This window comes from Hymenobacter arcticus, from assembly GCF_054779975.1.
In genome coordinates, this window is the sequence record NZ_BAAGXF010000015.1 from 1 (window position 1) to 56,444 (window position 56,444).

Genomic DNA, 56,444 nt, shown 5'->3' on the forward strand with positions numbered 1-56,444 from the left:
CATAACGTATCGGAAATGATGAACTCTTGAGTAGTAGCCATACCCCAAATTAATCCCTATTTGGATAGCCTCTAAGTTGCACCACGACCCTATCGGGGCGACCCTCGAAACTGAGTGGCTCGACTTTGCCAATTCGGAGCAGCTGCGGGGTGCCCTCACCGAGGCCCTGCGCCTGGGCCGCCAGCTCCGCGTGCGCGGCTGGATTGGCAACAACACGCTCATGCGCACCATCCGGCCCGCCGACCAGGAGTGGATGAGCCATACCTGGTTTCCGGAATTTGCCCGGCTGGAGGTGCAACGCCTGGCCGTAGTAGTGTCGCAAGATGCACTAAATCAGATGGGTATCAGCAATATTTTGCAAAAATCCACCAACCACACGCCCTTCGACACGCAGTACTTTTCGGATATTGAGGCCGCCCGCCGCTGGGCCGCCAGCGCCACAAAGGCTGCCATAACTACCTACTAAACAATATTTTGTAACCAAAACGGCCCCGCTACCTGGTGCAGCGGGGCCGTTTTGCGTTCTAGTCAAGGTATAACGCCGCTTACAGGTTGGGCAAGCCGGGCTTCAACTCCTGCGGGAAAAGCTTGCGCACGTGGGCTACCTTGTGCTCCGATACGTTGGCGATGTAGGGGTTGTCGGTGTGCAGGCGGTAGTAGCCCTGGTGGTAGTCCTCGGCGTCCCAAAACTGCTTGAAGGGCACCACCTGGGTCACGATTTTGCTATCGTACTGCTTGGAGGCGTTGACCTTGGCAATGGTTTCGTCGATGATTTTCTTCTCCTCCGGCGTGCGGTAAAACGCGGCCGAGCGGTACTCAGGGCCTGTGTCGTTGCCCTGGCGGTTGAGCTGCGTGGGGTCGTGGCTGGCCGTAAAGAAGATATCAGCCAACATCTTGTAGCTCACTACTTTAGGGTCATAGTAGATGTTCACCGTTTCGGTGTGGCCGGTTTCCTGGCCGGCTACCTGCTCGTAGCTGGGGTGGGGCACGGTGCCGCCGGCGTAGCCACTCACCACCTGCTTCACGCCCTTTATTTGCTCAAAGGCCTCTTCCTGCGCCCAGAAGCAGCCGCCCGCGAAGGTGGCCTGGGCCAGGCCGGTGAGGTTTTTGGGCGCGAAGCCGGCCGTGGAGGCCACCTGCGCGGCGGGGGTTTGGCCCTGCGCCTGGGCGGGCTGCTGCGAGCCGCAGGCCGTGAGAAGAGCCAGCAGGCCCAGGCCGGAAACGGCCGACAAAATCTTGGTCATGGAGTAGAAGGAAAGAAAAGCCCGGTGGCTGGATTATACGCTAGCTACCAGGCCGGTGGATTGCCACTAAACACGCGCAGTGGGCGGGGGGTTCACTGGCGGCACTCGCTACGGGCGGTGGCTACCGGGCAGCTTCGGGCGCTGCTTTTGCGTAGTACCAGCCTCGCCTTTAGCCTCTTTCGCCATGCCTCTCTTCCCCTTGTCACGCGCCCTTGGCATCGCCCTTGGTATGAGCGTATTGGCAGCCCGCCCGGCCCTGGCCCAAAACCAGGTGGCCAACTACGGCTATGGCCAGCCGGGCACGGCTGGCTACGAGCATCTCAGCTTCTGGACCCACAACGGCCGCCGCTCGGACGTGGCCTACGCCTCCGGCAAAAACCGCGAGGACGCCCGGCTGCGCTACGTCGGCCCGAGCAGGCGCAACGGGCAGCCCGGCTTCCACGTGCGGTTTCTCAACGGCCACACGCTGTATCTGGTGCCCAGCGGCACCACCCTGCGCGTAGCCACCGCCCCGGGCGCCGCGCCCAAAACCTTCACCTGGGAATACGAAGGCCCGGTGAATGGCGTCGGTACCTTTTGCAGCGTGTGCGCCGAAGATGCCCCAGCCGCCATGCGCCTCCTGCGGGCGTACTATATGAAGTAGGCGCTGCCTACACCAACCCCTTCAATTCCTGCAATTTCAGCAGGGCCTCAATGGGCGTGAGCGTATTGATGTCCAGCACTTGCAGCAGCTCGCGCAGCTGCTCTAGCTTGGGGTCGCCGGGCTCAAACATGCTGAGCTGAATTTTAGGAGCCGAGGCCACGGCGGCCGTGGCGCGGGGCCGAGGCTGGGCACTGGCTTTCGGCTGCTCGTCGAGGCCAGCCAGCAAGTCGTCCAGTGCGGTGGGGGCGTCCGGGTTCACGAGGCCGGTTTGGGTGCGCTCCTGCTCCAGGTGGTGCATTATCTCGTTGGCGCGCAGCACCACGGCGGGCGGCATGCCGGCCATGCGCGCCACGTGAATGCCAAAGCTGTGCTCGGAGCCGCCGGGCCGCAGCTTGCGCAGGAACAGCACCCGGCCGTCGGCTTCCTGCACGGCCACGTGGTAGTTGCGCACCCGCGGGCAGTCGTCGGCCAGCTGGTTGAGCTCGTGGTAGTGGGTGGCAAACAGCGTTTTAGCCCGCGCCTTGGGGTTGTTGTGCAAGTGCTCCACAATGGCCCAGGCGATGCTGATGCCGTCGTAGGTGCTGGTGCCGCGCCCGATTTCGTCCATCAGCACGAGGCTGCGCTCCGAGAGGTTATTCAGGATGGAGGCCGTTTCGGTCATCTCCACCATGAAGGTGCTCTCGCCCTTGCTGAGGTTGTCGGAAGCGCCTACGCGAGTAAAAATCTTGTCGATGATGCCGATAGTGGCCTCGTCGGCGGGCACGAACGAGCCGATTTGGGCCAGCAGCACGATGAGTGCCGTTTGGCGCAGCAGCGCCGACTTACCAGCCATGTTGGGACCGGTAATCACCACTATCTGCTGGTCATCCTGGCTCAGGCACAGGTCGTTGGGGATGTAGCTTTCGCCGGGTGGCAGCTGGCGCTCAATCACCGGGTGGCGGCCGCCCTTGATGTCGAGCGTGGGCCCGTCGTTTACCACCGGCCGGGTGTAGCGGTGCTGCCGCGCCGTGGCCGCAAACGAGGCCAGGCAGTCGAGCACGCCAATGGCGCGGGCGTTCTGCTGAATCTGGCTCACGAAGTCGAGCGCCGCCAGCGTAACCTCCTGGTAGATACGGGCTTCAATCACGAACAGCTTTTCCTCGGCGTTGAGAATCTTCTCCTCGTAGGTCTTCAGCTCCTCGGTTACGTAGCGCTCAGCGTTCACCAGCGTTTGCTTGCGAATCCACTCGGGTGGCACCTTGGTTTTGTGGGCGTTGCTCACTTCGAGATAGTAGCCAAACACTTTATTATAAGCCACTTTCAGCGACGAGATACCGGTGATGGCCTGCTCGCGCTGCTGCATTTTAAGCAGAAAATCCTTACCCGAAAAAGCCAGCCCGCGCAGCTCATCCAGCTCGGCATCTACGCCGTCCTGAATCACGTGGCCCTGGTTGGTGAGCAGCGGCGCATCGGGCTTTATTTTGGCCTGAATCTCCTTGCGCAGCGAGTCGCAGGCGTTGAGCTGGTCGGCCAGCTTTTCGAGGGCCCGGATGCCCGAGCCGGCCAGCTTGGCGCGCAGCGGCCCAATGCTTTCGAGGGCCCGCGCCAGCTGCAAGAGCTCGCGCGGGTTCACGCGGCGCACCGCTACTTTGGAGATAAGGCGCTCCAAATCATTGATGGGGCGCAGCTGGCCCTGCACTTCTTCCAGCAGTTCGGGGTCGGCCACGAGGGCGGCCACGGTGTCGAGGCGGCGCTGAATCTGGCTCACTTCCTTGAGGGGCAGCACCACCCACTTGCGCAGCAGGCGCGCGCCCATCGGCGTAATGGTTTGGTCGAGGATGTCAATCAGCGGCACGCCGCCGGGGTGCTGGGCCTGCACCAGCTCCAGGTTGCGCACCGTGAAGCGGTCGAGCCACACGTACTTGTCTTCTTCCAACCGGCCCAGGCTGGCAACGTGCTGAATATCAGTATGCTTGGTTTCAGCCAAATAATGCAGGATGCAGCCGGCCGCAATCACGCCCTCCTTCAGGTTATCGACCCCGAAGCCCTTGAGCGAGGTGGTGCGGAAGTGCCGCGTGAGTGTGTCATGGGCGTAGTCTTGGCCAAAAACCCACTCGTCGAGCGCGTAGGTGCAAAAGTCGGGGCCAAAGTTGCCCTCAAACTCCACCCGGCTGCGCTTGCAAAACAGCACCTCGGCGGGCCGGAAATTCTGAAGCAGCTTGCCCAGGTAATCGAGCGTGCCCTGGGCGGCCAGAAACTCGCCGGTACTGATATCCAGGAACGAGATGCCGGCCTCCGTTTTGCCGAAGTGCACGGCGGCGAGGTAATTATTTTGGCGGCGCTCCAGGGTGTTGTCGTGCAGGCTCACGCCGGGCGTCACGAGCTCAGTTATCCCTCTTTTAACCAGACCCTTAGCTAATTTCGGGTCTTCGAGCTGGTCGCAGATGGCCACGCGCTGGCCGGCGCGCACCAGCTTGGGCAGGTAGGTATCGAGGGCGTGGTGCGGGAAGCCCGCCAGCGCCACCTCGCTGGCCGTGCCCGCGCCGCGCTTAGTAAGCGTGATGTCGAGGATGCGCGCGGCCGTAACCGCGTCTTCGCCAAAGGTTTCGTAGAAGTCGCCCACCCGAAACAGCAGCACCGCACCGGGGTGCTCAGTTTTGAGCTGGTAGTACTGCCGCATCAGCGGCGTGTCAGCCACCGCGACGGGCTTAATATGGTCGGGCCCCAGCGACTTAATGGCAAACTTGGTGGCGGGGGCGGCAGAGGCAGGGGCGGTAGACAAGGCAGAAGCGCGAACTTTGGGGCTCGCGTTGATAAAGTACTTGATAAGTAATCACCCGTCATCCTGAGCCTGCGAAGGACCTCTTGCGCAGCTGGGCGACTTGCGCCGGCAACGCGCACGGGGCAAGAGGTCCTTCGCAAGCTCAGGATGACAGATTGAGCGGAATTCCATTTAAAAACCCCTTTCGCGAACCACAAAGTTCGCCCTCCTTCCCGATGCGCAAACTCACCATGACCGAGTTAAACCGCCTGCCGGTGGCCGATTTCAAAGCTACGCCCAAAAGCCCGGTGGTGTTAGTGCTTGATAATGTGCGTAGTCTGCACAACGTGGGGGCCGTGTTTCGCACCGCCGACGCCTTCGCGCTCGAAAAAATCTACCTCTGCGGCGTCACCGGCCAGCCCCCGCACCGCGAAATCACTAAAACGGCCCTCGGCAGCACCGAGTCGGTGGCCTGGCAGTATACCGCCACCACCCTCGAAGCCGCCCAGCAGCTCAAGGCTGCCGGCTACCAGCTGGTGGCTGTGGAGCAAACCACTGGCTCGGTGCTACTGCCCCAATTCTGGCCCGAGGCGGGCCGGCCGCTGGCCCTGGTGCTGGGCAACGAAGTGCTGGGCGTAGACGACGAGGTGCTGGCCTTGTGCAGCGCGGCCGTCGAAATTCCGCAGCTCGGCACCAAGCATTCGCTCAACGTGGGCGTGGCTGCGGGCGTGGTGCTGTGGGATGTGCTCAGCAAGCTAAAAATATTCGGCTAAGCCCTTGGCAGGCATGCGAATACTCGACCATAAGTAGGCAGCCCGGATTTTTTCTACGTTTTTTCAAAGGTTAAACGAAGTGGTTTGGGAAATATGTTTATCTTTGGCACCTAGCCATTGTACTCATTTTTTCTCTTCCTTTTTCCTTTCCTATGACGTTGTTCTCTACTCATTTGGGCTATCGGACGCTGGCCCTGGCAACGGCTTTAGCCTTGCCGGGTATTGCTCAGGCCCAGCAGGCGCCGCCGGCCACCGCGCTGTCGTCATTTGCGGCCAAAGCCAAGGCCCAGGGGCTAAGTGTGGCCGACCTGCTCGTGACCAGCACCAGCTACGATGCCAGCATTGGCGTAACGCATACCTACTTCCAGCAGCGCGTAAAAGGGGTAGCTATCTTCAACGCTTACGGAGCCGTGCACACCGACAAAACCGGTAAGGTGCTCTTCGCTAATCAGGACTTTGTGGTGGGTGCCGCCGCGCTGGCCCCGTCGGCCACGCCGGCTCTCACGCCCGCACAGGCCGTAACGGCCACCAGCGTAGCGCTGGGCCTGCCCCGCCCCGTGGGCCTTCGCCCCGTGGTGGAAGCCCGCTACGCCGACGGCCTAGTGTTCAACAAGGCTGGTATCTCGGAAGAAGATATTCCGGTGCAGCTCATGTACACCCGCGTTGATAATAAGCTGGTGCTCGTGTGGAACGTAACCATCGCCCAGCTCGACCAGCAGCACTACTGGAACGCCCGCGTGGATGCGCAAACCGGCCGCTTGGTGGAGCAGAACGACTACACCGTGAGTGAGCAGACCAGCTTCAACCAAACGGTGCTGCACAACCAAACCAAAAAGCAGCGCGCCCTGGCCTTTGGCCAGGTGGAAGCCCCCGCGGCCCTGCTTAGCCCCACCAGCACCACCGCCGCCAACAGCGTAACCGTGGTGGCTTTCCCGCTGGAGTCGCCCGAGCAGGGCGCCCGCACGGTGGTGCCCCTGGCTCCCGTTGGCTCGCCCTACTCGCCCCTGGGCTGGCAGGTGGCCCAGGCCCCGGCCGGCACATTTGCCGACACGTACTCGTTTCTTTCCACGGGCAAGTACATCACCCGCGGCAACAACGTGGCAGCCTACGATGACTACAGCAATGGCACCAGTGGTGCTGGAGCTGCCAACTACGCGCTCTCGACCTCGGCCCCCGATGGCGGAGCCACGCTGAACTTCGACTTTCCCTTCACCCAGGCTTCCGGCGCGCGCAACAACCTGAACGCGGCTACCACTAACCTATTCTACGTCAACAACATGATGCACGACGTCATGCTGGCCCACGGGTTTGACGAGGCATCGGGCAACTTCCAGTACGCCAACCTCACCAAGGATGCCACGGGCGCGGTGAACGGCAAAGGTCTCGACCAGGTGCGGGCCGAATCGCAGGATGGCAGCGGGCGCAACAACGCCAACTTCGGTACCCCTACCGATGGCAGCAACCCCACCATGCAGATGTACCTCTGGGACAACTCGGTGAATACGCTGACTATTTCGGCTCCTAGCACTATCGCAGGAACATACAAATTCAATACCGCCCCTTTTGGCCCCAGTGTATCATCACTTCCTAATGGTATTTGTGGCAACATTGTGCCGGTAAACGATGGTGCAACGGCCAGCGGGGGCTTACTATCCTGCGTGACACCCTATGTGAATGCGGCAGCAGTAAGCGGAAATATCGCGCTTATTCAGCGTGGCACCTGCGCTTTTGTTGATAAAGTCAAAATAGCGCAAGCCAACGGAGCTACTGGCGTTATCATTTTTGATTCGGACCCTCTTGGCACAACGCTCATAAACGCAAGCGGCGCGGATGCGTCAATAACAATTCCTACTATTTTCATCAGTGGTGCAGATGGTGTCAAGGTTCGGGCAGCGCTCACTGGCACTACGGTAGGCACTGGTTGCGCCAAAACAATAGTAGGAGCTGATTGGGACGGTTCATTTGACAACGGCATTGTGGCCCACGAATACGGCCACGGCATCAGCAATCGTCTCACCGGCACTAAGTTCAACTCGTCGAGCTGCCTGATTGGCAACGTCGGCACCAACGACGCTCCCATCTACACCCAGCAGATGGGCGAAGGCTGGAGCGACTTCTTCGCCCTCTGGATGACCACTAAGCCCGGCGAAGATGGCAGCAGCAACCGCTACGTAGGCACCTACGTGGAAGGCCAGACTAGTGCCAAGGGCACCGGCATCCGTACCAAGCCTTACTCGACTAAGTTTACCAGCAACAACCTGACCTACGGCTCCGTTCTATCTCTCTCAGCTACTGGTGCCCCTCTCTACCAGGAGTCGCACTCGCTGGGTGAGGTCTGGACCACGGTACTGTGGGACCTAAACTGGCAGTTTATCTATAAATACGGCTACAACTCCGACTTCTACTCGGCCAACGGCGGCAACAACAAAGCTCTTAAGTTGGTGTTAGATGGCTGCAAAGTGCAGGTGTGTAACCCTGGCTTCCTCGACGGCCGCGACGCCATCTTGCGCGCCGACTCGCTCACCAACCGCGCCGCCAACTCGGAGCTTATCTGGAACGTGTTTGCCCGCCGCGGCATGGGCTTTAGTGCCGTTACCGGCGACCGCGTGAGCGGCACCGTGCGCTTCACCGGCGTGAAGGAAGCTTTCGACGTGCCGCCCAAAGTGCGCGTAATTGCCTTGGCCAGCCAGAACGCCGTTACCGTAGCCAACGCTCTGGAAGCCTACCCCAACCCCGCCCAGGACCGCCTCATTGTGCGCACGCAGCTCAGCAGCACCGCCCCCATGCAGGTAACCATGGTTGACCTGATGGGCAAAGTAGTGCTGCGCGCTACCGTGCCTACCGCCCAAATGCAACAGAGCGGCGCTGAGCTGAATACCAGCCAGCTCGCCACCGGCCTCTACGTGGTGCGCGTGAGCACCACCGAAGGCAGCTACACTACCAAGGTGACCATCCAGCACTAAGCTGCCTGGCACCCGAGAGTTAAAAAAGCCCGGCTTCGGCTGGGCTTTTTTTGTGCGCGTACTACCCAAGCTTATGTCCGATTTCTCCTCCCCTACCCGCGCCGATGCGGCGCTGCTGGCCCTGCGCCCGGCCATTGCCGGCCAGCCGGCCGCCATCCCCACCCCGGCCACCGTAGCCGATTTCCAGCACCAGGTATTGCGCCCGGTGCTCAAGCTCCAGCACGCGGTGCTACTGGCCACCGTGGCCGACTTTGCCCACGACTACCACCTGCCGCTGGCTGCCGCCGAGCCCGCTGAGGCCACCCGCCTGCTCACTGAGCTGCTGGCCCGTAACACCCGCCTGCGCGCCACCCTGGTGGGCCTCGTAGTGGGGATGCTCACGCAGCCCGAGCTGGCCTTTTACCGGCTGCACCGCCCCGAACTAAACCGCCGCTTGCTGGACCTGGCCGAGCAGCGCGTGCTCACCAGCCTCGACGGGCTGCCTGCGTACTTGCCCGGCTAAAAGCCAACGAGCGCCGCCCGGACCAACCGGACGGCGCTCGCTCGTAAAAAAACGATGGATTTGCCTAGTCGTACTGCGAGTCGCGCAGCTTCACGGGTGCGGCCTTGCTTTTGCGGCGCAACCGCATATTCAGCAGCTCTACCAGCAGCGAGAAGGCCATGGCAAAGTACAAATAGCCTTTCTCCACCTCCTTGTGAGCGGCTTCCATCACCAGCATGAAGCCAATCATAATGAGAAACGACAGCGCCAGCATTTTGATGGTGGGGTTGCGGTTCACAAAGTCGGCCACTACGCCGCTGAAAGCCAGCATGATACCCATGGCGCAGATAACGGCCGCAATCATCACCAGCACGTTATCAACTAGGCCCACGGCCGTGAGAATGGAGTCGAAGCTGAACACGATGTCGATGATGATGATTTGCAGGATGATAGCGCCTAGCTTGGCGTGCGTCTTCACAATATTTTCCTCTTCCTCCTCGCCTTGCAGCTTGGTGTGGATCTCGGTAGTGCTCTTGTACATCAAAAACAAGCCCCCCGCCAGCAGGATGAGGTCGCGCCCGCTCACGCCGAAATTATCGACCAGCGGCGGAATGTTGATGGTGAATAACGCCGTGCGCAAACTCACAATCCAAGAAATACTCATCAGCAGCCCAATGCGGAACACCAAGGCCAGCAGTAGGCCAATGGTGCGCCCACGGGTCTGCTCCTCGGGGGCCAACCGATTGACAGTGATGGAGATAAAGATAATATTATCAATTCCCAACACGATTTCCATCAGCGTGAGAGTGAGCAGACTAACCCAGGTTTGCACCTGTGAGAAAGCGGCAAAATGCTCGGAAGAAAAGGCAGCGAACGGTGACAAACGAAGACGGCTAAGAGGTCGGAGACAATGAATGAATGATGAAAAATACGGCGTACCCACCCAACCCAAGCGGCATTTGGCTTTGGGAGCGGGGGCAGCCTGGGTTATTTCATATTCACAAATTGCAGGGGCTGGCCATTATCGGTGCGGCGCAGTAGGGCAATAACCGCCTGCAAGTCATCTATCTTTTTGGCCGACACCCGAATCTGGTCGTCCTGCATCTGAGCCTCCACCTTGATTTTGCTGTCCTTAATGGCCTTAATGATTTTGCGGCCCGCGTCCTTGTCAACTCCGGCGCGCACCTTCACCGTTTTTTTGACGAGCGCGCCGCTGGCCTGCTCTTCGGCCGTGAAGTCGAGGGCCGTGCCGTCGATGCCCTGCTTCACGATACGCGCCATCAGAATATCTTCGAGCGCCTGAATGCGCATCGAGTTTTCGGAGCTGAGCAGCACGGTATTATCCTTTTTATTCAACTCGATACCGCCCTTGGTATCACGCAGGTCGTAGCGCGTAGCCAGGTCTTTTTTAGCCGTGTTAACGGCGTTTTCCAGCGTCTGGGGGTCTACTTTGCTAACAATATCGAAGGAAGGCATGGTTGTCTAAATTTAGAGAAAAATCCAGCGGGCCCGCAGGTTTTACCCCCTGCGCGGCCGGCTGGCTACGAATAGGCAAAGGTACGGGCTGGGCTGCAGCGGGTTTAGCTTGCACCACTGTTGCGCCATTTGTTAGCTACGTAGTTTCACTTTCTTCCCTATTCTTCCCCAGCAATGCCCACCCCCACCGATTGGCCCACCCTGGTAGCCCACTACAACCGCATCAACCGCTATGGCCAAGCCAACGGCATGGCCCTCACCGTGCCCGCCCCCGGCCAGGCCGAGTACCGCATGATTATTCAAGACGAGCACCTGTCGTCGCCGGGCACGGCGCACGGTGGCGTGCTGGCCGGCCTCATGGATGCCGCACTGGGAGCCGCCGCGCTCACCCTGGCTTTCACCGACGGGGACTTGGTATCTACTATCGAATTTAAAATCAATTACTTACGCCCTGTGCACTTGGGCAACGAATTGCTGGCCGTAGCGCGGGTCGAGCACACGGGCAAGTCAATTATGGTGGTGAGCGGCACCATCTACCAGCACGCAGCCGAGGGCACCGGGCCGGCCGTGGCGCAGGGCCTGGGCACCTTCAACCGCTACCCGGCCAGCAAGCGGGAATTGGGAATTAAGAATGGGGAATGAGGGAGTGGAAAACAACAAAACCCGTTCGTCCCTGCCGAATTAAGTGGCAGGAACGGACGGGTTTTGCTGTCCGGAAAGATGAGTTACACGTTGTTAACTCTTCCTTCCAACTTCTACATTCTAAACTCCTTACAGCACAGCACCCACCGACTGCATAGTGGGAGCGGGCTCGTAGTCGCCGTCTTCGTCGCCGGTCAAGTTAGGAGCGGGCACCTTGCGCACGTTGCGGGCGCAGTCTTCGTCGCGGTGGTTGCGGCCTACCGTAAACTCCACCCAGTCGCCCTCGCGCAGGTCGTTGAAATCGCCCTCCGACAAGTCGGCGTAGCTGAAAAACAGGTTGTTAGGCGGCATTATCACAAAACCAAAGCCGTTCTTCAGGTTCTTGATTGTGCTGATGCCAATGGTACCTACCGGGCCGGCGGCCGTGGGACCCGAGGGGCGCACGGCGCGGCTAGCGGCTGCGGCGGCCAGGGCCGCTGCTGAGGCGGCGGGCGCGTAGGCGGGGCTAGCAGCTGCCCCGTTGGTGGGGGCGGGCGCGGGCATATTGGCAAACGCGGCGGGCTCGCTCTGCGTCACAAACATGTTCTCCACTACTTCGTCCTGCTCCTGCAAGCCGCGGTCGATAACGGCGTGCATGGCCACCGGGTAGGTAGCCTGCTCCAGTAGGTGCTGCGAGGCGCGCGTCACGCGGGTTTCACCCTTGAAATCTTCGTATTTAAAGTCCCAGTTGAGCAGCATTACGCGGGTGCCCACCGTGTTGAGTTTGCGGATGAGGGGCACGTAGTCGGAGTCGCCAGCGATGAGCACCACCACATCGAGCGACTTGTGCAGGGCCATTTCGAGGGCTTCGAGGCTGAGCCACACGTCGATACCTTTTTCCTGGAGGCGACCGTCGCGGGTTTTGAGGGGCATGTAGTGCGTGCACACGCCCAGGTTCATGAGGATATCGTCGAGCAGGCGGTCGTGGAAGAGGCGGTCCTTATCGCGGGCTTCGGTAGCCGATAGACGGCCCCGGAAAAAGTGAGAAGTGGTAACCTGCGCTAGTCGCACGTCAACATCTTCTTCCTCAGCTACTTGGTGCCGAATGAATTCGTGCAGGCCTTCGAGGCTGATACGAGCTTTACGCTCATGCTGAAAATAGTAATAATCACTAATTTTAAGGAAATAATTGCCGTCGTAGAAAACGCCGACCCGGATGAGCGGACTATTCATCTGGTTCATAATAAAACAGAAATGTTGGTGGGTAAATTTTGAGAATGGGGTAGCAGTTGAAATAACGCCCGCCGAATAGCGGCTTAGCGGGCTAACACGTTAAAAATCAATGAGCTCGGTGGCTCACAAGCCTAATTTGGCCGGGTTGTTATAGTTCACGGTAAGATACAATTAGCCCCACCGTGTTCCCCGCTCCGACGCGAAGCTAAGGCCGGACAAGTAGATACACAAGTTATTCATTTTAAAACCCAACGCGGCCAATCACCAGCCCCAATACCAGCAGCCCATAGCCCAGGCAAATGGTGGCTTCCATGACGTTACCCGCTTTAGAGCCCGTGCTTAAAAGCGGAATTTTGAAGCTGAAGTCGGTGAGGGGCCGCAGCCACTGCACGCCCGACTTGGTGAGCGTATCGGCCAGCAGGTGAGACACATAGCCGCCGCCCGCGTAGTAGGCCACGCCGTGCCAGCCCAGGCTGCGGTTGGCCAGGTCGCCCACGTAGGTCCAGAACGCCACCGCCCAGATGGTGTGCGTCCAAGTGCGGTGCGAGGTATAGGGTGCCAGCGAAATGTAGCCACCTAATAAACTAAGCCATAAGAACTTGGCATATAGGCCCGCCAGCACCGTGGCCATGCCCGTAAACAGCAGCGCCAGCTTGCGGGCGTGGCCGCCCTGCAACGACACGCCCAGCAGCCCAAAGGCCAGCGCGGCAATGTAGGTGAGGCGCTGGTCGGGGCCAGGGTGCAGTTGCAAGTAGGCGTAGGCCGCCAGCGCCAGCGCCGCCGCCCCAAACGCCCAGCGCACGTAGGCGTGCATAAAGCCCAGGCGCTTGCTAAGGCGGCTTTCGGGGTGGTCGAGGTCGGGGGCGAGGGCCGAAAAGCCGGCCAGGGCAATGCCGGGCAGCGAAAACGGGATGCCGGGCACGAGGCCCGCAATGGCCACGCCCGTAATGAGGCCGATGGCCAGGTGAGCAGAACCGCGCAACTATTTAGGCTTGGGGATTTTCTAGATTATTCAACCGGCCGGCGTGGTTTTTCAGCTGGTCGTCGTGGTCGAGCAGACGGGTAAGGAAGGGCTCAAAGCCCCGCGTGATGCCGTCTACAATGCTGCGGCTATTCTCGCGCATTTCTTCGCGTAGGTCAACGCGCAACAGCTTTATTTCGGTTTCTACGCCTTCCATGCGGCGTTCCAAGCGGTCGAGGCGGCCGTTGATGGCAGTCAGTTCCGAGCGCACTTCGTGCATTTCGATGATGAGCTCGGACACTACTTCGGGCAAATCGCGGTTAGGAGGGGTGGCCATTGCTAGTAATTTTAGTCCAAGGTACGGCAAACCTATGGGCCACCGTAGGAGTACTACCCTCGCTGCCCGACCGGAATGAACCCCGGCCGGGCTGGCTGTTTTTAGTTTATCGTTAGCAATATTCCGTGCAAGTAGCTGATTTTCTTCGCCTTTATCGCCTCGACGCCGAGCTGCAAACCCTGAGCGCGCGCCTGCTGAGCGCCGCCCAGCCCACCGACGCCAAGCGCCCGGCCGACGAGGCTGCCCACGGCGGTGAGCTGCGGGTGCAGCTGCGCGGGCTGGTGGGCTCGCAGGACGCCGTGGTGGCCGCCGCCGCCGCCCAGTACGCGCACCCCAACGTGTTTGTGCTACATGACAAAGACGAGGCGGCGCTGTTCATGGCCGACCTGCGCCATCTGCTGCCCGAGGGGCCCGAGGCGCTGCTTTTTCCGAGCTCCTACAAGCGGCCGTATGAGTTTGACGAAACGGAGAATGCCAACGTACTGATGCGTGCCGAGGTGCTTAATCAGCTGAATGCCAGTCGTAATCCTGAGGCGGCGGCACGCAAGATGGCCCCACTCATCGTCACGTACCCGGAGGCATTGAGCGAGAAGGTTATCAACCGCCAGAGCCTGGTGCAAAATACGTTCACGGCGAAGGTGGGCGACAAGCTGGATGTAAATTTTCTGGGAGAGCTGCTGGCGCAGTACGACTTCGAGAAATCGGATTTTGTGTACGAGGCCGGGCAATACGCGGTGCGCGGCGGCATTGTGGATGTGTTCAGCTACGCCAATGAGCTGCCCTACCGACTCGAATTGTTTGGCGACGAGATTGAGAGCATCCGCACGTTCAACCCCGAGACGCAGCTTTCGGTGGAACCGCGCACGACGGTGAGCATTATCCCGAACGTGCAAACCAAGCTGCTGCAAGAGCGACGCGAGTCGTTTCTAGAGTTTTTGCCGCGCACCAGCTGCCTGTGGGTCAAGGATATGCGTCAGACGCTGGACGTGGTAGGGGAGCTGTTTGAGAAGGCCGAGAGCAACTTCAAGCGCCTGCTGGAAGAGGCCGGCGGCATGCAGATTGTATCGAAACCGGCCGACTTATTTGAGGCCGCTAAGAGCTTGAAGAAGTGCCTGGAAGAATTTGCGATTGTGGAATTCGGCAAGCGGTTCTACTTCAAAAATGCCCAGGATTTCCAGTTTGCGGCCAAGCCGCAGCCGAGCTTCAACAAGGATTTTGACCGGCTGATGAAGAACATCCGGGAGAATAAGGTGCGCGATTTCACCACCATTATCGCGGCCGACTCGGTGCGGCAGGCCGACCGGCTGCGCACGATTTTCGACGAGCTGGACCCTAATGTGCAGTTTCAGCACTTGCTCATTGCCTTGCGCGAGGGCTACGTGGATGAGCGGCTTGGCTTAGCAGTTTATACTGACCACCAGCTGTTTGAGCGCTACTACCGGGCCCAGGAAACGCGCAAGTTTTCCAAGAAAAAGGCCCTGACCCTGCGCGAGTTGAAGACCTTGCAGCCCGGCGACTACGTGACGCACCAGGACTACGGCATCGCGCGCTTTGCGGGGCTCACGCAGGTAGAAATGAACGGGCACACGCAGGAGGCCATCCGGCTGGTGTACCGCGACGACGACGTGCTGACGGTGAGCATTCACGCGCTGCACAAAATTGCTAAATACAGTGGCGCGGAGGGCTCGCCGCCCAGCATGAGCAAGCTGGGCTCGGCGGAGTGGGAGAATAAGAAGAAGTCGGTCAAGAAGAAGGTTAAGGACATTGCGGCCGACCTTATCCGGCTGTATGCCAAGCGCAAGACGGCCCCCGGCTTCGCGTTTTCCCAGGATGGCTTTATGCAGGCCGAGCTGGAATCGAGCTTCATTTGGGAGGATACGCCTGACCAGGCCAAGGCCACGGAGGACGTAAAAAACGACATGCAGCAGCCACACCCGATGGACCGGCTTATCTGCGGCGACGTGGGCTTTGGCAAGACGGAAGTGGCTATTAGAGCGGCCTTTAAGGCGGCGGCCGATGGCAAGCAGGTGGCGGTGCTAGTGCCCACGACCATCCTGGCGATGCAGCACTACAAGACGTTTCGGGACCGGCTGGCCAACCTGCCGGTGACGGTGGAGTACATCAACCGCTTTAAAACGGCCAAGCAGATAAAGGAGACGATGGAGCGCGTGGCAGCGGGCCGCACTGACATACTTATTGGCACCCACGCGCTTACCAATAAGAAGCTGCAATTCAAGGACTTGGGCCTGCTCATTATTGACGAAGAGCAGAAGTTTGGCGTGAAGACCAAGGACAAGCTCAAGGAAATCAAGGTGAACGTGGATACGCTCACGCTGTCGGCCACGCCGATACCGCGCACCTTGCACTTTTCGTTGATGGGCGCGCGCGATTTGAGCGTGATTGCCACGCCGCCGCCCAACCGCCAGCCGGTGACTACCGAGCTGCAGGTGTTTGACGAAATCATCATTCGCGACGCGATTGCGCGGGAGCTAAAGCGCGGTGGGCAGGCGTTTTTTGTGCACAACCGGGTGAGCGACATCGAGGAAATGGCGTCCATGATACTGCGCCTCGTGCCCAACGCCCGCGTAACGTTTGCCCACGGGCAAATGGACGGCGACACGCTGGAAAAGCGCATGATGAAGTTTGTGGAGGGCGAGTACGACGTGTTGGTGAGCACCAACATCATTGAGAGCGGGCTCGATATTCCGAACGCTAACACCATCATTATCAACCGGGCGCATCTCACGGGCCTCAGCGATTTGCACCAGATGAGGGGCCGCGTGGGCCGCTCCAACCGCAAGGCGTATTGCTACCTGCTCACGCCGCCGGTGGCCAACCTGCCTTCGGATGCACGCAAGCGCCTGCACACACTGGAGGAGTTTTCGGACCTGGGGGCGGGCTTCAACGTGGCCATGCGCGACCTCGACATTCGGGGGGCGGGCAACCTACTGGGCGGCGAGCAGTCGGGCTTCATTAACGACCTGGGCTACGAGGCCTACCACCAGGTGTTGGATGAGGCCGTGCAGGAATTGAAGGAAACCGAGTTTCGCGACCTATTTCTGGGCGAAGGCACGGCTGGCACCAGCCAGCAGCGCCTGCAGCAGGCGGCCGGCGCGCTGCCCGGCCACGGCGGCCCCAAGGAAACTCAGATTGAGACGGACCTGCCGGTGCTCATTCCGACCACCTACGTGGGCAACGTGTCGGAGCGCCTGCAGCTCTACGCCAAGCTCGACCGCGCCCAAAAACCCGAGGAGCTGACCAAGCTGGTAGCCAGCATGACCGACCGCTTTGGCCCGCTGCCCGAGCAGGTGCAGCTACTGGTGGATATTGTGAAGCTGCGCTGGCAGGCCGGCAACCTGGGCGTGGAAAAGCTGACGCTAAAGCGCGAAACGCTACGCATTTACCTGCCCGCCGGGGCCGGACACGAGGCCTACTTCCAGGGCGAAGACTTTGGGCGCATTCTCAACTTTGTGCAAACCCACCCCCGCACGGCCCGCATGAAAGACCAGAAAGACAAGCTGCAAGTGACCTTCGATGCCATCAGCAGCGTGGGCAAGGCCCAGCACCTCCTGGCCACGCTCGGGGCTGAGGAGATGGTGATGGCGTAGGCGCTTCTTGTGCAAATAAATAGGCCTCAGTTAGTAGCGGTTATCGCTACTAACTGAGGCCTATTTATTTGTTAATTAAGTAGTTATCTACTCTTCGGTGCTACGTAAATAGTAGCAGTACCCCGGCTGGGGTCACCATTCAGGCTGATGCCTTCGGTGGCAATCTGGAAGTTGCCGCTGCCGTCGGCGGTGTTGAAGATGAATTCGCCCTTGCCGGCGATGTCGGTGCTGAACTCGGGGTCCCAGTAGAGGGTGAGGCGGCGCGGGTCGGCGGCGGGCGCGTTCATAACGGGCGCGCCGTAGTGAGGCTGATAAAACTCGCGGGCCTGGTAGTAGCCCGGCAGCTTAATAGTGATGAGGCCAGGGCTGGGCCCTTTGTCTTCGCCTTTGTAGTTTTTGTTGGCCCGCTTGGTGTATATCGCAATCACGCCGCCCGAGCTGCCAAAGATGGCCGCCTCGGTTCCTTTGAAAACTTCCACGGCTTCTATCTGATTGGCGGGCAAGGTATTGATGAAGTCAATATCGGTGCGCGTGCCATCAAGGATGAAGATGGGCGAGCCACTACCGCGAATCTGTACGGTCATGTTGGGCGGGGAGCCGCTGATGGTGAGGCCTGCCACCCGGGCCTGCAAGATTTGCAGGGCGCTCATACCCGACTGCGCAGCGGGAATCTCGGTGAAATCGACTATCGTGTTGGCCACCACGCCGGGGTAGAGACGGCGCGTATCGTTGGGGGCAATGACCTGCTTTTTGCCGGTCACGGCCACGTTGGCCAGCTGCACGCTGCGGATGTCGCCCTCGGGGCGGCCCTGGCGCTCCTGCACTTGCTGCTGGCGGCTGCGGCGCAGGTACTCAGCTACGCCCGAGGTGGTAGCCACGGGCGGCAGCGGCGGCAAGGGCGCTCCCAGGGTAGGCGGTCCCATATCGGGCCGCACAATGACGTTGCTACCCCCCGTGGCGCGGCGTGCCTGCAAGGTGATGAGCGACGTGTCGCGCCCCGGAAAGCCACTGAACAGGAAGCGGCCAGTGGCGTCGGTAGTGGCCGTGGCTACGTTGCGCGCCGGCTTGCTTTGCACAAAGGTGAGCTGGCTGCTCGGAATCCCGGTTTGGCCCATACCCGTGACCTGCCCAAACAAGGTAATGCCCTGTTCGACGCCATAATACAGCGGCGGTGGCGTGGGGCTGAGCACCTCCTTCCACACGTAGCGGCGCCAGCCCTGGGTGAGGAGCAGGTCGTCGAGGGCGCGGGTGGTTTCGGGCGTGGGGTTTTGGAAGTAGTAGCCGGGGCTCTCGACGTAGCCGGCCAGGTCGGAGGTCAGCAGCAGGTGGCTGGCCACGTTGCCAGCGTTGGGGTCGAGGGCGGCGGCCCCGGCCTCGGCCACCGTTACGGAGAGGTGGGTGGCCACGGGCTGGCCGGCGGCGTCGGCCACGGTCACTTTCACGTGCACGGCGTCGTGGGGCGCATAGGCGGCCTTATCAGGAGTGAGCACCACGCGCAGGGCGGGCTGGCCCATCAGCACGAAGGCCAGGCGCTCGGCCTGGGCCGTGCTTTGGGCATCAAATAGCGTAAAGTGCAGAATACCATTGGGATAACGTGTCTTGGCTACCGTCCAGGTCACGGGCTTGCCGTCGTCGGTTAGCTGCTTGGGCACTAGGCCAATGATGAAGCCGCGCACCTCGGTGAGCAGCATCACCGGGCCGGGCACCGGGGCACCGGGCGCACCGCGGTAACGGGCCTCCACGGTGTAGCTGTCGCCGGCGTCGGCCACGTGCAGGGCGTAGCCGGTGGCCTGCACGGCGGGCAGCGGGTAGTCGGCACTTGTGCCGTCGGGCAGCTTCACGCGGGCGTGGTAGCGCTGGCCGGCGGCGGGCGTGAGGCTGAGCCGGCCCATACCCGCGTGCTGGGCGCTGAAGGCCGCCCCTACGGGTTTGTTCTGCTCATCCAGTACCTGGCCGCTAACGGCGATGCCCCGCCCGGTGGCCGCCACCGCCTTAAAGCCCACCACGGATGGCAGGCCGGCTACTAGCGGGCCGCCCTCGGCGAAGAATTGCACGTCGGGCTTGCCAGCGGTGGGGGCCAGACGCGGCATGGCTTTGAGAGCGGGCGTGGCGGGGGTAGTGCCACCGCTGGCCGCGTCGGGCGTTTTGTCGGGGTCGGCGGGCCACACTTGCAGCTGGCGCTCAAACACGAAGCCGGGGCCCGCATTGCGCATCCAGGTGGTGTAGGCGCGCAGCAGGTAGATGCCCGCATCGAGGCTGTCGCTCAGCTCAATGTCGCCGGCGGCGCGGCCGCCCACCAGGCGCAGGGTGCGGCGAGCCACTACCCGGCGCTGCGGCGAAAGCAAATCCACGTGCAGCACCTTGCTGAGGGTATCGGTGCGGTGGCGCATGGCGTCCACCACGTAGGCGCTCAGCCAGATGGTTTCGCCGGTGCCGTAGGCGGGGCGGTCGAGGTGTAGGTACACCTTTTCGGGCAGGGTGCGCGCGTAGAAGACGCTCAGCTTCTCGGCGATGACCCGAATGGGGTTGTCTTCGGCAGGTAGCCGAAAGGCCGTGAGGGCCAGCACGCCCGCGGCCACGGCCGGCACCCAGAGGCCGGCCCACCGCTTGCTAGCGCGCCCGTTGGCTGATGTTTTTTTTAGCATATCACAGAAAACAACGAATGCGGCGCGCCACTAGCGCCTACCGGCGCCCACTCACAAGCCTACGCCCGACCGCGTGGCGAAAGTATGAAGGTGAGATTTAGAATTTGGAATGATACCAAAACGCCTGTCATTGCGAGCGCAACGAAGTGGAGCGCGGCAATCGCACCTAAGCGATACCCGCCCGGTAACGTGTTGGTGCGATTGCCACGCTCCACTTCGTTGCGCTCGCAATGACAGACGGCTTTACGTAAGCTTTAGTCGCAGCCTTCGGGGCCACAGGCGGGGCCATCGGCCAGCAGGGTGGGGCGCGGGGCGGCGGGGTGGCCTTCTTCCCACACCTTGCCCAGCACTTCGGCAAATACCTCGCTGGGCTGCGCGCCCGACACGGCGTACTTGTCGTCGAACACGAAGAAGGGCACGCCCTGCACGCCTATTTGCTGAGCTTCGTACTCGTCGCGGCGCACCTCGTTGGCATAGGTGCCGGCCTCCAGGGCCTGGCGGGCGGCGCTGGGGTCGAGGCCGATTTCGGCGGCCAGGTTGAGGAGGGTATCCAGCTCGTTGAGGTTGCGGCCTTCGAGGTAGTAGGCGGCCATGAGTCGCTCCTTGGTGGCATCTTGCTTACCCTGGTGCGCCCCGAAGTGCACGAGCTGATGGGCTAGAAAGGTATTGGCCGGAATGGTCTTGTCGAAGTCGTAGTGCAGGCCTACTTCTTTGGCAATGAGGGTCATGTGGTCGCCCATGCGGCGGCCTTCGGCCTCCGATACGCCTTTTTTCTTGGCCAGCGAGGCGTGGATGCTTTCACCGGGTACGGGCACGAAATCGGGGGTGAGTTGGAAGCTTTTCCACTCCACCTGCACGTCGTCGCGGTGGGCAAACTCACCCAGGGCTTTCTCAAACTTACGCTTGCCAACGTAGCAAAACGGGCACACCACATCGGACCAAATTTCAACTTTCATAGGAAGGAAAGAGCTAGTAAATAACGGAAACCCACGAAGCCGCGGGCGGGGCCAATTGTTTGCGTTCCGGCCCAGCTTAACACGCGGCCGGCGGGTAGCGTTCGGCCCGACCGGGGCTGCCGGGGCGTAACCTTCGGCCGCCGGGCAGGGTTAACGGAGAACGTATTTTTAGCAAGCACTACCCTTAACGCATGGAATATCAGAAATTAGGCTCGTCCGACGTATCCGTATCGCGCATAACCTTTGGCAGCTGGGCGGCCGGCGGCTGGATGTGGGGCGGCACCGAGCAAAACGACGCCGTGGGCGCCATTCACGCCGCCTACGACCTGGGCGTGACCAGCATCGACACGGCCCCCATCTACGGCATGGGCTTGAGCGAACAGATTGTGGGTGAGGCTATTAAGAGCCTACCTCGTGATAAGGTACAGATTTTGACCAAGTTCGGCATGCGCTGGGACCTGGCCAAAGGCGACTTCGCCATGAAGACCAAGAACAACGACGGCCAGGACGTGGACGTGTACAAGTACGCTAGCCGCGACAGCATCATTAAGGAGTGCGAGGACAGCCTCAAGCGCCTAGGTACCGACTACCTCGACCTCTACCAGCAGCACTGGCCCGACGTGACCACGCCCATTGCCGAAACGATGGAGGCCGTGCAGCGCCTCATCGAGCAAGGCAAGGTGCGCGCCGCGGGCGTCAGCAACTACTCGGTAGCCCAACTGGAGGAAGCCGAAAAAACCATCAGCCTGGCCTCCAACCAGGTGCCGTACAGCATGTTGCGCCGCGACATTGAGAAGGAGGTAGTGCCGTATGCGCAGCAGCACGGCCAGGGCATTTTGGTGTACAGCCCCTTGCAGCTAGGTTTGCTGACGGGTAAAATCAAGCCCGGCCAGCACTTCGACGCCAGCGACCTGCGCAGCACCAATAAGCTATTCAAGCCCGAGGCGGTCACGAAAGTCAACGACTTTCTCAACAAAATCCGGCCGCTGGCCGAAACCAAAAATGCCACCCTGGGCCAGCTCGTACTGCGCTGGACGCTGGCGCAGCCCGGCATCACGGTGGCGCTGGTGGGCGCCCGCAACCCCGAGCAAGCCGTGCAAAACGCCAAGGCAATGGACTTGCAGTTGAGCTTTGAGGAGGTGGATTTCATCAATAAGCAGCTGGCACAGTTGCAGTTGCCGGGCTAATTATGTTTAAAAAGAACGTCATGCTGAGCTTGTCAAAGCATCTCTACCGCGCCATTTGGTTAGTAACCCGACTGGCGTGGTAGAGATGCTTCGACAAGCTCAGCATGACGTTCTTTTTAAACATAATTTTTAACCTCAAACAAGCCTACCCCACGCGCACCACAATCTTGCCGAAGTGTGCGCCGCTGCCCATGTGGGCCAGAGCATCAGGCACTTTATCAAAGTCAAAAACCTGGCTGATAACGGGCTTTAGTTGGTTGGTATCGAATGCTTTAAATAAGTCAGCCAGCATGTGGGCACTGCCTACGTAGATGCCTTGCAGGCGCTGCGTGAGCAGGGGCACCATGCGCAGGTTGGGAACTTCATCGCTGGGCGACACCTGGCCGATTTGGAACACGGTGCCGCCGGGCTTAAGGGCGCGCAGCGAGCGGGCCATCTGGCCGGCCACTTCCAGCACGTAGGTAGCACCTTCGGCTTGGGTTAGCTCGCGCACCCTGTCTTCCCAGTTGAGCGTGGTTTTATAGTTGATGAGGTGGTCGGCGCCCATTTCCTGGGCTTGGGCCAGCTTTTCATCCGAGCTGGACGTGATAATGACCTGGGCTCCGAACAGCTTGGCTATTTGCAGGCCGAAGATGGACACGCCGCCCGTGCCTTGCAGCAGCACCGTGTCGCCGGGCCGCAGCCGGGCCTGCTCTACCAAGGAGTGCCAGGCTGTGACGCCGGCGCAGGGAAAGGCCGCCGCTTCCTCAAACGAAAACGAGTCGGGCACTTTCACCACCGCGTTTTCGGGGAACACGACGTACTCGGCCAGCACGCCGTCGGTGCTGCCGCCCAGCGAGCGGTGAACCTTGGCGGCCGTGAAATCGCCGTCGGCCCAGTCGGGGAAGAAGTTGATGGCCACGCGGTCGCCGGGCTGAAACCGGGTGACGCCCGCGCCCACCGCCACCGCCACGCCAGCGGCATCGCTGAAGGGAATCATGGGCAATTTTTCGCCGGGGTAACCAAACCAGCCGTTGGCCAGGGCCCAGTCGCGGTAGTTGAGCGACACGGCTTTCACCTGAATTTTTACCTCGTAGTCGCGGGCGGTGGGCTCGTCAAAATCACCCGGCTTGAAGTTGGCGAGGCTTTTGGGCTCGTGCAGTTTATACGCTTTCATAAATAGAACAAAGGGCCAGCTGGCCCCAATAGAGGAGCAGTAGCAACAGGCAGCACCCCCAAAAAGTCTGCCGCCCGGCCCGAGGCAACGCCGGGCGGCCCTAGTTTTGGCCTTCTTCCCTGCTGCCGCCATGCCCCTGCCCTACCGCCGCCTCGTTGTCAAAATCGGTTCCAACGTGCTCACCCAGCCCAACGGCCTGCCCGATGAGGCGCGCATGGCCCAGCTGGTGAGCCAGGTAGTGGCGCTGCGTACGCAGGGCTGTGAGGTCACGCTGGTGTCGTCGGGCGCGGTGGCAGCGGGGCGCAGCCTGCTCACGCTGCCGCCCAAGGCCGATGCCGTGCGCAGCCGCCAGGTACTGGCCGCCGTGGGCCAGGTGAAGCTGCTCAGCCTGTATGCCGCGCTGCTGGCCCCGCACGGCCTGCTGGGCGCGCAGGTGCTGGTGACCAAGGAGGATTTCCGCGACCGCCAGCATTACCTCAACATGCGCAACTGCTTCCAGGAATTGCTGCAACAGGGCGTGATACCCATTGTGAATGAGAACGATGTGATTTCGGTAACCGAGCTCATGTTTACCGACAACGACGAGCTGGCCGGCCTGGTCGCCAGTATGCTCGACGCCGACGCGCTGCTAATACTCAGCAACGTGGACGGCATTTACGACGGCGACCCGGCGCGGCCGGGCGCGCGGGTCATTCAACGCATTGCGCCGCATGACACCAGCTTTGCCGAGTTCGTCACGGCCACGCGCTCGCAGTTTGGGCGCGGCGGCATGCTCACCAAGTGCTCCATTGCCCACAAGGTGGCCCGGCTGGGCATCAGCGTGCACATTGCCAACGGCAAGACGCCCGATGTTTTACTCAACATTTTGAATGAAAGCGTAGTAAGTACCTGGTTTCAGCCCAGCAAAAAAGCGTCGGGTACCAAGAAGTGGCTGGCCCATGCCCAGGCTGCCCAGGCCACGGTGCACGTAAATGCCGGGGCGCGGGCCGCGCTGCTGGCCCCCGGCCAGGCCAGCAGCCTGCTGCCGGTGGGCGTGGTGCGCATCGAGGGTGAGTTTCAAAAGGGCGACCTCATACGCCTCGTGGATGAGGCCGGCCACGCGCTGGGCCTGGGCCTGGCCGAGTACGGGGCCGACAAAGCCCGCGAGCGCCTGGGCCAGCACGGCCAGCGCCCGCTGGTGCACTACGACTACCTGTTTCTGACCGAAGACGTGCGGTAAGCTTTAGCTTGCCGTAAGCCGGAGTGCTATTTGTTAATTATCAACTGATTACCCGGCAAGCTAAAGCTTACCACACACCGTTATGGCTGACTACTCCGAGTTTTTCATCGCTACACAGCGGGCCAGCCGCGCCCTGGCCACGGTGGCCCCCGCCACCATCGACGCCCTGCTGCGCGACTTGGCCGACGCCCTACTGGCTCACACCGACTTCCTGCTCGGCGAGAACGCGCAGGACCTGGCCCGCATGCCCGCCACCAACCCAAACCACGACCGCCTGCGCCTCACCCCCGAGCGCCTGGCCGCCATTGCCGACGACCTGCGCAGCGTGGCCGCCCTGCCCACGCCACTGGGCACAGTGCTCAGCAAGAAGGAGTTGCCCAACGGCTTGCAGCTCGAAAAGGTACGGGTGCCGCTGGGCGTAGTGGGCATCATCTACGAGGCGCGGCCCAACGTGACCATCGACAGCCTGGCGCTGTGCCTCAAAACCGGCAACGCCTGCCTGCTGAAGGGCGGCTCCGACGCGGCGGCCTCCAACGCGGCGCTTATGGCGGTGGCCGGGCCGGTGCTGCTGCGCCATGGCCTGCCGCTGTCTGCCGCCACGCTGCTGCCTCCCGAGCGCGCCGCCACCGAAGCCATGCTGCTGGCGGTGGGCCTGGTCGATGTGGTTATCCCGCGGGGCAGCCAGGGCTTGATTAACTACGTGCGCGACAACACCAAGGTGCCCGTAATCGAAACCGGGGCCGGCGTGGTGCACACTTACTTCGACGAAACCGGCGACCTGGCCAAGGGGGCCGCCATTGTGGCCAATGCCAAAACCCGCCGCGTGAGTGTTTGTAATTCGCTTGATTGCCTGCTGGTTAACGAGCACCGCCTTTCCGACCTCCCAGCCCTCGTGGCCCCGTTGGCGACGGCGCAGGTGCAGCTGTTTGCCGATGCAGCGGCCCACGCGGCGCTGGCGGGGCACTACCCCACCGCGCTACTGGCCCCGGCCACGGAGGCACACTTCGGAATAGAATTTTTGGATTATAAGCTGGCCATTAAAACGGTGTCCGACCTCAACGCGGCCCTCGACCACATTGCGCGGCACGGCTCGCGGCACAGCGAGGCCATTATTTCGGAAGACGCGGCCCACATCAACACCTTTCTGCAAGTGGTGGACGCGGCCGCCGTATACGCCAACGCCTCCACCGCCTTCACCGACGGCGGGCAGTTTGGACTAGGGGCCGAAATCGGCATCAGTACCCAAAAGCTGCACGCCCGCGGCCCCATGGGCCTGGAGGAACTTACCAGCTACAAGTGGCTGGTGCGCGGCAATGGCCAAATAAGATAATTTATTGACAGGCAATACTTTATGAGCAATCCGGCTTCTACGTCTTTCCAAGCATTGCTCAAAGCGGGCGGCCCCAGCTTCATGCCCACGCAGGTAGTAGTGGTACCCGAGGCCACTTGGCAGGCGCTGGGTGGCAAGGCCACGAAGCGCGTGGTGGCCACGCTCAATGGCCACGCCGAGCGGCTGGGCTTGCTGCCGCAGGCGGGCGGCGGCCGCTACCTGCTGCTGCGCAAAGAGCTGTGCGAACGTCTGGGACTGAAAATCGGCCAAACGCTCACCGTCAGCCTCGTGCCCGACCCTAACCCCGACTATGTGGACCTGCCCGAAGAGCTAGCCGAGGCCCTGGCCGCCTGGCCCGAAGCTGAAACCGCCTTTTTGCACCACACCGGTGCCATGCGCCGCGCCATGGCCCGCAAAGTAGCCGACGCCAAGCGCCCCGAAACCCGCGCCCGCTACGCCGTAGAGCTGGCCGAGCGGCTGGCGCGCGGTGCGCATCCCTTTCGTGCTGATTTATAGTATTTTACAGATTATTCCAGCTGCTGATGGCGACCACTTTGCCCGGCCCATCTACTACAAACTCGCACTCCTTGAAGCTGGGGGCCGATAGGCGCGGGCGCACATTGTTGGAAAACGCGAACGGCTCGGTGGGAATGCCGAGGAAGTTTTTGTCGAGTTTGTCGTTGTTGTTGGTGTCCTGGGTGAGAGCCACGGCCCACTCGCCGGGCGCTAGCTCCACGGGCACCGAAATCTCGGTTTTTCCCTCGGGCTTCACCACCAGCCGAAACGCCTGCTGGCCGTGCTTCAGAAACGTGGCGGGGTCGTGGTAGAAATTCAGGCGCACCACCGACTGCGGCGAGGCCAGCGCCGTTATCACCACCGTCACGGTTTGGGTGGCGGGCGCGGCCGCCGGGCGCGGCGCAGCCGGTAAGGTAGGCGCGGCCTCACCCAGCAGGCTGCTTGCGAGGAGGATGGCCAGGGGCAAAGCTTTCATACGGGACGCCATAAGTTGCGGTAGGTTTGGCCTGAACCAGCCCGGCGCGGTAAAACGTTCCGGCCAGCCGACTCCCGCACGCCTCCTTTCCCACCCCGCCCCATGCAAGCTTATTTCGAAGATTTTCAGCGTATTGCCGAGGCCGGTGCCTACCACGAACTCGCCACCCAGCCCATACCCAAGCCCGAGTACTTCAACTGGACCACCGAAATACTGGAGGGCCTGTACGTGGCCCGCCACCCCGACAAAGTGGCCCTGGTGCTGGCCGACGACCACGGCCACCAGCACATTACCTACGCCGAGCTGGCTGCCCGCGCCAACCAACTGCTGCACTTTTGGCGGGCCGCCGGGGTGCTGCCTCAGCAGGCCGTACTGCTGATGGTGCCCGTGTGCGCCGAGCTGTGGCACACCTACGTGGCGGGCATCAAGGGCGGGCAATTGCTCATTCCGGCGGCCAGCATCCTCACGGTGAAGGACTTGGAGTACCGATTCGGCCGGCTGCTGCCTGCCGTGGTGATTGCCGATGCCGAGAACGCCGCCAAAATCGACGCCGCCGAGCAGGCCCTGGGCCTGCCCATCCGGCTCAAGATGCTGGTGGGTGCGGCGGCCCCGCGGCCGGGCTGGGTGAGCTTCGCGGGCCTGGATAACTTATCGGACCAGGCTGAGGCCACCACCACCCGCGCCGACGACCCGCTGTTCCTGTTCTTCACCTCGGGCACCACGGGCCTACCCAAAGTGGTGACGCACACGCACTTCTCGTACCCGGTGGGCCACCTCAGCACCGCCGCCTGGCTGGGCCTGCGGCCCCCCGACCGGCACTGCAATATTGCGCAGGCCGGCTGGGCTAAGTTTGCCTGGAGCAGCTTTTTTGCTCCCCTCAGCCTGGGCGCTACGCTGGTGGTGTACCAGGGCGGCGGGCGCTTTGCGGCCGGGCCGCTGCTAGCGGCGCTGGCCCGCGAGCGGGTCACCACGTTTTGCGCGCCGCCCACGGTGCTGCGGCTGCTCATCTTGGAAGACCTGGCCGCATATGATTTCAGCTTCCGCGAATGCGTGAGCGCCGGCGAACCCCTTAACCCCGAGGTGATTGAGGCCTGGCAGCGCGGCACGGGCCAGCTCATCCGCGACGGCTACGGGCAGTCGGAGAGCACGGCTATGATATATAACCTGCCCGGTAGCGCCGTGCGCCTGGGCAGCATGGGCCGGCCCTCCTTCATGTACGACATCGTGATTGCCGACGACGAGGGCCGCGAGCTGCCCGCTCTGGCCGAGGGCCACATTGCCGTGCGCACCGACACCGGCCGGCCCAACGGCCTGTTCAGCGGCTACTTTGGTGAGCCCGAGCGGGCGGCCAGCGTGTTCCGCCACGGCCTGTACTACACCGGCGACAAGGCCTACCGCGACCCCGACGGCTACCTCTGGTTCGTGGGCCGCGACGACGACGTGATAAAATCGAGCGATTACCGCGTGGGGCCCTTCGAGGTCGAGAGCGTGCTCGTGGAGCACCCCGCCGTGGTAGAAGCCGCCGTGGTGGGTTCGCCTCACCCCATTAAGGGCCACGAAATCAAGGCATTCGTAATTCTACTACCCGGCACTGAGCCCAGCACCGCGCTGGCCCAGGAGCTGTTTACCTACGGCCGCACGCACCTGGCGCCCTATAAAATGCCGCGCATCCTGGAATTTGTAGCCGAGCTCCCCAAGACCATCAGCGGCAAAATCCGCCGCGTAGAACTGCGCGCCCGCGAGGCTAAGCAGCGGCGCGGGGAAGCTGGGGAGGCGGAGTTTTTCTATGAGAAAAGCCAATAAATCAACATAATATAATTCTTTATTCTTCAGCCATGACTACGGAGCAGTTTGATATACGCTGGCGTGAGGCATATCCTGAGACAACCTCGCTTGCCCATCTTTTCAGACACGTGCGACCAGACAGGTGGTTTAGAATACACAGCTTGCCCGAGTCGAAGCGCTATGCTAGCACGGCAGCGGATTGGACAATACTTCTTGACCGACAAAATCTTTTGTTGACCGACCTCTTAGGTAATGGTGCGGAAATAACATTAGTCAATGGCGAATACCTGTTTGAAAATGTAGCCATATTGAATACCGACCCGGTAAGTGAGGCGCTAGCAACTTTATCTTTTTTGCCCACCGGCCATTGCACTGACTTACATAAGCTTTATCCAACTGATTATGAGCCGGGTATCTTCTACCAGTCAGGATTTAGTGAGCAGACCTGGCAGCCGCACAAGTTCGATGAACTGCTGCGGGAGATTGCGAATGACCAAGCGAGAGCCTTCTTCATTTCCTGGCGCAATGCCTGCATTGTTGTTCCTTACGATGGCGGCGTAGACGTTCTTCTTAAGGACAGCGCTACCCAAGACTACTATCGCGAGAAGTACCACGCCTGGCTATCGGCGCGGCCCGACGGGCTATAACGCCAAGCGCGCCGCCGGCCCAAAGGCCAGCGGCGCGCTTCTATTCTGCGTCATCTAGGGCTACGACTTCTTTTCGGCCACCGGAAACTTGTCTAAGATGTCTTTGGCCGACTTGCTGAACTCGCTGCCCAGGCGGGCGGGGTCGTTCACGTCGTCGGCCACGGAGCCGCGCCACACGAGGTTATTGGTGCGGGCGTCGATGAAGTCAATGATGAGCGTGCCTTCGGTATACTGCTCGGTGTGAGCCGTTTGGTAATAGGCCGGCGAGTAGTAATAGCCGTAGTTGATGGGCAGGTAGGCCCCGCGGTAGCCCACAGAGTAGGGATAGGCGAAGCCGGCGCCGGGGTAGGAGTTGCTGTATACCGTGCGCTCGGCCTGGTCTACGTAGGTGTGGGTCGAAATAAGCAGGTCGGGCTTACCCTTGGTTTGGCGCAGGCCACGCTTGGCTAGCTCGCCGGCGATGGCCTGCTTGATGCGGTCCTGGGCGATGGGGCTGCGCAAGAGCGGGTTTTTGTCGCCGTTGGTTTTCACCTGCGTTTCGGCAAAGTCGAAGGTGCGGTACTTGCTAAAGTTGACGTTGGCGCGCTGCTCCACGTTTACGGCGGGCGCACAGGAACTCAGGCCGCCACCCAGGGCGAGCACGAGGCCAAAAAGAACTTTTTTCATACTAAATAAGGATAAGTTAATAAAAACTGGTGGGGCTGATACCGTTTTTTGCGGTGCAGGGTTGCGCTGCGCTGGGCCACGGGCGCGCTGTTGGCTCCCTACTTGCTCACCAATGGGTTACGCGCTTGCCCATTGTTGGCATTTTTGCGTTTTGGGGCCGACTAATGCGCAGCCGGGCCGTATTAGGTTGGCACGGCGGGCGTTCGCTACGTGCTCCTGATTGTGACCCTATGGAAGGACTTACGAAAATTGCCGACCTCGGCAAGCCCCGCGTGGTAATTGTGGGCGGCGGCTTCGGCGGCTTGCAGCTAGCTAAAGAATTGGCCGATGCGCCGGTGCAGATAGTGCTCATCGACAAGCACAACTACCACGCCTTTCAACCACTTCTTTACCAAGTAGGTACGGCGGGCTTAAATGCCGATAGCATTATTTCACCGTTTCGTAAAATCCTCAACGAGCAGGAGAACTTTTACTTCCGCCTGGCCGATGTGAAGTCCATCGACCCTACGGCCCAGGTGGTGGAAACGTCCATTGGGCTGCTGCACTACGACTACCTGATACTGGCCACCGGCACCACCTCCAACTACTTCGGCGACAAGCAGATGGAGGAGAATTCCATCAGCCTCAAAAGCGTGGGCGACGCCATTGAGCTGCGCAACACGCTGCTCTCCAACTTCGAGCAGGCCCTGGAAGTGGGTGATTCAAAGCAGCTCAACAGCCTGCTCGACTTCGTGATAGTGGGCGGCGGCCCCACGGGCGTCGAAATGGCCGGCGCGCTGAGTGAGTTGCGCGCCCACGTATTCCCGCGCGACTATCCCGAGTTGGACCTCAAGCAGATGGACATTCACCTGGTGCAGAGCGGCCCGGTGCTGCTCAAGGGCATGTCGGCCGAGGCGTCGGAGCACGCGCTCAAGTACTTGCAGGAAATGGACGTGCAGGTGTGGCTCGACAACCGCGTGACGTCGTACGATGGCTACACGGTGGCCCTAAAAAGTGGTGAGAAGCTGGTGGCGCGCACCCTCATTTGGGCGGCCGGCGTCACGGGCGCGCCCGTGGTGGGCCTCGCCCCCGCCGCACTGCTCAAATCCAACCGCTACCAGGTCAACGAATTCAACCAGGTGGCGGGCTATGAGAACGTGTTTGCCATCGGCGACATCGCCCAGATGGCTACCGAAGGCTACCCCGAGGGCCATCCGCAGGTGGCGCAGCCCGCCATTCAGCAGGGCCGCTTGCTGGGCGAAAACCTCAAGCATCTGCTCAACAAGCAGCCATTAAAACCCTTTGTGTATCAGGATAAAGGCACGATGGCTACCATTGGCCGGCACCGGGCGGTGGGTGATATTATCCTGTTTGGCAAGCAATATCATATCACCGGCTGGCTGGGCTGGCTGGGCTGGAGCTTCGTGCATATTATGGCGCTCGTGAGCTTCCGCAACCGCATTGCCGTGTTTATTGCTTGGGCCTGGAACTACATCACCCAAGACAAGGGTATGCGCTACATCATTGGCAAGCCCAAGGCCCCGCTCACGGAGCGCGCGGTGGAAGTCAAGCCCGTAACGTAGGGCCCAATGCCGGCGGCTATCTCTCACATTTCGGGCACGTTATCGGTGTTGTCGGCCATGTTCTCGCCGGCAATTCTGGTATCGGCGTGCGGCTCGCTCATCCTCACCACCTCGCAGCGCCTGAGCCGCAGCCTCGACCGGCAGCGTGAGGTGGCCCAGCTGCTGCGCCAAAACCAGCAGCAGGCCGCCACTTCCACACCCGACCCCGCCGAGCACGGCCACCTCACGCAGCAGCTGCTGTTTGCCATTCGGCGCGCCCGCCTGCTACAACGGGCCATGACCAGCCTGCACTTCACGCTGAGCATTTTCATCGGCAGCATTCTCAGCATCGGCATTTTTGAGCTGATTGACAGCTCCGCCGCCTGGATTATTGCCCTGCTGAGCGTGCTCGGGGCCATCACGCTGCTTTATGGTAGTGTGCTGCTAATCAAGGAGTCAGCCCTGGCCCGCTCCGACGTGGCCGAGGAAACGGCCTACCTCACCCAGTTCACCGTGGCCGACCAAGACCGCATTGTAAAGAAGTAGCGCGAAGCGCCGGCTTCGCGCTACTGCGCTACAGCCGCACGTTAAAGGCCAAGGGCTGTACCACAAAATTCTGTAAATCACCGTTATACGCTATCCGCACGCCCGCCTCCAGAGGCGTGCGCAGGTGAAAGATGTTGAACAAGGCCATAAAATCGACTCCCACATTGCGGTAGTTTTGGTAGAGACGTGTGGGCACGAGCTGGCCGGCGGCGGTGCGTAGCGGCACCACGCTGCTGCCCTGGGCGATGTCGAAAAACGCGGTGGCCCGCAGGCGCTGCACGTACAGCACCCGGCCCATCGACCAGTGCACGAAGGCCAGCGGCAGGTTATAGTCGGCGCTGCCCACCGCCAGCCGGTCGAAGCTCACGTAGCTCGTTTCGGCCCGCGGGAAAGAGATGGCCGCCGCAAAATTATACTGACCCTGCTGCTGGTATTGGAAGCCCCCACGCAGCCGCAGTGCGTGGTGTTTGGCCAGGCCGGGCAGGTACATGCTGCTTTGCACGCCCACCTGGCTGGCCTGCAAGTTGGTGCCAAACGGCGTGGTGCGGTACGTAGCCAGCAGCGTAGCGCCGCCGCGCGGGGCCACGTCGCGGGCGCTCTGCTTGAGCTGGCTGGCGTAGCCCAGCGAGGTTTGGATGGCGTGCAGCGGCGTATTGAGGCCGGTTTCGTTGCGGCTGCGGAAGGCCGGGGCGTAGTTGAACACCCGCTCGTGCAGGTAGTACGCGCCCACCGTCAGCGACTGCAAGTATTTGGAGCGCGTGAGCACCAACGGCAGGCGCACGCCGGCCAGCAGCCGGGCGTATTGCCACTGGCTGCCGCGCAGGCTATCGAGCGGCGCGGCGCGGTCGAAGTAGCGCGTGGCGTTGCGGCCGCCGTAGGTGGCCTCCACATCGAGCACCGGGAAGCGTCCCTGGTAGCTGAGCGCGCCGGTGGCGGCCACCGTGCGCTCGGTCTGGTCGTAGCTGAGGCCCGCAAATAACTGCGTGGTACTCAGGTAGTCCTGCGAGCGCAAACCCACGCTCACCGCGTTGCCGGCTGGGCTCTGCACCACCCCGTAGCTGAACAGCCGGAATGCGTGCGCCAGCGGCCGGTAGCGCCGCACCCCGTAGCGCACGCCCCCTGAATCGGGCGAGGCCAGCAGCTGCTTGATTTGGGCAGCTCCCGGCTCGCCGGCCGCCAGCGCCGCCACAAAGGGCGCGGGCGCATCGGTGCGGGCCGGGGCAAACCTCGCGTCTTCAAAACCTCCTAATGCGTGCACATGCATTTCTGCCAACCTGACCGTCATATTCGAGCCGTCAGTTGCTAGCCACTCTGAATAATTTAACGTGGCTTCTACCGTTCGCGCGCCAGTGGCACGGTAATCATAAAAGGCAAGGTGCTTCCCATCAGGACTTATGGCGGCGTGGTAGGCCCCGGTGGGCCGGTTGGTCACTTGGTACGTCAGCCCCGATGACAGGTTGACAGCGTAGATGTTATCTATGCCCGACTGCGGCGAGTTGTAAAACACGTAATCACCCCAGGGCTGCGGGTTGGCCAGGTTCACATTTGCCACCGGCAACATATTGGTAGCCAGCCCCGTAGCGGGGTCCAACACTTGCAGGGTTTTGCCGGCGGCACTGAGCGCCACGGCCACTACGCGGCGGCCATCGGGCATAAAGCGCGGCTGCTGGTAGAAGTCGTTGTGCGGGTTGGGCAGCGTCTGGAGCACCGCGCCGGTAGCGGCATCGAGCAGCACCAACGCGTGGTGGTAGCTGGCATCGGTGCGCACGGCCACTATCCGCGTGCCATTGGCCGAGAGCGCGGCGGCCGCGTAGCGCTGGCCCTTGCCCAGGCGCGTGAGGCGACCGGTGCTGAGGTCCAGCACTTTAAGCTCCGAGTAAATGCGCTGGCCCCAGCGCGGATGCTGCCGAAACTCGGGCCACACGGCCTTGCCCCCGCCCACCGACAGCAGCTGCGGAATATTCTGCAAGCCCAGCGTGAACACCCGCTTCTCCTTACCGTGGCGGCCCAGCAATACTAGCTGCGCAATGTCGCCGAGGCCGCTTTTCAGGGCCAGCACCGTACTATCATTCACATACTGAGGATACTGGTACTGCGTGAATACCTGCGTGTTAGCCTGTCCGGCTAGCTCGCGCACGGGCGTGGGCGCTGGGCGCGCCGCCTGCTCGGCCCGCCAGGTCGAGTCCAAGGCGTGCATGGTGCGGGCATAGAGGTCCTCCACGCGCAGGCCGGTGGTGCGCTTCAGGCCATTGGAAAACGAGAACGGGTAAAAGGGGAAGCGGTAGTACTCATCCAGCACCCGGCCCCACACTGCGGGGCCATAATGCGCTTTTGCATAAGAAGTTAGGTAATAGCCCAGCACGTACCAGTCGGGCACGTTGTCGCGTAGCGAGCCGTTCACTGCCTTCTGGTAGTTGTAGAGCCGGCCTTCCAGCAAATTGGCCCGCAAACCCAGGCCGAAATACGGGATGCGCCCGCGCCCACTGCGCGTGAGGGCCGTTTCGGTGCCCACGGCGTCGCCCTCAAAAAACCACTGCGGCACGCCCACCGCGCTCACACCCAGGCCGCCATCGCCGAGCAGCGGCACCACCACCCGCCCAAAGCCCTGCCGCGCCTTATCAAACTGATTGACGTGCCGAAACTCGTGTACCACCAGCCCATCGAGCCAGTCCACGGTGCCCAGGCCCTGGCCTTGGTCGGGCGTAGTAAAAAACTCGGCGTGGCGCGGCAAAAACGTCACGAAGCCGTTGCTCACCGTGGTCTGGTTTTGCAGCACCACCGCAATGGGCTTGGCCTGCACGCCCAGCGTGGTGCCAGCGGGGCCGTGCACGGCCTCCAGCCGGCGGGCGGTGCGCTGGGCCGCCGTGTCGAGCCCGGCCGGGTACAGCACCCGAAAGTGCGGGCTCCGGATTTCCTGCCAACGCAGCGCAGACGGGTTTTGGGTGAGAATGGGCAGGCTTTGGGCAGCGGCCGAAACGACACTAGCCAGCCCTAGCAAGGCAGTAAACAGGCGGAACATAGCGAGCAAGTTACGGCGCACTTGGTGCAACCGTTTCAGCTTGACCAATGCTCTCTAAAGCACTCACCACCTACCCATTCCACCCTTACTTATGCGTAGTTATTCACTACTATTTGTCGGCCTGCTTGGCCTTTCGCTGGCTGGCTGCCGCCACGACGCCGACCTTAGCCCCTGTTACGGGGGCGTGGTCCTGGGCGAAACCTGCCTCGACGGTGTCCTCATTCAAGTGGATGAAACTTACCCGATTGGCAAGCCGGCCATGTACCGCCTCACCAGCCGCGATAGCCTAGCCGGCTCTAACGTAGTAGCCGCCGTCAACAACCTCGGCGCTTTCAAAGTGAAAGGCCAGCGCGTTTATTTCACCTATGCCGGCAGCACCGACCAGCCCGGCCCCGCGCAAATCTGCACCGCCAACACTGCGCGCTTGGCAATTCCGCACTTGGCAATAACTAACTTATCGTCAACTGTTTGCGCAAACTGAGGCTTGGTAATTGCGTAACCTACGCCGAGCGCTTTAGCCCGATAATCCCCACCAGGATGCAGCCGATGTAGAAGACGTGCGCCCACTGAAATGCCTCTTTCAGCACCAGCGTATCCACTATCTTGATACCCACCAAGGCCATGCCCATCCAAATGGCGAAGGCAGTGGAGGCGGGAATAACGTTGAGCGCCTTGGAGAAGAAAAATACGTTGCCCACTCCAAATGCCACGTAGCAAATGGCCGGTATCAGGGTCATAATGCCCGCGGAGCCGGCAAAAAACTGCGACCAATCAATGGCCTTAATCTTGGCAACGCTCGTGTACTTGAGGCTATAGTTCCAGCACACTTCCATGATGGAGGCGAGAACCAGGTAAAGCCAGGCAGGATTAAAGCTTAGAGTCAAGACGAAACAGTGGCAACGGGGCGGGAAGAATCGGAAGTAGCGGCGGCCTCAGTGGTGGGGTTGCCGCCGGGGCGCGGGGCGGGCACGGTTTCATCGGCCCCCTGCGTCACCTCCCAGCCTTGCAGCACCTTGGCGGCGGGTAGGCGGCGGCCCACCCAGTCGAGCACGCGCCAGCGCACGCCGTGGTAGTAGCGAAACGGTGCCGAGCGCTCAGCCAACGCCTTTTCATCGAAGCGGTAGACCGAAAACGCGTGCTGGGCGAAGTAGTCCTTCGGAAACGCGTAGGGCAAACCCCAGCGCTCGGGCTTGCGGTTTTCGGGCAGAAAGGCGGTGCCGAAAAGCCAGTCCCAGACCGCGAACTTGGTCGAGAAGTTGGCGTAGTACACTTCCTCATGGTCGGCGTGGTGCCAGAGGTGCATTTCGGGACCGTTGATAACGTACTGAAGCTTACCCGATTTCACGTCGATGTTGGCGTGAATGTACATGCCCCACACGGCATCAATCAGTGCCTTAATGGGCACCACAATGGGGTTGGCCCCTAGCAGAATGATGGGCGCAAACTCGATGGTTTGGTTGATAATAATCTCGACGATGTGCGAGCGCGAGCCGGCCAGCCAGTCCACCTGCTTGCCCGAGTGGTGCGCCTCGTGAGTGCGCCAAAAGAAGGCGCTGTTGTGCTGGAAGCGGTGAAACCAGTAAATGTAAAAATCGTGGGTAATCACGAAAAAGCCCACCTGCGCCGCCACCGGCCAGCTGCTCACCAAGTTGAACCGTGTGCCGAAGTGCGCGGCCAGCGGCGCGATGATGAACCCAAAAATCAGAATTTGCAGGAAGTAGCTCTGCACCAGCGTATACCAGAACAAATCGACAAACAGTCCCTCGCGGAAGAACGGCAGGCCCTTACGGTACGGAATCTTGCGCTCCAGCACCAGCAGCACCACTACCGCCAGCAGTAGAATGGGCGTGGTAATCATCGTGGTGCGCCCCACGGCGTTGAGGCTGTGGTAAAACGTGCTTATCGACTCTAGCATAACGGATAATGACTAGTTGGCTTCCCTAACTCAGCCCAGCAGCCGAATGTTCGGCTTTTCGGTAGGCCCGGGTTTACTTGTACGTAAAAATAAGAACGTCATGCTGAGCTTGCCGAAGCATCTCTACCACGCCATTGGGATTAATACTCCAACGATGCGGTAGAGATGCTTCGGCAAGCTCAGCATGACGTTCTTATTTGCTTCATTCGGTTGCTTACGCGGCCGTTACCTCGCGGCGCAGGCGGCGCAGGGGCTCTTTCTCGCTCTCATACACCACCTTCACGCCGTCGCCGAGGCCGGCTTCGGTATCGCGGATGTCGCGCACCATCTTGGCCATGCCACCGGGCTCTACGCTGGCCGCATGGTCGGAACCCCACATGGCGCGGTCGAGGGTAAAGTGGCGCTCCACGAACGTGGCCCCCAGGGCCACGGCCGTTACGGTGGTGCTCAGGCCGGTTTCGTGGCCCGAGTAGCCGATGGGCGTGCCGGGAAACTGCGCCATCAGGGTGGGTATCATGCGCAGGTTCAGCTCCTGGGGCGGGCAGGGGTAGGCCGAAGTGCTGTGCGCAATCATCAGGTTATCAAGGCCTACGTAGGCTACCGCGTCGGTGATTTCCTGCTGGGTGCTCATGCCGGTACTCAGCATGAGGGGGCGGCCGGTGGCGCGCACGCGGTCGAGCAGTGGCTTGTCGGTGAGCGAGGCGCTCGCCATTTTGTAGAGCACAGGCTTGAACTGCTCCATGAAATCGACCGAGGGCTCATCCCAGCAAGAGGCAAACCAGTCGATGCCGCGTGCCTTGCAGTAGTCGTCGATGGCGGTGTATTCTTCTTGGCCAAACTCCGTTTTGCGCTTGTAGTCGATGTAGCTCATGCGGCCCCAGGGGGTGTCGCGCTGCTTTTCCCACTGGTCCTTGGGCACGCACAGCTCGGGCGTGCGCTTCTGGAACTTCACGGCGTCGCAACCGGCCGTTACGGCGGCGTCAATCAGCTGCTTGGCAATGTCGAGCGAGCCGTTGTGGTTGATGCCGATTTCGGCAATAATGTAGCACGGCTGGCCGGGGCCAATGGCGCGGTCTTTCTTAATTTGAACGACAGACATAACGAGAGAAGTGGTGGGCTGAAAGTAGAGCCAGAAACAGTTGAAAAGCAACCTAACAGCGCAATCGTCGGACAGTTTGCGCAGTCAGTTAAACGAGACGACGCAGGGCGCCGGATTTTATTTTACCAAGCTAATTTATTCCGAGCCGCGGTTGGGCACCGGGGCCCCGCCCTGGCAGCTGATAATCAGCTCGGCCAGCTCCCGAAAAGCGCCTTGGCCCCCAAAGGCCTGGCAGCGGTAGTCGGCCGCCTCACGGGCAAATACGGTGGCATCGCCGGGGCAGGCCGCCAGCCCCACGAGGCCCAGAATAGCCACGTCGTTGGTATCATCGCCAATGAAAGCCACCTGCTCGGCCGTGAGGCCCAGGCGGGTCAAAATCTCGGCCAGCAGCGGCGCTTTATCCTTTATACCCAGATGCAGCTCCGTGATTTTGAGCTTATCGGCGCGCTTCTGCACCGAGGGCGAGCGCTCGCCGGTCACAATGCCCGTGTCCACGCCCACGGCCCGCAGGCGCTCCACGCCCATGCCATCACGGATGTTGAAGCGCTTGAGCACCTCGCCGCTTTCGCCATAGTACACGCCGCCGTCGGTGAGCACGCCGTCGCAATCAGTGAGAACGAGCTTAATGCGGCGGGCTTTAGCAACGAGGTCGGCGTGCTTCATATAGGTTTTTGGTGAAATTCTGTCCGAAATTAGTACACGGCGGGCAGTAGCGCGGAAGTAGCGTGGACTCTGCGAGTCCGCGCGTGGGTGGCGTTGTTCAACGAACCCACGCGCGAACTCGCAGAGTCCACGCTACCTCCTAAATGGCCGTCCAGCCGCCATCCACTACGAGGTTAGCCCCCGTCATGTAAGCCGAGGCATCGGACGCCAGGAACACCACTGCGCCCTGATAATCGGTAGACGCGGCCATGCGGCCGAGCGGCGTTTTAGCGCTGTACTGCTGCACGAAGAACTCGTCTTGGCTGTTCTCCACGCCGCCCGGCGACAACGTGTTCACGCGCACGCCTTTAGCACCCCAGTACGCCGCCAGGTAGCGGGTAAAGTTCACCACCGCCCCCTTGGTAGTGGGGTAAGAAGGTGATTTATAGAAGGTTTGCTCGCCGGCCGCGTTGCGGTAGATGCTCTGGTCGGGCCCCACGATGCCGTAGGTGCTGGCCACGTTGATGATGGAGCCGCTGCCCTGCTCGGCCATGGGCGTGCCAAAGACCTGCGCCGCCAGGAAGAGGCCCGTCACGTTCACCTCCAGCACTTGCTTAAAGGTAGCCAGCGGGAAATTCTCAAACTTGCTGAGGTCGGCGGCCAGCGCCGGGTTCTCAAACATATCGTTGATGGCAGCATTGTTCACCAGCACGTCGATGTGGCCGAAGCGCTTGATAATGGTATCGCGCGCAGCGGCCAGCGACTCGGGCGAGGTCACGTCTACGGCCAGCGGCAGGTGCACGGCCCCGGGCAAGCCAGCGGCTACCTCGCGGGCCTTGTCTAGGTTCAGGTCGGCCACTACCACGTTGGCACCGGCCAGGGCCAGGGCCTCGCAGTGCTTCTGGCCAATGAGGCCGCACGCGCCGGTCACGATGGCAGTTTTATTGGTTAAATCAAAGAGGGTCATAGTATAACGTAGCGCGAAGCTCTGCTTCGCGTATCGCCACGCAGCGGCGAATCAGGCATTAGGATTAATTGCTAGCAATAAGCGGGGCCGGGCAAACGTGCCCGGCCCCACCCTCGCCGCTTCGCAGCGATACGCGAAGCAGAGCTTCGCGCTACTTCGCCTTCACCGGCGCGGCATTGGTCACCTTGCGGAACACGGCCTCCAGCGGCTCGCCTTCGAGGCGGGTGCTTACGTCGCCCTTTTCAATGGCGTCTTTCAGCAGAGGCAATACGGCCTCGTAGGCAGTCAGCGTTTTGGCCACGTCCTCGTCGGTGTGCGAGAAGCTCATGTTGTGGAAACCGCCCCACAAGATGCCGCGCTTAAACAGCTCCTGCTGCACGTAAGCTTTGGTTTCCAAGGGGTTGCCGGCGCTGGCGTCGAAGGTGATGATGCTGCGGCAGTCGTAGCCGTAGCACTTGGTGTAGCTGCTGAGGCCCAGGTCGGCAGCAATTTTATTGTAGCCTTCCTTCAGCTTGTTGCCTTGGCTAGCCAGGAACGCGGGCACGTTTTTCTCGCGCATCTCGCTGATGGTGGCGATGGTGGCCGCCAGACTCAAAGCCTCCCCACCGAAGGTGGTGAAGAAAAACACGTCTTGCTCAAACAGTTGCAGCACATCCTTACGGCCGGTGAGCAGCGCGATGGGCATGCCATTGGCGCAAGCTTTGGAGAAGACCGCCAGGTCGGGCGTGATGCCGAAGTACTCCTGCGCGCCGCCGATGGCGATGCGGAAGCCGGTCCACATCTCATCAAAAATCAGCAGCGTGCCGTTCTCCTTGCAAAGGCGGGCTACTTCGTGCAGGAAATTGTCTTTAGGTGCGTCAAAAATGAATGGCTCCAGGATGACGCAGGCTACCTCTTCGGTCAGCATTTCCTTGAACGAATCGAGGTTGTTGTACTCGAAGGCGCTTACTAAGTCCTTGCTTTCCTGCGGAATACCCTTGTCGCGGCTCGTGGTGCCGATGTACCAGTCGTGCCAGCCGTGGTAGCCGCAGCACAGCACGTGCGGGCGGCCCGTGAAGGCGCGCGATACGCGCACCGCCGCCGAGCACACATCGGCCCCGGTTTTGGAGATGCGGATACTCTCGGCGTTCGGGATAATCTCGTGAATCAGCTCCGCTACCTCCACTTCCAGCTCGTGCATCATCGAAAACGTGATGCCGTCTTCGAGCTGCGCCCGAATGGCGTCATCGACGCGCGGGTAGGCGTAGCCCAGCGACAGCGGACCGATACCCATCTGGTAGTCAATGTATTCGTTGCCATCAACGTCCCACACATGGGCGCCCTTGCCGCGCTTCACGTACTTGGGGGCCGCGCCTTTGGTGTACTGTCCCGGGCCCTTGGCCAGGGTCTGGGTCACGGGCGTCATTATTTTTTGGGCCCGCGCGTAGAGTTCGTCGGATTTCTGGAAATTCATAGAAGGAAGGAATGTAAAACGGAGTGGCACTCCGTTTGGCGTTGGGGCATGGCGCAAGTCGTTCGCCCGGAAACGGAGTGCCACTCCGTTTTACACTTCGTTACTCGGCAAATTCGTTTTCGACCACCTTGGTTTTGGCCCCGAACGAATGCACGCCGTCGCCCAGCCGCTCGCCGATGCGGCGGGCAATGTGCTGGCCGGTAAAGCCTTCGTATTCAAGTACTTCACTCAGCAGGCCCGGCTTATACCAGCGCTCTTTCAGCGCCAACGGCAACACCTTAGCGGTCAGCTCATTGGCCAGCAGCAGCTCGGCCAGAATGGAGTAGAGGCCGCCGGTTTGGAAGTGGTCTTCCACGGTCACCACCAGGCTGCCGCCGCGCACCACGTTGAGCACGGCCGCTTCGTCGAGAGGCTTGAGGCTGCGCAGGTTGACGAGGCCCACCGAGTAGCCGGCTTCGGTGAGTAAGTCCTTGGCAATCAGCGTTTGCTCAAACAGCATACCGTAGGTGAGGATGGTCACGTCTTTGCCTTCGGCCACAATTTCGGCCTTACCCATTTCATAGGGGGTGTGCTGGTAGGTGGCGGGGCGGGTGTTTACGCGCAGGTAAGCGGGGCTGGGCGAGGCCCAGATGGCGGGCAGCATGGCCAGCATGTCCTGCTCATCGGCGGGCGCAAAAACCGTCATGCCCGGGATGCCGCGCATCAGCGAAACGTCCTCAATGGCTTGGTGCGTCGGGCCGTTGCCATCCGACAAAAAGCCGGGCACGAAGGCGCTGATTTTCACCGGTAAGTTCGCAATACCCACGTCGGTGCGAATAAATTCGAACGCCCTGAGCGTGAGGAAGGTAGCCAGCGCGTGCACTACCGGCACGCGGCCGCGCAGGGCCAGGCCGGCCGCCGCACCAATCATGGTTTGCTCCGTGATGCCGGTGTCGATGAAGCGCGGGCCCAGCGGGCCGGGCAGGTTGCGGATAAGGGCGCGGTTTTCGGCCGTCATCACCAGCAGGCGCTCGTCGGCCAGGGCGGTTTCGTGAATTAATTTCTCGTAGTTCATATCTGGAGCTGTTAATGCAACAACTGTCATTGCGAGGAGGAACGACGAAGCAATCGCACCAGCACGGCACCCGAACGATTCTGTTCTGGTGCGATTGCTTCGTCGTTCCTCCTCGCAATGACAGGCTAATTAATTATCTAACCGTCAGGGTTTCGCTGGTGAGCGTGGTAGCTTCTTGGCTGTGCAGCTCTTTTAGCAGCTCCACTACTTCGTCGGCGCTGAAGTTGCAGAACCAGCGGTCGGCGCGGCGCTCGATGCTAGGCAGGCCGCGGCCGCGCACCGTGTCGCAGATGATAACCGAGGGCTTGGTATCGCTGAAAGGCAAGGCCGTGAAGGCCTCTTCCAGGGCCGCGAAGTCGTGGCCGTCGATGCGGCGCACTTCGGCGCCGAAGGCCTCAAACTTGGGGGCCAGCGGCTCCAGCGGGATGAGGTCTTCGGTGGCGATATTGGCCTGGAAGTGGTTGCGGTCCACCACGATGGTGAGGTTGTTCACCTTGTGGGCGCTGGCTACCAGCAGGGCTTCCCAGCAAGTACCCTCATTGAGCTCGCCGTCACCGGTTATCACGATGACCTTCTGATTTTGGCCGCGCATGCGCGCATCGAGGGCCACGCCCAGCGCCACGCTGGGCAGGTGGCCCAGCGAGCCCGAGTGAAACTCGACGCCCGGCACGCTGCGGTTGGGATGCCAGTAAATGGAGTCGTTCGACTTCAAATGGTTGCTGAGGCGCTCCTTGGGCATGAAGCCCAGCTCGGCAAACGTACCGTAGAGGGCCGGCACGTCGTGGCCTTTGCTTAGGAAGAGGTAGTCGCGCTCAGGGTCCTGGAGGTTGCCGGGGTGCACGTTCAAGAAGTCGGCGTAGAGGTACACCAGCAGGTCGGCGCAGCTCAGCGAAGCCCCGGTGAAGCAGCCGCCATCAGTGCTGAGGCGCACAATGTGCTCGCGCACGCGCAGAGCCAAGGCTTTCAGTTCGTCTTGTTTTTCGGAAGTCATAGTAAACGTTTGAATCGTTGTCATGCTGAGCTTGCCGAAGCATCTCTACCGCACCGGTAGCTTAGTAACTCTAGCGGCGTGGTAGAGATGCTTCGGCAAGCTCAGCATGACGTTCTTATTGATTTATAATTGCTTCGTTTGCTCCGCGGCCACGGTTTTGAGCTCGTCCAAGTGGTTGCGGTACCAGTTCACGCCGGCTAGGTCGGCATTTAAGGCGTAAAGGTCCGGCCTTTGTTTTAATAAAGCCAGTATATCATTCAGGCCAAAATGAGGATTGGCCGGATAAAGCGCTTCGTACACGGCCTTTATAAAATCGTAGTCAGCCGGGTAGTCAATGGTGAAACGGTGCGACATCGAGTAGTCGAGGCCCGTTTCCCAGGCCACGTTGGCGAGGCGGAAGCGGTCGGGGTTTTCCCAGAAAAACGGCGTGGTATGCTCACGCTCCAGCGAGCGGCGGGCGTCGCGCCAAGCGGTTTTGAGGGCCGCAAAGGTCATCACTTCCACGTCGTTGCCATCGGGGTAGGTGGCGGGGTGCAGGTTGCTCACGAAGTCGTACTGCCCGGCAGTTTCGAGGTAAAAACCCAGCACTTTGTCAATAATGGCCGGGTCGATGAGCGGGCAGTCGCTGGGGATTTTTACCACCGCCTCCGTTTCGCCAAAATGAAGCGCCGCCTGGTAGTGACGGTCGAGCAGGTCGAGCGCGCTACCCCTAAATACCTCAATACCATACTGTTGACATAGGTTGGCCAGCGCGTCGTCGCTGGGCTCGTCGGTGGTGATAACGGCCACGCGGCCCGCCCGGCGGGCCTGCTGCACGCGCTCGACCTGCCGCACCAGCAGCGGCCGGCTCACCAGGTCGAGGCTGACTTTGTCGGGGAGGCGCGAGGAGCCGCGGCGGGCCTGAATAAGGGTGAGCATCGGCTAAAGTATAAAACGTAACATTATTGGCACAAAACGTAACAACAGCGGCCTGCGAGTTCCCGCTAGCGGGGCGCGGCGGTCAGGTTGGCAAGCTGCGGGGCCGCCACCGGTTTGTACTGTTTCAGGAAGGCCGGGCCCCGGCCCTCAAACCGCCCAAACTGCCGGCAAATGTCGGCAATGCGCTGGGCACTGGTGCCCCCGTTCTGGATGGGCAGCTTGCGCTTGAGGTCCTCCACATCGAAGTACGAGTGCACGGGTATGCCCAGCGCCAACCCTACATAAGCCACTGTGCTGTACTGCGTTACTAGCTCTACGCAGTTGGCAATCATCTCCTCCGTGTTGCCCTCGGTGAAGATTAGGGTACCGGGCGGGGCGTAGCGCTGCACCTCGGCGGTGGCACGGGCCATGTCCTCGTTGGGGTGAAACTTGAAAATCATGGGTCGGCCGGCGGCAATGCGCGTGGCGTGGCGAATAAACTTCTTGCGGTTGTCGGGCCGGAAGGTTTCGCGCATGTCGGTGGTGGCCACCAGCACGTAGCCGCGGTGCGGGAAGCTGTTGTGGCGCAGCTTCTCGATGTCGTCGAAATTGGGAATGCCTGTAACCACGATTTTGTCCTTTTCCACCCCAATGTGCTCGAAGTGCTGGGCGTAGCCGGGCGAGGCCACGCAGTACACGTCGCAGCAATTGTTCATGCCGTTGAGGGCGGTGCTGATGGTGAGGATGGGAAAATGAGTGAAGCGCTTCACCACCCGCGCCCACAGGTTGAGCGGGTCGGTCATGCCCTCCTGCACGAATACCGACTTGGTTTTTTTGAGCAGCGGCCAGGGAACGATAATGTCGGAGCAGCACACGATGAGGTCGTAGTCGTGGCGCAGCTCGCGGTTCTCAAAGTCGCGGCGCAGATTGTGCTCGGCCACGTAGCGGTCGGCCTTTTCTTTCACAAGCCCTTGTACCACTGTGCGCTCCAGCACATTATTGCGAATCAGCCACTCGTAGAAGCCGCGCATCCAGCCATCGTAGTACAGCTGGCTGAAGTAGGGTTCGTACTCATCTGCCAAGAGCTGCGCCACGCGGTGCATTTGGGTGGTCTGGTTGGGCGAGCCGATGAGATAGAGCGCTTTTTTCACAAACAGAAAGTAGGTATGCCTACAAAAATACGACGACGCGCCAATGGGCGGATGCGCCGGCCGGCGCACGCAACTAGCAACGGTAGCGCTTATTTTCGGGACGTCCCGTTCGCCTTAGCCCACCTCGTATGCGCCCGTTGGTATTGCTTATTTTGATTGCCGCGGCCGGCCTGGCGCGGACCGCCCACGCGCAAGTCCCCTGGGTGCCCGACCTGGGCAATGGGCAGTATAAAAACCCAGTGCTTTACGCCGACTACTCGGACCCCGACGTGGTGCGCGTGGGCACCGACTATTACCTCACCTCCTCTAGCTTCAACGCCGTGCCGGGCCTGCCCATTCTGCATTCGAAGGACTTGGTGAACTGGACGATAATTGGCCACGCGCTGCCCGTGCAGCCGCCCGCCAGCCGCTACAACCAGGTGCAGCACGGCAACGGCGTGTGGGCTCCCGCGCTGCGGTTTCACAATAAAAAATTCTACCTCTACTACCCCGACCCCGACCTGGGCATATTCGTAACGACGGCCAAAAACCCGGCTGGCCCGTGGTCGGCCCCGGTGTGCGTGAAAGCCGCCAAAGGCTGGATTGACCCCTGCCCCCTTTGGGACGCAGATGGCCGCGCCTACCTCGTGCACGCCTTCGCGGGCAGCCGGGCGGGCATCAAAAGCGTTATCTACGTGAGCGAGATGGCCCCCGACGGTCTCAGCCTCATCGGCGAGGACAAGCTGGTGTTTGACGGCCACCAGCACCACCCTACCATAGAGGGCCCAAAATTTTACAAGCGCCACGGTTACTACTACATTTTTGCGCCGGGCGGCGGCGTGCCCACCGGCTGGCAAGTGGTGCTGCGCAGCAAAAATATCTTCGGGCCCTACGAAGATAAAATCGTGATGGCCCAAGGGAAGAGCACTACCAACGGCCCGCACCAGGGCGCATGGGTCGATACGCCCGATGGCAAGGAAGACTGGTTTCTGCACTTCCAGGACCAGGGCGCCTACGGCCGGGTGGTGCACCTGCAACCCATCACCTGGAAAAATGACTGGCCCGTAATCGGCCGCGACACCGATGGCGACGGCACCGGCGAGCCCGTGCTCACCTACCGCAAGCCCACCGTGCCCGGCCACCCCGCCGGGGCCGTGCCCGCTACCTCCGACGAGTTTGCCCAGCAAAAGCCCGGCCTGCAATGGCAGTGGCAGGCCAACCCCCAGCCCGGCTGGCTGGCCACACCCGGCGCGCCCGGCCAGCTAAGCCTGGCGGCCGTGCCCGCCCCGGCCGCCGCCGCCAGCCTGTGGCTCGTGCCCAACCTGCTGCTGCAAAAGCTGCCCGCCGAGCACTTCACGGCTACTGCCAAGCTCACCTTCCAACCCCAAAATGAGGGCGACCGCGCCGGCCTCGTGGTGCTGGGCCTCGACTACGCCGCCCTCACCCTCACGCGCCAGCCCACTGGCCAGCTGACGCTTACGCAAGGCATTTGTAACCAGGCCGATAAGGGGACGCCCGAAACCCCGGCCGCCGCGGCTACCGTGCCGGCGGGCCAACCGCTCTACCTGCGCGTGGCCATGCGGGCCGGCGGCCGCGGCCAGTTCAGCTATAGTGCCGACGGCCAGCAGTTTACATCGCTCGGGCCCGAGTTTGTGGCCCGCGAGGGCAAGTGGGTGGGCACCAAGATGGGTCTTTTCTGCCTGGGCACCGGGGCGCCGGCCAGCGCCGGGCAGGCGGCTATCGATTGGTGGCACGTGGCACCCTAGACCCACGGATTTTTACTAAAATGTGCAGGTTTTTTACCAACACAATCGTTTGCGTAGGTCGGTTAGCGGATATTTGCCCTACTTTCGTTTTCCATTCGTTTTTCCCGCCCTATGCACAAGCTGGCTACATTAGACTACATCGTCTTTTTCGTTTACTTTTTGATAGTTGCCGGCTACGGCATCTGGATATATAACCGCAAGACGGGCCACGACGGCACCCTGGAGGGCGACTCCAAAGACTACTTCCTGGCCGAGGGCTCGCTCACGTGGTGGGCCATCGGCTCGTCGCTGATTGCCAGCAATATATCGGCCGAGCAGTTTGTGGCCATGTCGGGCTCGGGCTTTAAAATGGGGCTGGCCATTGCGGCCTACGAGTGGATGGCTGCCGTCACACTGGTTATCGTAGCCGTGTTCTTCATTCCGGTGTACCTCAAGAACCGCATCTTCACGATGCCGCAGTTCCTGCACCAGCGCTACAACGGCACGGTAGCCATGATTATGGCCGTGTTCTGGTTGCTGCTCTACGTTATTGTCAACCTGACGTCCATTCTCTACCTCGGGGCCATTGCGGCCAGCAGCGTTTCGGGCCTCAACCTCACCTTCTGCATGTACGGGCTGGCCATTGCCGCCGTCATCATCACGCTGGGCGGCATGAAGGTAATTGGCTTCACCGACGTTATTCAGGTGTTCTTCCTCATCCTGGGCGGTTTGGCTACTACCTACCTGGCTATCAACTTGGTATCGGAGCACTACGGCACCACGGGCGTGTTCAACGGCCTGGGCATCATGTACCGCGAGGCCAACGACCACTTCCACATGATTTTGAAGCCGGACAACCCCAGCTACATCGACCTGCCGGGCCTCACCGTGCTACTGGGTGGCCTCTGGATTGTAAACCTCAACTACTGGGGTTGCAACCAATACATCACGCAGCGCGCCTTGGGCGCTGACCTGCCCACTGCCCGCAGCGGCCTCTTGTTCGCGGCTGTGCTCAAGCTCCTGATGCCCATTATCGTAGTGCTGCCGGGCATCGCGGCCTTCATCCTCTACAAGCAAAACGTATTCGGCAGCGGCGAATTCATGCAGGGCGGCGAGCTTAACCCCGACCGCGCTTACCCGGTGCTGCTCAACATCTTACCCGTAGGCCTCAAGGGCTTGTCGTTTGCGGCCCTCACGGCGGCCGTGGTTGCCTCGCTGGCCGGTAAGGCCAACTCGATTGCCACCATCTTCACCCTCGACATTTACAAGAAGGCCATCAACCCCAACGCCTCGGAGAAGACGCTGGTGAACACCGGCAAGATTGCCGTGGTGGTGGCCATGCTGCTGGGCATTCTCATTGCCCCGCACCTGGGCATCGACAAAAAGGGTGGCTTCACCTACATTCAGGAGTACACGGGCTTCGTGTCGCCGGGCATTTTTGCCATGTTCATCCTGGGCTTCTTCTGGAAGAAAGCCACGTCGAGCGCGGCGCTGTTTGCCACCATTGGCGGCTTCTTGCTATCGGTGCTGCTCAAGTTCCTACCCGGCATGACCAATCTGGAGTGGCTGTCGCCCTTCGGCTTCGCCGTGCGCCCCCCCGGTGGCGGCGCTTACGAGATTCCGTTCCTCGACCGCATGGGCTTCGTGTTCATCTTCTGCATCTTGGGCATGGTCATTATCAGCCTCATCGAAAACGCCCGCGGCGTAAAAACCAACGGCCTCGAAATTGACTCGTCCATGTTCAAGCCCAACCAAGGCTTCACGGCCGGCGCGGTACTCATCCTGGGCATTGTGGTGGCCCTGTACTCGATATTCTGGTAGGCTCCCGCCGGCTAGAACTCGCGCAAAAGGGACCACCTGGCTAGCCAGGTGGTCCCTTTTACTTTTCAACAGGTTGGGTTAAAAGGCCCCATATTGCAAAATAAGTAGTGTACACCTCACAAAATCAGCAACTTATGCTACTACCGACAGTGCGGAACGCCTACGCAGTGCTATGCTGGGCAAGCGGCTTAGCGGGGCTTTTGAGCCTGGCGGCCCGGCCAGCGCAGGCTCAGCAAGCGGATAAGCCGGGCAAGCTTTGGTACCAGCAGCCGGCCCAGCAGTGGGTGGAGGCCCTGCCCCTGGGCAACGGCCGCCTCGGGGCCATGGTTTTTGGCGGCGTGGAGCAGGAGCTGCTGCAACTGAACGAGAGCACGCTGTGGAGTGGCGGCCCGGTGAAGGCGGGCGTTAATCCCGGCGCGGCGGCGGTGCTGCCCGCACTGCGGCAGGCCCTGCTGCAAAACCAGGACTACGGCCAGGCCGACCGCCTGGCCCGCCAGATGCAGGGGCTCTATTCTGAATCGTACCTGCCGCTGGGCGATGTGCAGCTGCACCAAGACCTTGGGGGCCAAACCCCCACCAACTACTACCGCGAGCTAGACCTGAGCACCGCCACGGCTACCACGCGCTTTACGCTGGGGGGCGTGCGCTACGAGCGCACGGCCTTCGCCTCGGCCCCCGACAAGGTGCTGGTACTGCGCCTGACCAGCAGCCAGCCGGGCGCCCTGAGCTTTGACGTGGCCACCCGCTCGCTGCTGCGCCACCGCACCACGGCCACGCCGCAGGGCGAGCTACTGGTGCGCGGCAAGGCCCCCGCCCACGTCGACCCCAGCTACTACAACCGCCCCGGCCAGCCGCCCATCGTATACGCCGACGCGAGCGGCTGCAACGGCATGCGCTTCGAGTACCGCCTGCGGGCCAGTACCAAGCAGGGCACGGTGGTGGTCGATACGGCTGGTATCCACGTGCGCCACGCCACCGAGGTGCTGCTGATAGTGGCCGCCGCTACCTCGTTCAACGGCTTCGACAAGTGCCCCGACCAGCAAGGAGTAGATGAGGACGCGCTGGCCGCCACGGCCCTGCGCGCCGCCCTCGGCCAAGACTACGCCGCTTTGCGCCGTCGCCACTTGGCCGATTACATGGCCCTTTTCAACCGCGTAACGCTTGCTTTGCAAGGCCCCGGACCAGTGACAACCGCCGCCGGGCTACCCACCGACAAGCGTTTGCAAGCCTACGCGACCGGCGGCCCCGACCCCGGCCTGGAGGCCCTCTATTTTCAGTATGGCCGCTACCTGCTGATTGCCGCGTCGCGCCCCGGTGGGCCGCCCGCCAACTTGCAGGGTATCTGGAACAAGGAGTTGCGCGCCCCCTGGAGCTCCAACTACACCATCAACATCAATACCCAGATGAACTACTGGCCAGCCGAGGTCACGGGCCTCAGCGAGCTTCACCAGCCGCTGCTCGACTGGCTGCCCGGCCTAGCTCAAACTGGTCGCGTCACGGCCCGCGAGTTTTACGGAGCCCGCGGCTGGGTGGCCCACCACAACTCCGACCTGTGGGCCCTTTCCAACCCGGTGGGCGACCGCGGCCAGGGCGACCCCATGTGGGCCAACTGGTACATGGGCGGCAACTGGCTGTGCCGCCACCTTTGGGAGCACTACCTCTACACCGGCGACCAGGCCTTTCTGCGCCGCGCCTACCCGCTGATGAAGTCGGCCGCCGAATTTTCGCTCGATTGGCTGGTCGAGGATGGGCACGGTCACCTGGTCACGGCCCCCTCTACCACGCCAGAAAACCGATTCAAAGACGCCACCGGGCGGCCGCAGAGCGTGTCGGTGGGCACCACCATGGACCTGTCCATCATCCGCGACCTGTTTGCCAGCGTGCGGCAGGCCTCGCTGGTGCTGGGCATAGATGAGGGCCTGCGCGATACACTGCAAGCCACCAGCGCCCGGCTGCTGCCGTTGCAGATTGGCAGCCAGGGGCAACTGCTGGAGTGGTCGCAGGACTTTGCCGAAACCGAACCGCACCACCGCCACGTCTCGCACCTCTACGGGCTATATCCGGGCTGGGAAATCACGCCGCACACCAACCCCACGCTGCTCGCCGCCGCCCGCAAAACCCTGGAACTGCGCGGCGACGAAGGCACTGGCTGGAGCAAAAGCTGGAAAATAAACTGGTGGGCCCGTCTGCTCGACGGCGACCACGCCTACCGCCTCGTGCGCCAGCTACTGACTTACGTAAACCCCACGCCAAGCCAAGGCGAGGGCGGCGGCACCTACCCCAACCTATTCGACGCCCATCCCCCCTTCCAGATTGATGGCAACTTTGCCGGCACGGCCGGCGTGGCCGAAATGCTGTTGCAAAGCCACGACGGCGCCCTGCACCTCCTGCCAGCGCTACCCAGCGCTTGGCCCACCGGCCAGGTAACCGGCCTGCGGGCCCGCGGCGGCTTCGAGGTAACGGCACTACGTTGGCAAGCCGGCGCCCTCACCAGCCTGACCGTGCGCTCTAACCTAGGCGGCAACCTGCGCCTACGCGTACCCCGGGGGAGCAAGTTAATTAAAGGCCCAGCGCTCAAGCCGGCTACTGGCACCAACCCAAATACTTTTTATCAGCAAGGCGAGTATTTCAGCGCTGCGAGCAGTAGCAACACCACGCCAGGGCAGGCGGCTAACTGGTTAGATTACGACCTGGCAACTCAGCCGGGACAGACTTATACGTTAAGTTGGACTCGGTAAGTATAATATAGTCAATTATTTTCCCAATACTAAATCTGCAACTAATCACTGCCGAGCCATTCATACGCTATGTTGGCTGGGAACCTATACTGGTTTTTCCACCACCCTAACTGCCTTACGCTGGCACTACTTAGCTTCAGAAGCTGCTAAGCTTTAGTAGGCTAGGCCAGAAACGAAGAATGCCCGCTGATAAGGGCGGGCATTCTAAGCTAAAAGGCACACCAACAAAAACGCCACCGTAAATACTTGATTTACAGTGGCATTCTAAGCTAAAGCGCTCCCTCCTGGGCTCGAACCAGGGACCCTCTGATTAACAGTCAGATGCTCTAACCGGCTGAGCTAAGGAAGCTTTATATCCCGAAACCGGCGCTTTCGGGCCACAAAGATAGGAACAGTATTTTTCAGAAAACAAGCCCGTAGCAAAAAAACATCGTTTTTTTGCCTGTCTTTTCGCTTAATTGGTGATTGTCAGCAAGCTACCGCTTAAACTAGTACTGTATTGGCGCAGTGAGCGGGCTGCTGGGCCGCCCGTCACCTGGCCCTGGAGGCTGAACTGCGACGTGCAGCAGCTATCCCGGAAGAAAAGGCGCGAGCTACGGTCTAGGGTCACGGTGGCGCAGGCGTTCAGCGGCTGGTAGGGGCAATTGCGCTCGAAGGCTGTGTAGGTAGTGGCGTTCTGGCGCACCACGTAGATGCCCTTCACGCCCCCGCCGTTGATGCCGCCGGGCATGATTGTCACCACGCCATTATCGAAGCGCAGGGCGCGATTCTGCTGGTCGAGTAGGTCGAGCTGCACGTTCACTGGCACGTTGGGGACGGTCACGGTCGTGTCAGTATTGGAGTTGCAGCTAGCCAGCAAGCCCCCAGCCAGTAGCCCAAAGTGTAGAATGCGCATTGTACAAAGTAGTAGTAAAGCCTCCAAACGCACGAAAGCGCCCGGTAGTTTACCGGGCGCTTTCGGAGCGCATTTTATCGCTGACAACCCTATTTTTTAAACAGAGAGTTGACGAACGTGTGCCGGTCGAAAAGCTGCAAGTCGGTCATCTTCTCGCCCACCCCGATGTAACGCACCGGGATGCTAAACTGGTCCGAAATACCGATAACCACGCCGCCCTTGGCCGTGCCGTCGAGCTTGGTAATGGCCAGCGCCGATACTTCGGTGGCACGGGTAAACTCCTTGGCCTGCAAAAAGGCGTTCTGGCCGGTGCTGCCGTCGAGCACCAGCAGCACTTCGTGCGGCGCTTCGGGAATCACCTTCTGCATCACGCGCTTGATTTTGCTGAGCTCGTTCATCAGGTTCACCTTGTTATGCAGGCGGCCGGCGGTGTCGATAATAACCACGTCGGCGCCCATCTCCACACCCTTTAGCACGGCGTCGTAGGCCACGGCGGCGGGGTCGGTGTTCATGCCGTGCGAGATAACGGGCACGCCCACCCGCTGGCCCCACACAATGAGTTGGTCCACGGCCGCCGCCCGGAAGGTGTCGGCCGCGCCGAGCACCACCTTTTTGCCCGCACTGTGAAAGCGATGCGCCAGCTTGCCAATGGTGGTGGTTTTGCCCACGCCGTTCACGCCCACCACCATAATCACGAAGGGGTGACCGGGGCTATCGGGCCGGTCGAGGATGGCGCGCGAGCCGGTGGTTTCCGTATTCGCATCAAGCAAGTCCACAATCTCTTCGCGCAAGATGCGGTCGAGCTCATTGGTGCTCACGTACTTATCGCGGGCCACGCGCTTTTCGATGCGGTCGATGACCTTCACCGTAGTGTCGATGCCCACATCGGCGTGCACGAGCAGGGTTTCGAGGTCGTCGAGCACGGCCTCGTCCACCGTGCTTTTGCCCACCACGGCCTTGCTGAGCTGGTCGAAGAAGTTGGTTTTGGTTTTCTGCAAGCCCTCGTCGAGTGCCTGCTGCTGCTCTTTGTTTTCCTTGTCTTTCTTAAAAAAGTCGAAGAGACCCATAATACCGGCAAAAAGAACGTCACGCGGAGCCTGACGAAAATGTATAACACGAAAAAAGTCCCACGAAGGTGGGACTTTTTTGCTTCATCAGCGGCTGGTCAGCTTACTTGCTGCTGTTAGCCAATGCTTCCTGTACTTTGTCAACGGGTACCATTTCCTCCTTGAAGGTATAGGCACCAGTCTTTTCCGAGCGCACGGCACGGATGATTTTCGCCCAGTCTTTGCCCGTGGCGGTTTTCAGCGTTGCTACTACTTTCTTAGCCATGACTCAGGTTATTTAATTTCCTTGTGAACAGTCATTTTACGCAGAATCGGGTTGAATTTCTTCAACTCAATGCGCTCGGGGGTGTTCTTACGGTTCTTGGTGGTGATGTAGCGCGAGGTGCCCGGCATGCCCGAGGTCTTATGCTCGGTGCATTCCATGATAACCTGCACCCGGTTTCCTTTCTTGGCCATCGTGACGGGAGGGGGGATTAATTTTTAATTTTAGGACTGCAAAGGTACGGCTTTTTCTGAATAAAGGCAACGCCTTGTTGGCCTGCCTTCTGCACCAGAAAAAGCCGGTGTGCGGGGCACAACGTTTTTTTTAGCGACAGTCCCGAAAAAAATCCCTTCCTAAGCGAAAAGCGGCAACTAGTAAACGATGAAGCCCTGCTCCTTGGCCTTCTTCAAGGTGGCCATGATGCCGTTCTTGTTGATGGTGCGGATGGTGGAGGCAGCTACTTTCAGCGTTACCCAAGCATCTTGCTCAGGGATGTAGAAGCGCTTTTTCTGCAAGTTGGGGTAGAACTTACGCTTGGTTTTGTTGTTGGCGTGCGATACGTTGTTACCAACGCGGGTACGCTTGCCGGTCAAATCACAAACTCGGGCCATGATATCGAAGGGTTAGATGATGCTATTCCGAAACGGGCCGCAAATATCGGTAAAATTCAACCAAATTCCAAATCGCGAAACAATTGAGAATGAGCAATGAGGCTATTGGCAAAGCAGCCGGACCCCAATTTGGCCACTCATTTTCACTCCGCTTGATTAGGACTTTACTTTCTTCCAGGGGCAGTGGCGGCAGCCGTTGCCGCAGCAAAAACCCCGGCGTCGGTGATACTGCTCGGTGAAGACGAGGTAGCCTTCGGGAGTAGTGTAGAAGTCGCCGGCCACGAGCGGCAGGGCGGCAAAGGCGGCGAGGCGGGGGTCGGCAGCGGGCATGAGGAGCGCAAAAGTAATGGCCTCCAGCCAACCAAATACCACCGGGCGGGGTTCAGGAAGAGTACCTTAGCTGCCCGTTCTCAGCCTCTTTTCCCTCCTTATTTTATGGCTAGCCCCGCCCCTACCTCCACTACCACCCGCGCCGCGGAGCTGATGCAGCTCGAAGACCAGTACGGGGCCCACAACTATCACCCGCTGCCCGTGGTACTGGAACGCGGCCAGGGTGCTTACCTTTGGGATGTAGCTGGCAATCAGTATTTTGACTTTTTATCGGCTTACTCAGCAGTGAACCAGGGGCATTGCCACCCGCGCATTATCGGGGCGCTGACCGAGCAGGCGCAAAAGCTGACGCTTACCTCGCGGGCGTTTTTCAATGATCGGCTGGGCGCGGCCGAAAAACAGATTTGCGAGTTGTTTGGCTACGACAAAGCCTTATTAATGAACTCGGGAGCCGAGGCGGTAGAAACGGCCCTCAAGCTAGCCCGCAAGTGGGGCTACCAGGAAAAGGGCATTGCGCCCAATATGGCGCGCATTGTGGTGGCCGAACACAACTTTCACGGACGCACCACGGGCATCATTTCCTTTAGCACCGACGGCGACAGCACGGGCGGCTTCGGGCCCTTTGTGCCGGGCTACCAGGTGGTGCCCTACGACGATGCCGAGGCACTGGCCGAAGCCCTAGCCGACCCGCACGTGTGCGGCTTTTTGATTGAGCCCATTCAGGGCGAGGCCGGCGTGGTAGTACCCAGCAAGGGCTACCTAACTAGGGCCGCCGAGCTGTGCCGCGCGCACAACGTGCTGCTCATCACCGACGAGATTCAGACGGGGCTGGGCCGCACGGGCAAGCTGCTGGCTACTGATTATGAGGAGGTTCGGGGCGATATTCTGATTTTGGGCAAAGCCCTGAGCGGCGGCGTGCTGCCGGTGTCGGCGGTGCTGGCCGATGATGCCATTATGCTTACCATTCAGCCGGGCCAGCACGGCTCCACTTTTGGGGGTAACCCGCTGGCCTGCGCCGTGATGCAGGCGGCGCTCGACGTGCTCCTCGATGAAAAGCTGGCTGATAACGCCTTCCGCCTGGGCGAAATTTTCCGCGAGGAAATGCGCCAGGTGCAGCGCGAATGCCCCGAGGTGGTGACGCTGGTGCGCGGCCGGGGCTTGCTTAACGCCGTGGTTATCAAGCCCGCTGCCGATGGCCGCACGGCCTGGGACGTGTGCGTGAGCCTTATGGAGCGCGGCCTGCTGGCCAAGCCCACGCACGGCGACATTATCCGGTTTGCGCCGCCGCTGGTCATTACGGAAAGCGAATTGCGCGAGGCCTGCGTCCTGATTGCCGACGTTATCCGGGCTTTCTGAGTATAAGGCGTTATGAGAAAAATTGTATTCCTGGTGCCGGCGCTGCTGCTGGCGGGCTGCCGCGGCGAGCAAGTAGTATTTCAGTTTCAGCCGGCCCCGGCTACGGCGGTGGTAGTATCTCCTGAGGCAGCCGTAACTACCTCAGCAACAACACCAATTGCACCAGCTCAGGCGGTAGCGCCGGCCCCGGTAGCGGCCCTGCCTAGAGCTGGCAAGCAGTTACGTCCGGGCCACTCAGCCAGCACAATCAACACCTTATCTAATAAGACATTAGCTACCCTGGCGGCCCCTACGCGGGCCGGCCGGCAGCTAAGCCAACACCTGCGGCGGCGGCACGCCACCGAGGGCGCGGCTGAGAGTGGGTTGGGCCGCGTAGCGCTGTTTTTTATTGGCGTGACGCTGGGCGTACTCGCCGGACTGGCGGCGCTGGTGACTTTGATTTTCAGCGTAGGATTCTTCACGGCGCTGGGTTACACGGCGGCGGGGCTGGTGGTGCTGTTTCTGCTGTATTCACTGCTCAGTGGGGGGAAAAAGACCACTACAACACCGGCCAAGTAGTGCGGCGCCGGGGCAGGCAGGCTAGCTCTTGCGTGCACATGTGCTGTTTGGCTATGGGTTTTGCTGGCAGCCAGCTGGGTGGCTGCCGTAGCGAGCGGCCACCCGCCTATTTTGCGCCTGGCGCAACGCTGGCCGCGCCTATTTG

At 61.0% G+C, this 56,444-nt stretch carries 51 protein-coding genes and 1 tRNA gene (1 of these 52 running past the window's edge); 22 read left to right on the forward strand and 30 right to left on the reverse strand.

From position 1 onward, the window contains the following. Window positions 1–76: 76 nt before the first annotated feature. A complete protein-coding gene (locus ACYVGC_RS19970; protein ID WP_460585629.1) occupies window positions 77–466 on the forward strand; it encodes a hypothetical protein in 390 nt (129 codons plus the stop codon). Between the two features lie 79 nt (window positions 467–545). On the opposite strand, the gene msrA is transcribed toward ACYVGC_RS19970, so the two are convergent. Further along, window positions 546–1,244 (reverse strand): peptide-methionine (S)-S-oxide reductase, encoded by a 699-nt coding sequence (gene msrA, locus ACYVGC_RS19975; protein WP_460585630.1) that lies wholly within the window; start codon window positions 1,242–1,244, stop codon window positions 546–548. Window positions 1,245–1,428: 184 nt separating this feature from the next. Here msrA and ACYVGC_RS19980 point away from each other — a divergent pair, with 184 nt between their 5' ends. Next, window positions 1,429–1,887, forward strand: coding sequence for a hypothetical protein (locus ACYVGC_RS19980; RefSeq protein ID WP_460585631.1), 459 nt, complete (start codon window positions 1,429–1,431; stop codon window positions 1,885–1,887). Between the two features lie 7 nt (window positions 1,888–1,894). Here ACYVGC_RS19980 and mutS read toward each other — a convergent pair whose 3' ends face one another. Then, window positions 1,895–4,546, reverse strand: coding sequence for a DNA mismatch repair protein MutS (mutS, locus tag ACYVGC_RS19985; protein ID WP_460585770.1), 2,652 nt, complete (start codon window positions 4,544–4,546; stop codon window positions 1,895–1,897). A 317-nt stretch (window positions 4,547–4,863) separates the two neighbouring features. On the opposite strand from mutS, the gene ACYVGC_RS19990 reads away from it, so the two are divergent. The 3 genes from ACYVGC_RS19990 (at window position 4,864) to ACYVGC_RS20000 (ending at window position 8,865) form a co-directional block, all read left to right on the forward strand. Next, entirely contained in the window at window positions 4,864–5,400 is a 537-nt protein-coding gene (locus ACYVGC_RS19990; protein ID WP_460585632.1) for an RNA methyltransferase, read from the forward strand. Between the two features lie 152 nt (window positions 5,401–5,552). Further along, entirely contained in the window at window positions 5,553–8,363 is a 2,811-nt protein-coding gene (locus tag ACYVGC_RS19995; protein WP_460585633.1) for a M36 family metallopeptidase, read from the forward strand. Between the two features lie 73 nt (window positions 8,364–8,436). Beyond that, on the forward strand, window positions 8,437–8,865 hold the full coding sequence (locus ACYVGC_RS20000; protein ID WP_460585634.1) for a hypothetical protein: 429 nt from the start codon (window positions 8,437–8,439) through the stop codon (window positions 8,863–8,865). A gap of 64 nt (window positions 8,866–8,929) precedes the next feature. Here ACYVGC_RS20000 and ACYVGC_RS20005 read toward each other — a convergent pair whose 3' ends face one another. Then, window positions 8,930–9,676, reverse strand: a complete 747-nt coding sequence (locus ACYVGC_RS20005; protein ID WP_460585635.1) for a TerC family protein — start codon at window positions 9,674–9,676, stop codon at window positions 8,930–8,932. Window positions 9,677–9,831: 155 nt separating this feature from the next. Further along, a complete protein-coding gene (locus tag ACYVGC_RS20010) occupies window positions 9,832–10,320 on the reverse strand; it encodes a YajQ family cyclic di-GMP-binding protein (protein WP_283566575.1) in 489 nt (162 codons plus the stop codon). A gap of 174 nt (window positions 10,321–10,494) precedes the next feature. Here ACYVGC_RS20010 and ACYVGC_RS20015 point away from each other — a divergent pair, with 174 nt between their 5' ends. Continuing rightward, window positions 10,495–10,962, forward strand: a complete 468-nt coding sequence (locus ACYVGC_RS20015; RefSeq protein ID WP_460585636.1) for a PaaI family thioesterase — start codon at window positions 10,495–10,497, stop codon at window positions 10,960–10,962. A gap of 129 nt (window positions 10,963–11,091) precedes the next feature. Here ACYVGC_RS20015 and ACYVGC_RS20020 read toward each other — a convergent pair whose 3' ends face one another. From ACYVGC_RS20020 to ACYVGC_RS20030, 3 genes are all read right to left on the reverse strand, one after another. After that, the gene (locus ACYVGC_RS20020) at window positions 11,092–12,183 is read right to left on the reverse strand and encodes an NYN domain-containing protein (RefSeq protein ID WP_460585637.1); all 1,092 of its coding nucleotides are present in this window, start codon (window positions 12,181–12,183) and stop codon (window positions 11,092–11,094) included. A gap of 232 nt (window positions 12,184–12,415) precedes the next feature. Then, entirely contained in the window at window positions 12,416–13,156 is a 741-nt protein-coding gene (locus ACYVGC_RS20025; RefSeq protein WP_460585638.1) for a metal-dependent hydrolase, read from the reverse strand. 4 nt (window positions 13,157–13,160) lie between these two features. After that, window positions 13,161–13,472, reverse strand: a complete 312-nt coding sequence (locus ACYVGC_RS20030) for a hypothetical protein (RefSeq protein ID WP_460585639.1) — start codon at window positions 13,470–13,472, stop codon at window positions 13,161–13,163. Window positions 13,473–13,597: 125 nt separating this feature from the next. On the opposite strand from ACYVGC_RS20030, the gene mfd reads away from it, so the two are divergent. Then, window positions 13,598–17,080, forward strand: a complete 3,483-nt coding sequence (gene mfd, locus ACYVGC_RS20035; RefSeq protein ID WP_460585640.1) for a transcription-repair coupling factor — start codon at window positions 13,598–13,600, stop codon at window positions 17,078–17,080. An 83-nt stretch (window positions 17,081–17,163) separates the two neighbouring features. On the opposite strand, the gene ACYVGC_RS20040 is transcribed toward mfd, so the two are convergent. Together ACYVGC_RS20040 and ACYVGC_RS20045 are read right to left on the reverse strand one after the other, a co-directional pair. Continuing rightward, window positions 17,164–19,725: a TonB-dependent receptor gene (locus ACYVGC_RS20040; protein ID WP_460585641.1), complete on the reverse strand. Its 2,562-nt coding sequence runs from the start codon at window positions 19,723–19,725 to the stop codon at window positions 17,164–17,166. 254 nt (window positions 19,726–19,979) lie between these two features. Next, complete coding sequence (locus ACYVGC_RS20045) at window positions 19,980–20,681, reverse strand: DsbA family oxidoreductase (protein WP_460585642.1); 702 nt, start codon at window positions 20,679–20,681, stop codon at window positions 19,980–19,982. Between the two features lie 191 nt (window positions 20,682–20,872). Between ACYVGC_RS20045 and ACYVGC_RS20050 the strand changes: the two genes are divergently transcribed. Beyond that, window positions 20,873–21,868: an aldo/keto reductase gene (locus ACYVGC_RS20050; protein WP_460585643.1), complete on the forward strand. Its 996-nt coding sequence runs from the start codon at window positions 20,873–20,875 to the stop codon at window positions 21,866–21,868. Window positions 21,869–22,013: 145 nt separating this feature from the next. On the opposite strand, the gene ACYVGC_RS20055 is transcribed toward ACYVGC_RS20050, so the two are convergent. Then, window positions 22,014–23,024 (reverse strand): zinc-dependent alcohol dehydrogenase family protein, encoded by a 1,011-nt coding sequence (locus ACYVGC_RS20055; RefSeq protein ID WP_460585644.1) that lies wholly within the window; start codon window positions 23,022–23,024, stop codon window positions 22,014–22,016. A gap of 130 nt (window positions 23,025–23,154) precedes the next feature. On the opposite strand from ACYVGC_RS20055, the gene proB reads away from it, so the two are divergent. The 3 genes from proB (at window position 23,155) to ACYVGC_RS20070 (ending at window position 26,089) form a co-directional block, all read left to right on the forward strand. After that, complete coding sequence (proB, locus tag ACYVGC_RS20060; protein ID WP_460585645.1) at window positions 23,155–24,243, forward strand: glutamate 5-kinase; 1,089 nt, start codon at window positions 23,155–23,157, stop codon at window positions 24,241–24,243. An 82-nt stretch (window positions 24,244–24,325) separates the two neighbouring features. Then, a complete protein-coding gene (locus ACYVGC_RS20065) occupies window positions 24,326–25,573 on the forward strand; it encodes a glutamate-5-semialdehyde dehydrogenase (RefSeq protein ID WP_460585646.1) in 1,248 nt (415 codons plus the stop codon). A 21-nt stretch (window positions 25,574–25,594) separates the two neighbouring features. Then, window positions 25,595–26,089: a YdeI/OmpD-associated family protein gene (locus ACYVGC_RS20070; protein ID WP_460585647.1), complete on the forward strand. Its 495-nt coding sequence runs from the start codon at window positions 25,595–25,597 to the stop codon at window positions 26,087–26,089. 4 nt (window positions 26,090–26,093) lie between these two features. On the opposite strand, the gene ACYVGC_RS20075 is transcribed toward ACYVGC_RS20070, so the two are convergent. Then, entirely contained in the window at window positions 26,094–26,564 is a 471-nt protein-coding gene (locus tag ACYVGC_RS20075) for a DUF2141 domain-containing protein (RefSeq protein WP_460585648.1), read from the reverse strand. A gap of 102 nt (window positions 26,565–26,666) precedes the next feature. Between ACYVGC_RS20075 and ACYVGC_RS20080 the strand changes: the two genes are divergently transcribed. Both ACYVGC_RS20080 and ACYVGC_RS20085 read left to right on the forward strand, forming a co-directional pair. Beyond that, entirely contained in the window at window positions 26,667–28,367 is a 1,701-nt protein-coding gene (locus ACYVGC_RS20080) for an acyl-CoA synthetase (protein WP_460585649.1), read from the forward strand. Between the two features lie 32 nt (window positions 28,368–28,399). Next, a complete protein-coding gene (locus ACYVGC_RS20085; protein WP_460585650.1) occupies window positions 28,400–28,996 on the forward strand; it encodes a DUF3885 domain-containing protein in 597 nt (198 codons plus the stop codon). 60 nt (window positions 28,997–29,056) lie between these two features. Here the strand turns inward: ACYVGC_RS20085 and ACYVGC_RS20090 are convergent, their stop codons facing one another. Next, window positions 29,057–29,662 carry a DUF4136 domain-containing protein gene (locus ACYVGC_RS20090; protein ID WP_460585651.1) on the reverse strand — a complete coding sequence of 202 codons (606 nt, stop codon included), beginning with the start codon at window positions 29,660–29,662 and terminating at the stop codon, window positions 29,057–29,059. A 230-nt stretch (window positions 29,663–29,892) separates the two neighbouring features. On the opposite strand from ACYVGC_RS20090, the gene ACYVGC_RS20095 reads away from it, so the two are divergent. Both ACYVGC_RS20095 and ACYVGC_RS20100 read left to right on the forward strand, forming a co-directional pair. After that, a complete protein-coding gene (locus tag ACYVGC_RS20095) occupies window positions 29,893–31,224 on the forward strand; it encodes an NAD(P)/FAD-dependent oxidoreductase (protein ID WP_460585652.1) in 1,332 nt (443 codons plus the stop codon). 6 nt (window positions 31,225–31,230) lie between these two features. After that, entirely contained in the window at window positions 31,231–31,749 is a 519-nt protein-coding gene (locus ACYVGC_RS20100) for a DUF2721 domain-containing protein (RefSeq protein ID WP_460585653.1), read from the forward strand. A gap of 28 nt (window positions 31,750–31,777) precedes the next feature. Here the strand turns inward: ACYVGC_RS20100 and ACYVGC_RS20105 are convergent, their stop codons facing one another. Continuing rightward, the gene (locus tag ACYVGC_RS20105; protein WP_460585654.1) at window positions 31,778–34,768 is read right to left on the reverse strand and encodes a hypothetical protein; all 2,991 of its coding nucleotides are present in this window, start codon (window positions 34,766–34,768) and stop codon (window positions 31,778–31,780) included. Between the two features lie 91 nt (window positions 34,769–34,859). Here ACYVGC_RS20105 and ACYVGC_RS20110 point away from each other — a divergent pair, with 91 nt between their 5' ends. Beyond that, on the forward strand, window positions 34,860–35,249 hold the full coding sequence (locus tag ACYVGC_RS20110; RefSeq protein ID WP_460585655.1) for a hypothetical protein: 390 nt from the start codon (window positions 34,860–34,862) through the stop codon (window positions 35,247–35,249). A gap of 19 nt (window positions 35,250–35,268) precedes the next feature. Here ACYVGC_RS20110 and ACYVGC_RS20115 read toward each other — a convergent pair whose 3' ends face one another. The 10 genes from ACYVGC_RS20115 to ACYVGC_RS20160 all read right to left on the reverse strand — a co-directional run bounded on the left by ACYVGC_RS20115 (window position 35,269) and on the right by ACYVGC_RS20160 (window position 44,937). Further along, window positions 35,269–35,652, reverse strand: a complete 384-nt coding sequence (locus ACYVGC_RS20115; protein ID WP_460585656.1) for a DMT family transporter — start codon at window positions 35,650–35,652, stop codon at window positions 35,269–35,271. Then, the gene (locus ACYVGC_RS20120; protein ID WP_460585657.1) at window positions 35,649–36,683 is read right to left on the reverse strand and encodes a sterol desaturase family protein; all 1,035 of its coding nucleotides are present in this window, start codon (window positions 36,681–36,683) and stop codon (window positions 35,649–35,651) included. The genes ACYVGC_RS20115 and ACYVGC_RS20120 overlap by 4 nt, the downstream gene beginning before the upstream one ends. Window positions 36,684–36,897: 214 nt before the next feature. After that, a complete protein-coding gene (locus tag ACYVGC_RS20125) occupies window positions 36,898–37,782 on the reverse strand; it encodes an N-acetylneuraminate synthase family protein (RefSeq protein WP_460585658.1) in 885 nt (294 codons plus the stop codon). A gap of 135 nt (window positions 37,783–37,917) precedes the next feature. Further along, window positions 37,918–38,445 (reverse strand): KdsC family phosphatase, encoded by a 528-nt coding sequence (locus tag ACYVGC_RS20130; RefSeq protein ID WP_460585659.1) that lies wholly within the window; start codon window positions 38,443–38,445, stop codon window positions 37,918–37,920. A gap of 139 nt (window positions 38,446–38,584) precedes the next feature. Next, a complete protein-coding gene (locus ACYVGC_RS20135) occupies window positions 38,585–39,391 on the reverse strand; it encodes a Rossmann-fold NAD(P)-binding domain-containing protein (RefSeq protein WP_460585660.1) in 807 nt (268 codons plus the stop codon). A gap of 151 nt (window positions 39,392–39,542) precedes the next feature. Next, window positions 39,543–40,844 (reverse strand): PLP-dependent aminotransferase family protein, encoded by a 1,302-nt coding sequence (locus ACYVGC_RS20140; RefSeq protein WP_460585661.1) that lies wholly within the window; start codon window positions 40,842–40,844, stop codon window positions 39,543–39,545. Window positions 40,845–40,944: 100 nt separating this feature from the next. Beyond that, window positions 40,945–41,898 (reverse strand): transketolase family protein, encoded by a 954-nt coding sequence (locus tag ACYVGC_RS20145; RefSeq protein WP_460585662.1) that lies wholly within the window; start codon window positions 41,896–41,898, stop codon window positions 40,945–40,947. A 133-nt stretch (window positions 41,899–42,031) separates the two neighbouring features. Then, on the reverse strand, window positions 42,032–42,889 hold the full coding sequence (locus tag ACYVGC_RS20150) for a transketolase (RefSeq protein WP_460585663.1): 858 nt from the start codon (window positions 42,887–42,889) through the stop codon (window positions 42,032–42,034). 123 nt (window positions 42,890–43,012) lie between these two features. After that, the gene (locus ACYVGC_RS20155) at window positions 43,013–43,807 is read right to left on the reverse strand and encodes a cytidylyltransferase domain-containing protein (protein WP_460585664.1); all 795 of its coding nucleotides are present in this window, start codon (window positions 43,805–43,807) and stop codon (window positions 43,013–43,015) included. A gap of 65 nt (window positions 43,808–43,872) precedes the next feature. Continuing rightward, window positions 43,873–44,937 (reverse strand): hypothetical protein, encoded by a 1,065-nt coding sequence (locus tag ACYVGC_RS20160; protein WP_460585665.1) that lies wholly within the window; start codon window positions 44,935–44,937, stop codon window positions 43,873–43,875. Window positions 44,938–45,065: 128 nt separating this feature from the next. Between ACYVGC_RS20160 and ACYVGC_RS20165 the strand changes: the two genes are divergently transcribed. From ACYVGC_RS20165 to ACYVGC_RS20175, 3 genes are all read left to right on the forward strand, one after another. After that, window positions 45,066–46,682, forward strand: a complete 1,617-nt coding sequence (locus ACYVGC_RS20165) for a glycoside hydrolase family 43 protein (protein WP_460585666.1) — start codon at window positions 45,066–45,068, stop codon at window positions 46,680–46,682. A gap of 111 nt (window positions 46,683–46,793) precedes the next feature. Next, window positions 46,794–48,482: a sodium/sugar symporter gene (locus tag ACYVGC_RS20170; RefSeq protein WP_460585667.1), complete on the forward strand. Its 1,689-nt coding sequence runs from the start codon at window positions 46,794–46,796 to the stop codon at window positions 48,480–48,482. Between the two features lie 134 nt (window positions 48,483–48,616). Further along, window positions 48,617–51,220: a glycoside hydrolase family 95 protein gene (locus ACYVGC_RS20175; protein WP_460585668.1), complete on the forward strand. Its 2,604-nt coding sequence runs from the start codon at window positions 48,617–48,619 to the stop codon at window positions 51,218–51,220. Between the two features lie 275 nt (window positions 51,221–51,495). Here the strand turns inward: ACYVGC_RS20175 and ACYVGC_RS20180 are convergent. The 7 genes from ACYVGC_RS20180 to ACYVGC_RS20210 all read right to left on the reverse strand — a co-directional run bounded on the left by ACYVGC_RS20180 (window position 51,496) and on the right by ACYVGC_RS20210 (window position 54,385). Continuing rightward, window positions 51,496–51,569 (reverse strand) — tRNA-Asn (locus ACYVGC_RS20180). A 105-nt stretch (window positions 51,570–51,674) separates the two neighbouring features. Next, entirely contained in the window at window positions 51,675–52,115 is a 441-nt protein-coding gene (locus ACYVGC_RS20185) for a hypothetical protein (protein WP_460585669.1), read from the reverse strand. Window positions 52,116–52,204: 89 nt separating this feature from the next. Continuing rightward, complete coding sequence (gene ftsY, locus ACYVGC_RS20190; RefSeq protein ID WP_460585670.1) at window positions 52,205–53,182, reverse strand: signal recognition particle-docking protein FtsY; 978 nt, start codon at window positions 53,180–53,182, stop codon at window positions 52,205–52,207. A 103-nt stretch (window positions 53,183–53,285) separates the two neighbouring features. Then, on the reverse strand, window positions 53,286–53,447 hold the full coding sequence (locus ACYVGC_RS20195) for a DUF4295 domain-containing protein (protein ID WP_283566321.1): 162 nt from the start codon (window positions 53,445–53,447) through the stop codon (window positions 53,286–53,288). Between the two features lie 8 nt (window positions 53,448–53,455). Then, window positions 53,456–53,638, reverse strand: a complete 183-nt coding sequence (gene rpmG, locus ACYVGC_RS20200; protein WP_068339666.1) for a 50S ribosomal protein L33 — start codon at window positions 53,636–53,638, stop codon at window positions 53,456–53,458. Window positions 53,639–53,815: 177 nt separating this feature from the next. After that, entirely contained in the window at window positions 53,816–54,055 is a 240-nt protein-coding gene (gene rpmB, locus ACYVGC_RS20205) for a 50S ribosomal protein L28 (protein WP_068339669.1), read from the reverse strand. Between the two features lie 156 nt (window positions 54,056–54,211). Then, entirely contained in the window at window positions 54,212–54,385 is a 174-nt protein-coding gene (locus ACYVGC_RS20210) for a DUF5522 domain-containing protein (protein ID WP_460585671.1), read from the reverse strand. Between the two features lie 105 nt (window positions 54,386–54,490). Here ACYVGC_RS20210 and rocD point away from each other — a divergent pair, with 105 nt between their 5' ends. The 3 genes in view from rocD to ACYVGC_RS20225 are tightly spaced (at most 53 nt apart) and all read left to right on the forward strand, a layout consistent with a single transcriptional unit that may run on beyond the window. After that, on the forward strand, window positions 54,491–55,741 hold the full coding sequence (gene rocD, locus ACYVGC_RS20215) for a PLP-dependent aminotransferase family protein (protein ID WP_460585672.1): 1,251 nt from the start codon (window positions 54,491–54,493) through the stop codon (window positions 55,739–55,741). A 12-nt stretch (window positions 55,742–55,753) separates the two neighbouring features. Then, window positions 55,754–56,299 (forward strand): hypothetical protein, encoded by a 546-nt coding sequence (locus ACYVGC_RS20220; protein ID WP_460585673.1) that lies wholly within the window; start codon window positions 55,754–55,756, stop codon window positions 56,297–56,299. Between the two features lie 53 nt (window positions 56,300–56,352). Continuing rightward, window positions 56,353–56,444, forward strand: partial view of a hypothetical protein gene (locus tag ACYVGC_RS20225; RefSeq protein ID WP_460585674.1) — the 5' end (the start) only. 538 nt of this gene lie beyond the right edge of the window; only the first 92 of its 630 coding nucleotides appear in the window; the start codon lies at window positions 56,353–56,355; the stop codon falls past the right edge of the window.

Coding starts and splice junctions, on each gene's coding strand:
- ACYVGC_RS20010 (WP_283566575.1), bottom strand. CDS start 10,320: ATGCCTTCCTTCGATATTGTTAGCAAAGTAGACCCCCAGACGCTGGAA.
- ACYVGC_RS20095 (WP_460585652.1), top strand. CDS start 29,893: ATGGAAGGACTTACGAAAATTGCCGACCTCGGCAAGCCCCGCGTGGTA.
- rpmB (WP_068339669.1), bottom strand. CDS start 54,055: ATGGCCCGAGTTTGTGATTTGACCGGCAAGCGTACCCGCGTTGGTAAC.
- msrA (WP_460585630.1), bottom strand. CDS start 1,244: ATGACCAAGATTTTGTCGGCCGTTTCCGGCCTGGGCCTGCTGGCTCTT.
- ACYVGC_RS20125 (WP_460585658.1), bottom strand. CDS start 37,782: ATGTCTGTCGTTCAAATTAAGAAAGACCGCGCCATTGGCCCCGGCCAG.
- ACYVGC_RS20020 (WP_460585637.1), bottom strand. CDS start 12,183: ATGAACCAGATGAATAGTCCGCTCATCCGGGTCGGCGTTTTCTACGAC.
- ACYVGC_RS20040 (WP_460585641.1), bottom strand. CDS start 19,725: ATGCTAAAAAAAACATCAGCCAACGGGCGCGCTAGCAAGCGGTGGGCC.
- ACYVGC_RS20000 (WP_460585634.1), top strand. CDS start 8,437: ATGTCCGATTTCTCCTCCCCTACCCGCGCCGATGCGGCGCTGCTGGCC.
- ACYVGC_RS20175 (WP_460585668.1), top strand. CDS start 48,617: ATGCTACTACCGACAGTGCGGAACGCCTACGCAGTGCTATGCTGGGCA.
- mutS (WP_460585770.1), bottom strand. CDS start 4,546: ATGCGGCAGTACTACCAGCTCAAAACTGAGCACCCCGGTGCGGTGCTG.
- ACYVGC_RS20165 (WP_460585666.1), top strand. CDS start 45,066: ATGCGCCCGTTGGTATTGCTTATTTTGATTGCCGCGGCCGGCCTGGCG.
- ACYVGC_RS20055 (WP_460585644.1), bottom strand. CDS start 23,024: ATGAAAGCGTATAAACTGCACGAGCCCAAAAGCCTCGCCAACTTCAAG.
- ACYVGC_RS20150 (WP_460585663.1), bottom strand. CDS start 42,889: ATGACTTCCGAAAAACAAGACGAACTGAAAGCCTTGGCTCTGCGCGTG.
- ACYVGC_RS20070 (WP_460585647.1), top strand. CDS start 25,595: ATGAGCAATCCGGCTTCTACGTCTTTCCAAGCATTGCTCAAAGCGGGC.
- ACYVGC_RS20050 (WP_460585643.1), top strand. CDS start 20,873: ATGGAATATCAGAAATTAGGCTCGTCCGACGTATCCGTATCGCGCATA.
- ACYVGC_RS19990 (WP_460585632.1), top strand. CDS start 4,864: ATGCGCAAACTCACCATGACCGAGTTAAACCGCCTGCCGGTGGCCGAT.
- ftsY (WP_460585670.1), bottom strand. CDS start 53,182: ATGGGTCTCTTCGACTTTTTTAAGAAAGACAAGGAAAACAAAGAGCAG.
- ACYVGC_RS20100 (WP_460585653.1), top strand. CDS start 31,231: ATGCCGGCGGCTATCTCTCACATTTCGGGCACGTTATCGGTGTTGTCG.
- proB (WP_460585645.1), top strand. CDS start 23,155: ATGCCCCTGCCCTACCGCCGCCTCGTTGTCAAAATCGGTTCCAACGTG.
- ACYVGC_RS19995 (WP_460585633.1), top strand. CDS start 5,553: ATGACGTTGTTCTCTACTCATTTGGGCTATCGGACGCTGGCCCTGGCA.
- ACYVGC_RS20105 (WP_460585654.1), bottom strand. CDS start 34,768: ATGTTCCGCCTGTTTACTGCCTTGCTAGGGCTGGCTAGTGTCGTTTCG.
- ACYVGC_RS20045 (WP_460585642.1), bottom strand. CDS start 20,681: ATGAAAGTTGAAATTTGGTCCGATGTGGTGTGCCCGTTTTGCTACGTT.
- ACYVGC_RS20210 (WP_460585671.1), bottom strand. CDS start 54,385: ATGCCCGCTGCCGACCCCCGCCTCGCCGCCTTTGCCGCCCTGCCGCTC.
- ACYVGC_RS20140 (WP_460585661.1), bottom strand. CDS start 40,844: ATGAATTTCCAGAAATCCGACGAACTCTACGCGCGGGCCCAAAAAATA.
- ACYVGC_RS20065 (WP_460585646.1), top strand. CDS start 24,326: ATGGCTGACTACTCCGAGTTTTTCATCGCTACACAGCGGGCCAGCCGC.
- rpmG (WP_068339666.1), bottom strand. CDS start 53,638: ATGGCCAAGAAAGGAAACCGGGTGCAGGTTATCATGGAATGCACCGAG.
- ACYVGC_RS19980 (WP_460585631.1), top strand. CDS start 1,429: ATGCCTCTCTTCCCCTTGTCACGCGCCCTTGGCATCGCCCTTGGTATG.
- ACYVGC_RS20110 (WP_460585655.1), top strand. CDS start 34,860: ATGCGTAGTTATTCACTACTATTTGTCGGCCTGCTTGGCCTTTCGCTG.
- ACYVGC_RS20135 (WP_460585660.1), bottom strand. CDS start 39,391: ATGACCCTCTTTGATTTAACCAATAAAACTGCCATCGTGACCGGCGCG.
- ACYVGC_RS20155 (WP_460585664.1), bottom strand. CDS start 43,807: ATGCTCACCCTTATTCAGGCCCGCCGCGGCTCCTCGCGCCTCCCCGAC.
- ACYVGC_RS20130 (WP_460585659.1), bottom strand. CDS start 38,445: ATGAAGCACGCCGACCTCGTTGCTAAAGCCCGCCGCATTAAGCTCGTT.
- ACYVGC_RS20170 (WP_460585667.1), top strand. CDS start 46,794: ATGCACAAGCTGGCTACATTAGACTACATCGTCTTTTTCGTTTACTTT.
- ACYVGC_RS20195 (WP_283566321.1), bottom strand. CDS start 53,447: ATGGCTAAGAAAGTAGTAGCAACGCTGAAAACCGCCACGGGCAAAGAC.
- ACYVGC_RS20120 (WP_460585657.1), bottom strand. CDS start 36,683: ATGCTAGAGTCGATAAGCACGTTTTACCACAGCCTCAACGCCGTGGGG.
- ACYVGC_RS20145 (WP_460585662.1), bottom strand. CDS start 41,898: ATGAACTACGAGAAATTAATTCACGAAACCGCCCTGGCCGACGAGCGC.
- ACYVGC_RS20080 (WP_460585649.1), top strand. CDS start 26,667: ATGCAAGCTTATTTCGAAGATTTTCAGCGTATTGCCGAGGCCGGTGCC.
- ACYVGC_RS20185 (WP_460585669.1), bottom strand. CDS start 52,115: ATGCGCATTCTACACTTTGGGCTACTGGCTGGGGGCTTGCTGGCTAGC.
- ACYVGC_RS20090 (WP_460585651.1), bottom strand. CDS start 29,662: ATGAAAAAAGTTCTTTTTGGCCTCGTGCTCGCCCTGGGTGGCGGCCTG.
- ACYVGC_RS20075 (WP_460585648.1), bottom strand. CDS start 26,564: ATGAAAGCTTTGCCCCTGGCCATCCTCCTCGCAAGCAGCCTGCTGGGT.
- ACYVGC_RS20085 (WP_460585650.1), top strand. CDS start 28,400: ATGACTACGGAGCAGTTTGATATACGCTGGCGTGAGGCATATCCTGAG.
- ACYVGC_RS20220 (WP_460585673.1), top strand. CDS start 55,754: ATGAGAAAAATTGTATTCCTGGTGCCGGCGCTGCTGCTGGCGGGCTGC.
- ACYVGC_RS20030 (WP_460585639.1), bottom strand. CDS start 13,472: ATGGCCACCCCTCCTAACCGCGATTTGCCCGAAGTAGTGTCCGAGCTC.
- ACYVGC_RS20015 (WP_460585636.1), top strand. CDS start 10,495: ATGCCCACCCCCACCGATTGGCCCACCCTGGTAGCCCACTACAACCGC.
- rocD (WP_460585672.1), top strand. CDS start 54,491: ATGGCTAGCCCCGCCCCTACCTCCACTACCACCCGCGCCGCGGAGCTG.